Raw genomic sequence first — 43,676 nt, 5'->3', positions numbered from 1 at the left:
AACAGGCACTTCCGTGCATCACACGCCACACACCACCCCGGCAGACGTGAAACCCCGAGGCTAAAGGTCGTCGTACGCTGCGCCCTATGGAGCGCACCGACGCCGAGGCCCTCGACCGCGACGACCCGCTGGCGCCGCTGCGCGACCGGTTCGACCTGCCGGACGGGCTGATCTACCTGGACGGCAACTCGCTCGGGCCGCTGCCGCGCGGCGTGGCCGAGCGGGTCGGCCGGCTGGTCGGCGCCGAGTGGCGCGACGACCTCATCACGTCGTGGAACGCGCACGGCTGGTGGGACCTCCCGGCGACGGTCGGCGCGAAGCTGGAGCGGCTGCTCGGCGCCGAGCCGGGCACCGTCGCCGTCGGCGACTCCACCAGCGTGCAACTGTTCAAGCTGCTGGTGGCGGGCGCGCGGCTGCGGCCGGACCGCCGGGTCATCGTGACCGAGCCTGGCAACTTCCCGACCGACTCCTACGTCATCGACGGCGTCGCGCGGCTGCTCGGCCTGTCGGTGCGCTGGTGGTCCGCCGCGGAGGAACCGCTCGAAGCCGTGCTGGACGACGACGTCGCCGTGGTCTCGCTCTGCCACGTCGACTACCGGCTCGGGCGCATGCACGACGGCGCCGCCGTCACCCGGGCGGTGCACGACGCCGGCGCCGTCATGCTCTGGGACCTGTGCCACTCGGCCGGCGCCGTCGCCGTCGACCTCGCCGGGTGGGCCGCCGACCTCGCCGTGGGCTGCGGCTACAAGTACCTCAACGGCGGGCCCGGCGCACCCGCGTTCGGCTACGTCGCGCCGCGCTGGCTGGGCGTCGTCGAGCAGCCGATCACCGGCTGGTTCGGGCACGCGACGCCGTTCGCGCTGGAGCGCGACTTCCGGCCGGCCGACGGCGTGCGGCGGCTGCTCAGCGGCACGACGCCGGTCATCGGCGCGGCGGTCCTCGACACCGCGCTGGACGCGTTCGACGGCGTCGCGATGGCGGACGTGCGGCGCAAGTCGCTGGCGCTCACCGACCTGTTCCTGGCGCTGGCGTCCGAGCGGCTGGCCGCGTACGGCGTCGAGGTGGAAGTGCCCCGCGACCACGCCGCCCGCGGCTCGCAGCTGTGCCTGCGGCTGCCCGAGGCGTACGGGTTGGTGCAGGCCCTCATCGCCCGCCGCGTCGTCGGCGACTTCCGCGAGCCCGACCTCGCCCGCTTCGGCGTCGCGCCGCTCTACACCCGGTTCACCGACGTGTACGACGCGGTCGAGCAGCTGGTCGCCGTCCTGGCCGCCGGCGAGCACCGCCGCCCGGAGAACGTCGCCCGCGCCGCCGTCACCTGACCCGCTCGTAGGTCGCGATGATCACGCCGGTCGTCGTCGGCACGGACTTCACCAGCTCGAACGCCGCCAGCTGGGCGCCGTCGCGGAACAGCCGGGCGCCCTCGCCGAGCACGAGCGGGTGGATCGACAGCACGAACCGGTCGACGAGGTCGAGGCGGAGCAGCGTCTGCACCAGTTCGCCGCTGCCCAGCACGCCGATGTCGCGCGGCTCCCGCTCCTTGACGGCGGCGACCTCGTCACCGCGGACGAGCACGGAGTTCTCCCAGCTCAACGGCTCGGTCAGGGTGCTGGACACGACGTACTTGGTGGCGGCGTTCAGCACCGGCGTGAACGGGTTGCCGTCGGTCTGCTTCGGCCAGAACCCCTCGAACTGCTGGTACGTGACCCGGCCGAACAGCAGCGGCCCGCCCTGCTCGCCCTGCGCCATGCCCTCGCTCATCTCCCGCATGGCGACCTCGTCGGTGTAGGGCATCGCCCAGCCGCCGTGGGTGAAGCCGCCGCGGGTGTCCTCGTCCGGCCCGGCCGGCGACTGCACCACTCCGTCCAGGCTGAGGTTCTCGATGACGGTGATCCGGCCCATGGAGTGCCTCCCTAAACTAAACCGTGTAGTAAAGTTCACTGCCATGAGCGTACCGCAGGACGAGACCCGGTCGGCCCGCAAGCACCGGGCGATCCTCGACGCCGCCACCGAGGTGTTCCTCGCCGACGGGTACGCCGGCACGACCATCGATCGCATCGCGGCCACGGCCGCCGTCTCCAAGCCGACCGTCTACAAGCACTTCGCCGACAAGCAGACGCTGTTCGCGGCGATCGTCGCCCGCACCGTCGACGAGGCGGCCGAGCCGGTGCACGCCGAGGTCGCCGCCCTGCGCGACACCGGCGACGTCGCGGCCGACCTGCGCGACCTCGCCCGCCGTCAGCTGTCCATGGTCATGCGGCCGCGGCTGCTGCGGCTGCGCCGGCTGGTCATCGGCGAGGCCGGCCGCTTCCCCGAGCTGGGCCGGCTGTTCGCCGAACGCGGCCCGGCCCGGACCATGGCCGACCTCGCGGCGGCGTTCGGCGGGCTGACCGAGCGCGGCCTGCTCGCCACCCCCGACGCCGGCCTCGCGGCGGCGCACTTCAACTGGCTGGTGATGTCGGTGCCGCTGAACAACGCCATGCTCACCGGCGACGACACTCCCCCGCCGGCCGCGCAGATCGAGCGCTACGCCGACGAGGGCGTGCGGGTCTTCCTCGCGGCCTACGGCCCCACTTCAAGTTGATCTTGGAGCAACGGCGCCATTGCTTGGCGAAATGCCCGATGAATCCCGCGATTACTCCAAGATCAACTTGGCGTGGGGCCGACGGAATCGGCCGGGCCACCCGAAGGCGGCCCGGCCGAGTCTCTCCCGATCCCTGATTGGCTCAGAGCTTCTGGTAGATCTCCCGCATGAGCCGGGCGGTCTCGCTCGGGGTCTTACCGACGGCGACGCCGGCGGCCTCGAGCGCCTCCTTCTTGGCCTGCGCCGTGCCGGACGAGCCGGACACGATGGCGCCGGCGTGGCCCATGGTCTTGCCCTCGGGCGCGGTGAAGCCGGCCACGTAGCCGACGACCGGCTTGGTGACGTGCTCCTTGATGTAAGCGGCCGCCCGCTCCTCGGCGTCGCCGCCGATCTCGCCGATCATCACGATGGCCTTGGTCTCGGGGTCGGCCTCGAACGCCTCGAGCGCGTCGATGTGCGTGGTGCCGATGACCGGGTCGCCGCCGATGCCGACGGCGGTGGAGAAGCCGATGTCGCGCAGCTCGTACATCATCTGGTAGGTCAGCGTGCCGGACTTGCTGACCAGGCCGATGGGGCCGGCGCCGGTGATGTCGGCCGGGATGATGCCGGCGTTGGACCTGCCGGGGCTGATGACGCCGGGGCAGTTGGGCCCGACGATGCGGGTCTTGTTGCCCTTCGACTGCGCGTAGGCCCAGAACTCCGCGGTGTCGTGCACCGGGATGCCCTCGGTGATGACGACCAGCAGCTCGATGCCGGCGTCGACGGCCTCGATGACGGCGTCCTTGGTGAACTTCGGCGGGACGAACGCGACCGACACGTTGGCGCCGGTCTTGTCCATCGCCTCGGTGACGGTGCCGTACACGGTGAGGACGGCTTCGGGGCTGAACTCGGTGAAGTCCAGTTCCTGGCCGGCCTTGCGGGCGTTGACGCCGCCGACGATCTTCGCGCCGGCCTTGAGCATCCGCTGCGTGTGCTTGGTGCCCTCGGCGCCGGTGATGCCCTGGACGATGATCCTGCTGTTCTCGTCGAGGAAGATTGCCATGACTCCGTCGCCCCTACTTCGCTGCCGCGAGCTCGGCCGCGCGTCGCGCGGCGCCGTCCATGGTGTCGACCTGCTCGATCAGGCCCGCGGGCGCCGTGGCGGCGAACTCCGACAGGATGCGCCGGCCCTCGACGGCGTTGTTGCCGTCGAGACGGACGACCAGCGGCTTGGTGACCTGGTCGCCGCGGCCCTCCAGCAGGCCGAACGCGTGCACGATGCCGTTGGCGACGGCGTCGCAGGCGGTGATGCCGCCGAACACGTTGACGAACACGGCCTTGACCTCGTCGTCGGACAGGATGATCTCGAGCCCGTTCGCCATCACCTCGGCCGACGCGCCGCCGCCGATGTCGAGGAAGTTGGCCGGCTTGACGCCGCCGAACTCCTCGCCCGCGTATGCGACGACGTCGAGCGTCGACATGACCAGGCCGGCGCCGTTGCCGATGATGCCGACCTCGCCGGACAGCTTGACGTAGTTGAGGTCCTTCTCCTTGGCGCGCGCCTCGAGCGGGTCGGCAGCGGCCTTGTCCTCGAACTCGGCGTGCTCCGGGTGCCGGAACGCGGCGTTCTCGTCGAGGCTGACCTTGCCGTCGAGCGCGACGACCTTGCCGTCGGGCGTCTTCACCAGCGGGTTGACCTCGACCAGCGTGGCGTCCTCGGAGGTGAACACCCTCCACAACTTCTGCAGCACGACGATGACCTGGTCGCGGACGTCACCGGTGAACCCGGCGGCGTCGGCGATCTCGGCCGCCTTCGCGGCGTCGACGCCGGCGATGGCGTCGACCGGGATGCGGGCCAGCGCATCGGGCCGCTCGACCGCCAGCTGCTCGATCTCCATGCCGCCCTCGACGCTGGCCATGGCCAGGTAGGTGCGGTTGGCGCGGTCGAGCAGGAAGGAGACGTAGTACTCCTGGTCGATGTCGCTGGCCTGGGTGACGAGCACCCGGTGGACCGTGTGGCCCTTGATGTCCATGCCGAGGATGGCCCCGGCCTTCTCGGTGGCCTCGTCGGGGGTCTCGGCCAGCTTGACGCCACCGGCCTTGCCGCGGCCGCCCGTCTTCACCTGCGCCTTGACGACCACCTGGCCGCCGATCTCGGCCGCCACCGCGCGGGCGTCCTCGGCCGTCTCGACCACGGACCCCGGCAGTACCGGGACCTCGTGCTTGGCGAAGAGCTCCTTCGCCTGGTACTCCATCAGGTCCACGCGAATCCATCCCTTGTGTCGGCCGCGATTCGAAGGGCAGCCTATCCGCCGACGTTGATCTGCCGGGTCGCGGTCTCCCCGTTCACCGTGACGGTGACGGTGGCGGCCCCGGCCCGCAGCCCCTGGATCGTGCCGGCCGCCGGGTCGATCGCGACGACGGCCCAGCGCGGCGCCGTGCCGGCCGGGCCGACGTGGACCGCGGTGCCGCCCCACTGCGCCGACACCGGCCACTGCACCGGGACGACGCGCGCGCCGTCCTGCGACACCGTCGCCGACACCGCACCAACCCCACCCGGGGCCAGCGCCGCCGGAGCCGTCAGCGTGATCGCGTCGACCCGGGCCCGCACCTCGGCCGTCAGCCAGTCGTCGTCGTTGCCATCGCCCTCGGACGGGTCCAGGCCGAGCAGCGTCCAGCCGGTGAAGCCGCCGTTGTCCGGGGTGGACGCCGGGCCCTTGCCGGAGTTGCCGTTGACGAGGAACGGCACGCCGTCGACGGAGCCGGCATCGAAGACCCCGGCGTGGGCGCCGACGAACGCTGCGGACTTGCCGCTGTCCGCCTCGAAGCCGGCCAGCCAGGTCTCCAGCATCGCGGCCTCGCGCCGGTCGGCGAGTTGGCTGTTCGCCGTCGGCAACGGGTCGTTCGGCGGGTGGTGCGCGAACACCAGCACCCCGGTGATCGCCGGGTCGCTCGCCGCCTCGTCCAGCGCCCTGCGCAGCTCGGCGATCTGGGCGAACCCGCCGCCGCGCAGCGTGCCGAACGCGGAGTTCAGCGTGATGATCCGGGTCGTGCCGTCGTCCGTGGGCAGGTCGACGGTGTGCTGGGTGGCGCCGAACTCTTCGATGAAGTTGCCGATCGGGCCGCCCTGCACCTCGTGGTTGCCGGGCACGTAATACCAGGGGAAGTCGACGCCGGTCAGTTCCTCGTCCAGCACCCGGCGGGCGAGGTCGAAGTCGATCGGCGCCGCCTCGTCGACGAGGTCGCCGTTGATGACCAGCGCGTCCGGGTCCTCGGCGACGATCTCGCGCAGCGTCCGGCGGGCGGCCTGGACGATGTCGCCGTCCGGGTCGCGCCCGACGAACTGGGAGTCGCTCATGACGGCGATGCGCTGGCCGGCGTCGTCGGCGCTGCCGTTGGTGACGATGACGGGGTCGGCGAACCGCTCGGTGGCCGGCAGCTCGACCTCGGGCGCGATCTCGACGGTGATGTCGCTGAACGCGGTCGTGCCGGTGTAGCTGCGGGCGCCGGACGCCTCGACGGCGTAGACGTCGCGGAACCGCAGCGGGTACTGGGTGCCGGCCGGGACCGGGAAGGTGAGCTGCTGCCAGCCGGTGAACGTGGTGTAGCCGCCGTTGAGCGTGAGCAGCGTGCCGCTGGGGTCGTAGACGCGCATCCGGATCCAGGTGCCCTGGCCGTCGCCGTTCACCCACGCCTTGATGGTCTGCGGCTGGCCGGGCAGGGCGAACTGCGCCGGCGGCGCGGCGTACGCGGCCCGGGTGTTCGGCCCGGTGAAGTCGTAGGTGAGCCTGATGCCGTCGCGGCCGTCCGGGCCGTCCGCCGGTGCGATGGCGCCGGTGGCGCGGGCGAAGCTGACGGTCCAGCTCGCGGCGTCGCCGAAGGTCGCGACCGGCACCTCGGTCAGGCCGACGGTGACGGCGACGCTGGTCTCGACGCCGGCCGCGGCCAGCGTGATCAGCACCGAGCCGGTCTCGACCAGCGGCCGCACGCTGAACCCGTCGCCGTCCGGCACCAGCTCGACGACGCCCTCGCCGCCGGTGACGGTGACGTCGGCCGGTTCGATCGGGGCGCGGTAGCCGTCGAGGTCGTAGCCGGTGACCGCGAGGGTGCCGGTGGCGTCGGCGCCGGCCAGCGGGAGCAGCGTCGCGGTCGGCTCCAGCCGCCGCAGCTCACCGAGCACGGTGACGTCCAGCTCCCCCTCGGCGCCCAGCACCGCGGCCTGGATGTCGGCGTCGCCCGGCGCGATACCGGTGACGACGGCGGTGTCCGGTGTGGCGCCGCGCAGCACCGACGCGACCCGCCGGTCCGACGTCGTCCACCGCGGCCGCGCCTCGACCGGCGCGAACGTCTCGTCGTGGCCGCGCGCCTCGACGGTGCGGGTGAGGCCGGGGAAGACGCGGTCGGTGTTCTCCTCGTCGCCGGCGAGGACGCGGAAGCCGTCCAGCTCGCCGGAGCCCTCGGCGGCGAACAGCGCCAGGCCGTTGGCGACCGACCTCTCGACGCCGTCGGACGGGCTGTTGACGACGGTGCGGTCGTCGGTGCCGGGATCGCGGACCACGAGCGTGGACGAGCCGCCGCCGTCGATGTTCAGGGCGTCATAGGCGCCGAGGTCGGCCATCAGCTCGGCGAACTCGGTCAGCGTCATGCCGCGCGAGTGCGCCTGCTTGCCGTCGAGGGACACCAGATACATGGTGCGGCCGTCCTCGGACAGCCCGATCGCCGTGCGGGCGGCCGGCTCGGTGTCGGTGAAGGTCCGCTGCACGCCGTCCTCGACCAGCAGGTGGTTGCCGCCGACCGCGACGACGACGTCGTCGAGGTCCGAACGCGGCGCGTACGAGACGTCGACGGTGTCGCCGGGCGCCAACGCGAGCAGCGACGTGGCACCGGCGTCGCGGCCGACCAGCACGACGGTGCCCGGCGCGATCGGCCCGGCGCCGAGCGTCGTGCCCACCGCCGTCACCACGCCGTCGACGACCGTGACCTCGGCCCGGTCGGTGGCGGCGCCGACGGTGTTCGCGCGGGTGTAGCCGCCCCACTGCGACGTGAAGACGCCGATGCCGTTCGCCGGCAGGGCGAACGTGTTCACGCCCGCGAGCCGCAGGCTGACGCCGTCGCCGGTGACCGCGGTGCCCTCCAGCACGACCTGGGCGAGCGCGGCGGCGCCGCTGCTGGACACCGCGAGCGCGTTCTCGTGGCCGTCGGTCGGGCCGGTGACCACGCCCTCGTCGCGGCTCACGCCGGCGCCGAGCGGCGCGTTGGAGTTGTTGATGTCGTAGAAGTCGCCGTTGATCGCGGCGGTCGCGCCGCTCGCCTCGGCCAGCGACCGGACCGTCGCGGTCGTCGTCACCTCGCCGGAGTACTGGTAGTCCAGCGTGGCGCCGGAGTCGAGGTCGACCTCGAGGATGCTGCCGGCGTTCCATCCGCCGTCCTCGAGCCGGGAGAACGTCGTCAGCTCCATCCCCGGCGCGATGTCCTGCCGGCCGGTGTCGACCAGGACCGACTCGCCGGGACGGGTGAGGTCGTCCGGTTCGACGGCAACGGCCGCCGGGACGACGAGCAGGCCGCTACCGAACAGGGCGGTGGCGGTGAGGGCGGCGGTGCACGCGCGATCACGTCGATTCAGCACGGAGTTCACCCCATCGAGGACGGACGACCCGTCATCGAGCGGCGGGCCGCAACTCGGTGAATTTCCGGCAAACCTTACCGAGTCAGGGCATACCAGTGCTATCGGCGGAAAGGATTTTCACGCGACGTCGGGGGTCAGGAGGCCTGCGCGCGGTCACGCAGAGTGTCGACCCACTCGACGATCTCCCGGGTCGACGCGCCCGGGGTGAACACGCGGGCGACGCCCAGCTCCGTCAGCAGCGGGATGTCGGCGCCGGGGATGATGCCGCCGCCGAACACCACGATGTCGCTGGCGTCGCGCTCGGCCAGCAGTTCGAGCACGCGCTTGAACAGCGTCATGTGCGCGCCGGACAGGATGGACAGCCCGACGGCGTCGGCGTCCTCCTGGATGGCGGCCTCGACGATCTGCTCCGGCGTCTGGTGCAACCCGGTGTAGACGACCTCGACACCGGCGTCACGCAGCGCACGCGCCACCACCTTGGCGCCGCGGTCGTGCCCGTCGAGACCGGGCTTCGCGACCACGACGCGCAGGGGACGTACGTCCGCCATGACTACCTCCAGGAACAACGCTGATCCGACGGATGTTGTCGACAGTACCTGCAGACGAGGTGCCCACCGTCCGTTCGGTGGAGGCCGACTCGTCAGGGTGGATGAACGCGGCCCAATGTGATGCAGATCACATGTCACAGAGCGTCACGAACCTTGCGTCCACAACGTTGATCAAGGTTTCACCGTCCACCGAGGTCACGACCCGATTACGGGCTACGCAGGGTCGCTTCCGGCGTCACAGTCCGTGATCACGTGGCAAAACGCTGGGAGGAGGCGTTTGGCAGGACCCCTAGGGGGCGGTTAGTGTCCACCGAGTCCTTGTCCCCGGCGAAAGGTCCTGGCGTGTCGCAACGCTCCGGCAGCGGGCGTCACCGTAGCCGCCGCAGGCACGTCAGTGTCCCGTCGGTGGTCGGCTCCGTAGCGGTAGCAGCAGCGGCGTCCGGCGCCCTGGCCATGCCTCACGCGGTCGGTTCGTCCGACGGCTCGGACGGACTCAACGCCGTCGCGCAGCGCCCCCAGGAGGCGGGTCACCCGACCGAGGGCGGCGCACTCGACACCCTGGTCGCCGCGGAGCAGTCGCTCGCGGCCGAGACCGGCGAGGTCGCGCAGGAGGCGCACACCCGCATCGTCGAGCAGCAGCGCATCGAGGCCGCCGAAGAGGCCGCCCGCGCTGAGCGCGAGTCCAAGCGCTGGCTGCTCCCGGTCGACAACTACCGCATCACCGCCGGCTTCGGCGCCGGCGGCTCCATGTGGTCCAACCGCCACACCGGCCTCGACTTCGCCGCCCCGACCGGCACCGAGGTCAGGACCATCTCCTCCGGCGAGATCATCTTCGCCGGCTACGACGGCCCGTACGGCAACAAGATCGTCGTCGAGCACTGGGACGGTACGCAGACCTGGTACTGCCACCTCTCCCGCTTCGTCCTCCGCTCCGGCGAGGTCGCACCCGGCGAGGTCATCGGCCGCGTCGGCTCCACCGGCAACTCCACCGGGCCGCACCTGCACCTCGAGGTCCACCCCGGCGGCGGCGACCCGGTCAACCCCCGCTCCTGGCTCCAGGAGCAGGGCGTCGACGTCTGACGCTTCGGTGGGATCGCCATGATCATCGGCGATCACCGGAGCCAGGACGCCAGTGATCGTCGATGATCATGGGGACGCGGCGTCGCCACAGCAGGGGACGGCCAACGTCACTCCCCCGGCGAACCGGCGGGTGGTCGAGGGGATCGTCTATCGCTACCGGACCGGGATCCCGTGGCGTGACCCGCCGCGCGAGGAGTTCGGGCCATGGAAAACGGTGTGGATGCGGCACCGCCGGTATGCCGGTGACGGGACCTGGGACCGCGTGCCCTGCACGCCTGCTGTCGCATGCCGACGCCATCGGACAGATCGATTGGAACGTGTCGGTGGACGCGACGATCAGCCGTGCCCACCAGCACGGCACCAACACCTCGCGACCGGAGCAGGACACAGGGGGCGACGTCGAACTACCCGCCGACAGCGACCGGGTTCGTCCACAGCCCGCTCGGGGGTGAGCGTGAGCCTACTGGTCACGGGATCGGTCGCTCGCGCGGCGGACTGACCACGAAGATCCACGCGGCGGTCGACGGGCGCGGTCGCCCGCTCGCGATCGTGGTCACCGGTGGGCAGCGCAACGACGGCGCGGTGCTCGTAGACGTGCTGGCAGATATCCGCGTCCCACGCCTGGGACCAGGACGGCCACGTACTCGTCCCGACACCGTGATCGCCGCGGATGCTCGCCGGCCGGGGCATCAAGGCGGTGATCCCGCAGAAGAAGGACGAGACCGCCGCCCGCCAGCGCAAGGGTTCCGCCGGCGGGCGCCCACCGACGCTGGACGCCGTGACCTACAAGGGGCGCAACGTCGTCGAACGCTGCGTCGCCCTGGCCAAACAGTGGCGCGCCTTGGCCACCCGCTACGACAAGCTCGCCATCACTTACCGAGCCACCGTCCAGCTCTCAGCGTGCATCACCTGGACACGCATCTAGGAGACGTGCCCTAGCGAAGCGCGTTCAGTTCGTCGAGGGCGCGATGGCCGCGCTTGACCACCCCTGAAACGACATCGTGGCGCCCGTGACGGATGGGGATCTCGAGCATGTGGAGGATGTGTGTCGCTGCGAGCACCGCCGCCCCCTCCCAGCCGACCAGGTCGAGGATTCTCGTCCACAGCCGCCTTCGGACGTCGTCCAGCGGCGGATCCTGGAAGGTGTACCACACGAGGGTGGTGAGATCGGTCGCCCGCGTGCCGCTACCTGCGTTCCCGATATCCACGACCGCCACCACCGCTCCGTCACGGACCAGGACATTGCTGGGGGTCGAGAGATCGGCATGGACCATGTCAGGTGCCTCCCGTGGTGGTGGGACGTCGGCACACACGAGCCGCAGGCGCTCGACCAAGGCCGACACCACGGAGGAATACGCCGAGAGCCTGGCCACGGACTGGCGGAGAAGCGACTGCTCCGGCGTCTCGTTGACATCCAGCCCGGCGACAGCCGATTCCTGACCGGTGGCGACCCGCCACGCGTACGACCAGTGGTCGTAGGGCTCGGAGGCTTGGCCGGCCTGGAGTTCGATGATCTCCATCAGCTGCTCAACGAGGGACGGGGTCAGCTCTGGCGCGGGAGCCGCGTCAACGAAGTCCATCAGATGCCATACATGAGTGGCTGTGGCCCCCACTCCGAGCCAGGCCGGGGTGGGATAGTCGCGCCTACGCATGTGCTCGACCACTCTCTGGGCTCGCAACGTCTCGTCCAGGTGGTTGGGGTGTGCCCGGGGCACTGCTTTGAGAACTGCATGTGCCCGTCCGGCCAACTGGACGCGCATGGCACCCCCATTGACGCCTCCGGGTAGGCGACCGAGAAGAGTGACCTCTGCCCCGACCACGCTGGCCACAGCGTCCAGGACCTCGGCCGGCAGCTCTTCGGGATGGGTGCCCTGGCTCATCGGCACGTGGCCGCAACGGCGGGAGCACAGCACATGCACAGCACATTACGGCCGAACTGGCCGGTCCATCCATCGCCGGGGACCGGAGGACGGATCGTCGCGAGGCCGCCCCGAACGCGCTTGCGAACACACCCACGCCCGCACCGTCGACCGGTCCGATCGGCGCCCGCCTCAGCGCGTTTCGACTTGACCCCACCATGATGGTCAGGTGCGGTTCGTCCTCAGCGCCGGTGTCCTCGCGGTCGGCGTGGTCTCCGCCAGGGCGTCACGCACTGAGGAGACGTGCCCTAGCCGAGTTCGTCGGCCAGCTCCAGCCAGCGCTCCTCCAGCGCGGCCCGCTCGTCGTGCACCGACCGTAGTTCGGTGTCGAGCGCCAGCACCTTCTCGTGGTCCGTCGCGTTGTCGGCGATGCGCTCGTGCAGCGTCTTCTCGCGCCGCTCCAGCTTCTCGAGGTCGCGCTCGACGCGGGTGATCTCTTTGCGCGTCGCCCGGCTGTCGCCCGAGCGGGCCCGCGCGACCGGCGCCGCGGCCTGCTCCACCTGCTCGCGACGCAGCTCCAGGTACTGGTCCACCCCGCGCGGGAGCTGGACGACCTGCCCGTCGCCCAGCAGCGCCCAGACGGCGTCGGTGACGCGCTCGAGGAACCAGCGGTCGTGGCTGACGACGACCAGCGAGCCGGCCCAGCCGTCCAGCACGTCCTCCAGGACGTTCAAGGTCTCGACATCGAGGTCGTTGGTCGGCTCGTCGAGCAGCAGCACGTTCGGCTCGCTCATCAGCAACCGCAGCAGCTGCAGCCGGCGCCGCTCGCCACCGGACAGGTCGCCGACGACGGTCCACTGGCGCTGTCCGGCGAACCCGAACCGCTCCAGCATCTGCCCGGCCGTGACGGTGTCGCCGCCGCCCAGCTGCACCTCGCGGCGGACCTCCTCGACCGTCTCCAGCACTCGCTTGGCCGGGTCGAGGTCGACCACCTCCTGATCGAGGTGCGCGACGGCGACGGTGCGGCCGATCTTCACCCGGCCGGCGTCGGGCGCGAGCGAGCCGTCGAGCAGCCGCAGCAGCGTCGTCTTGCCGGAGCCGTTGACGCCGACGATGCCGGCGCGGTCGCCGGGGCCGAGCCGCCACGTGACGTGGTCGAGCAGGGTCCGGCCGCCGAGCGACACGGTGACGTCCTCGGCGTCGAACACGCTCTTGCCCAGCCGCGTGGTCGCCATCTTGGCCAGCTCGTACCGGTCGCGAGCCGGCGGCTCGTTCTCGATCAGGGCGTTGGCGGCGGCGATGCGGAAGCGCGGCTTGGACGTCCGCGCGGGCGGGCCGCGGCGCAGCCAGGCCAGCTCCTTGCGCAGCAGGTTCTGCCGCCGCGATTCGTCGGCGGCGGCCAGCCGGACCCGTTCGGCCCGGGCCAGGACGTACTCGGCGTAGCCGCCCTCGTAGGAGTGGACGGCGCCGTCGGCGACCTCCCACGTGGTGGTGGCGACGGTGTCGAGCAGCCACCGGTCGTGCGTCACCATGACGAGAGTTCGATTTCCCGCCGCGAGATACTTCGACAACCAGTCGATCGCCTCGACGTCCAGGTGGTTGGTCGGCTCGTCCAGCAGCACGAGGTCGTCGTCGCCCATCAGCAGGCTTGCCAGCGCGACCCGGCGGCGCTCGCCACCGGACAGCGGGCCGACGAGCGCGTCCATCGACAGGCCGGGCACCAGGTGCGCCAGCACGTCACGGATGCGGGCGTCGCCGGCCCACTCGTGCGTCGCGCGGTCGCCGATGACGGTCTGGCCGATCGTCGCGGCCGGGTCGAGCTCGTCGCCCTGGCCGAGTCGGCCGATGCGCAGGCCGCCGGTGCGGCTGGCCCGGCCGGAGTCGACCTGCTCGAGCCCGGCCAGCACGCGCAGCAGTGTGGACTTGCCGCTGCCGTTGCGCCCGACGACGCCCACGCGGTCGCCGTCGGCGACACCGAGCGAGACGCCGTCGAGGATGAACCGGGTGCCGTAGGCCAGCGAGGCAGACTCGAGGTTGATGAGGTTACGGGGCGCCATATCCGCACCAGTTTCTCACGCCGGGCAGTAGTGCCTGTTCTTGCCGCCCACCTGCTCGAGCCGGTGCTCGGACATCGGGTGGTGACACAGCGGGCACTCGACCACGCGCGCCGGCCGCGGCGGCGGCGCGTCGTCCTGGCGGCCGAGGTCGGCCGGGCCCAGCAACGGCATCAGCACCTCGGTGAGCCGGCCGTACCACGGCAGCTTTCGCTTCTTCACCCTTAATAGTTAGCACACTAATCAATCGCGTGCGATAGAGTGTGACCATGACGACAGACCTCGGCGACGATCCGCTGGCCCTGGACCGTCAGGTCTGTTTCGCCCTGGCCGTCGCCGCCCGCAGCGTCATCGGCCTGTATCGCCCGCTGCTCGAGCCGATGGGCCTGACCCACCCGCAGTACCTCGTCATGCTGGCGCTGTGGGAGCGCGAGCCGCGCTCCGTCAAGGACCTCAGCAGCACCCTGCAACTGGAGTCCGCCACGCTGTCACCGCTGCTCAAGCGGCTGGAGGCGGCCCGCTACCTCTCGCGGCGGCGCAGCGCCGACGACGAACGGCTGCTGGTGGTCGAGCTGACCGACGCCGGCCGGGCGCTGCGCGACGACGCCGAGAAGATCCCCTACGCCGTCGTCGAGCGGCTCGGCCTGCCGGTCGCGGAGCTCGAGCGCCTGCACGGCTCGCTCACCCGGGTGATCAGCGCGGCGACGTCTCCGGAGTGAGGTCGACGGCGTCGAGGTGCGCCCGTTGCCCATCGTGGTCGAGGATCGTGAGCACCTCCGCCGGCCCCTCGTGCGCGACGATCGCGTGCGGCGCCATGGTCGAGAACTGCGCCGCCTGACCGGTCGCCACCAGCACTACCCGCTCCCCCAGGTACAGCCGGATCGTCCCCGACAGCACGGTGAACCAGTCGTGCCCCGGGTGCACGCGCAGCTGCTTCGGCCGGGTCAGCCGGGTGATCCGCATCTTGGCGACGGTCAGCCCGTGCGGCCCGTCGTCGCGGGTCAGCTGCCAGATCGTCGCGCCGTGCCCGCGGTCGTGCCGCGGCCGGATGACGACGTCGGCGTCGTCGACCGGCTCGACCAGGTGGTCCAGCGTGGTGTCGAGGGCACGCGCGATCGGCACCAGCTGGTCGATCGAGATGCGCCGGGCGCCGGTCTCGATGCGGCTCAGCGTCGACGGGCTCAGGTGGCAGCGGGCCGCCAGCGCGTCCAGCGACCACCCCTTGGCCTGGCGCAGTCCGCGGATCCGGGCCCGGATCACCGCGTCGACATCGACCTCACCTTGCGTCATCAGCAAGACTCTATGCGATCAGCGCATCAGTCGCCTAGCGTCGGCGGTATGAGCCACGACCACGAGGACACCTCGCTCGCCGACCTGATAGACCTCGACGGCGACGTGCTGCACGCGTACTGGGACGACGCCATGGGGTACGTGCGCCGCGCGGCCGACGGCGACCGGCCACGGCGGATCGTCGACCTCGGCGCCGGGACCGGCGTCGGCACGGTGCAGCTGGCGCACCGCTTCGCCGGCGCCGAGGTGATCGCCGTCGACGCCTCCGCCGAGATGCTGCACCGCGTCCGCGCGAAGGCGCTGGACCACGGGCTGGCCGACCGCGTCACCACGGTCCACGCCGACCTCGACGAGGACTGGCCGGTCCCCGGCCCGGTCGACGTCACATGGGCGTCGCTGTCGCTGCACCACCTGACCGACCCCGACCGCGTCCTGCGCGACGTCCACGCCGCCACCCGCCCGGGCGGGCTGATCGCCGTCGCCGAGTTCCCGGTGCAGCTCCGGTTCCTGGGCGACGAGGCCGGGGCGGCACTGGAGACGCGGCTGCTGGAGCTGCTCGGGCGGCATCAGGCGGAACGGCTGCCGGAGCTGGGGTCGGACTGGGCGGCCCGGCTGACAGCGGCCGGGTTCACGCTGCTGGACGAGCGGACGTTCGACATCGACCTCGCGCCCGCCCCACCGGCCGCAGCGGACTACGCGGCGCTCTGGTTCGGCCGGGTGGCCCGGCACGCCGACGACCTCACCCCCGCCGACGCGGCCGCCCTCGCCGCCCTTCTCGACGGTGACGGGCCGGGCTCGCTGCGCCGCCGCGAGCTGCGGATCCGCGGCGCCCGCACCGTCACCCTCGCCCGCCGCTGAGCGCGTCCACCCGCCCCTTCCCCGAGTTGATCTTGGAGAAAGTGCGCCGCCTTTCCGGCATTTTCGGACCCGCGATCCCCGTTTACTCCAAGATCAACTTGGCGAGGCGGGGAGGCGGCCGCTGGTCGGCTCCGTCCACGAGCCCCGAACCTCACCGAGCCCGCGCAGCGCCGTCCGCCAGGGGTGATCCGGCAGCGTCAGCGCGAGCGCGTCGTCCAGCCAGGCCCGGGCCGCGGGATCGAGCTCGGGCAGCACGACGGCGGCGTCGGTCTCGTCCTTGGGCCGCCGCCCCTTCGCCTTGTAGAACAGCTGGATCTCCGGGCGCAGGTAGGGCAGCCCATCGGCGCTGCGGCGCCCGATCGACGCCACCGGCGCGCGGACCCGGGCGTCGCGGCGCGACGTCCAGAGCGGGCCGGACGCGTCGTCGACCATGAACTGCAGCTCCCACGCCGGCGAGGACGGGCGCCGGCACCAGATGTCGTGGACGTGCGCCGGCAGCGGCTCACCGGCCGGCCACGGGCGCAGCGAGCCGGGCGGGTCAGCGGCCCACAGCTCCCAGCCGGCCAGCGCCCCGTGCAGCTCGTCCGACTGCGGGCGCAGCACCAGCACGTCGACGTCGTCGTGCGGGCGCCAGGACCGGCCCAGGGCCAGCTCGAGGGCGTACCCGCCGGCAATCCACCACGGCCCGGCCCAGCCGGCCAGCTCGGCGGCGACGGCGGACGGGGTCAGCGGCGCCCAGCTGCCCAGCGGCGGATGCTCCGGCACGACGCCTCAGCCGACGTCGGCCGGGCCGGTGACGGCGACGGCGCGGGCACAGGTGCCCGATGCGGCGAGCGAGACGGCCAGGGCGCCCGCGGACTCGGCGTCGCGGGCCAGGAAGACGCACGTGGGGCCGGAACCGGACACGATGCCGGCCAGCGCGCCCGCCTCGTGCCCGGCCCGCAGCGTGTCGCGCAGCGCCGGACGCAGCGCCAGCGCCGCCTCCTGCAGGTCGTTGTGCAGCAGCCCGGCCAGCGCGTCGACGTCGCCGGCCGCGAGCGCCGCCAGCAGCTCGCCGGGCACCGCCGGCGCCGGCACCTTGCGATCTGAGCGCAGGTCGTCCAGCCGCCGGTAGACCTCGGGGGTGGACAGCCCGCCGTCGGCCGTCGCCAGCACCCAGTGCGGCGCGGCGCCGACCGGCACCGGGCGCAGCCGCTCGCCGCGCCCCGTCCCGACAGCGGTCCCGCCGATGAGCGAGAACGGCACGTCACTGCCGAGCCCGGCGGCGACGGCGGACAGCCGCGACTCAGGCATCCGCAACCCCCAGAGCCGGTCGCAAGCCAGCAGCGCGCCCGCGGCGTCGGCGCTGCCACCGGCCAGCCCGGCGGCGACCGGGATGTCCTTGTGCACCCGCAGCAGTGCCCCGCTGCGCAGCCGGGCCCGGCGGGCCAGGGCCCGGGCGGCGCGGACGGCGAGGTTGGACTCGTCGGCGGGGGTGTGCTCGGCGTAAGGCCCGGTGACGTGGACGGAGACGGCGTCGGCGTGGACGGCCGAGATCTCGTCGTAGAGCGAGACGGCGTGGAAGACGGTCGCGAGTTCGTGGAAGCCGTCGGAGCGAACCGGCCCGACTGACAGCGTCAGATTGATCTTCGCCGGGACGCGGGCGATCACCTTCAGCACCAGCGAGACCCTACCGGATATACCGGGTCATGAGGTGCCAGAAGGGTTGATTGTAGAGCGCGCCGCGGCGATCTTGGCGAAGTCGTCGACGGTGAGCTGTTCGCCGCGTACGCGGGGGTCGACACCGGCCGCCGCGAGCACCGTCTCGGCGGCCACGGCGGAGCCGGCCCAGCCGCTCAGCGCGGCCCGCAGCGTCTTGCGCCGCTGGGCGAACGCGGCGTCGACGACGGCGAAGACGGCGGCCCGCTCGGCCGGGTCGCGCTCCGCGCCGGACGGGCGCCGCTCCAGGAGTACCAGCCCGGAGTCGACGTTCGGCGCCGGCCAGAACACGGTGCGGCCCACCGAGCCGGCCGACGACACCGTCCCGTACCACGCCGCCTTCACCGACGGGACGCCGTACGTGCGCGACCCCGGCGGGGCGGCCAGCCGGTCGGCGACCTCCTTCTGCACCATCACCAGGACCCGCGAGAGGCTCGGGAACGTCTCCAGCAGGTGCAGCAGCACCGGCACCGACACGTTGTACGGCAGGTTGGCCACCAGCGCCGTCGGCGCCGGCCCGGGCAGCTCGGTGACGCGCAGCGCGTCGGCCGGCACCACCTCGAGGCGCCGTGCCACGCCGGGTGCGTACTCGGCCACCGTCGACGGCAGCCGCGCCGCCAGCGCGGGGTCGACCTCGACCGCCACCACGCGGCCGACGACCGGCAGCAGCGCCAGCGTCAGCGAGCCCAGCCCGGGCCCGACCTCGACGACGACGTCGTCGGCGCCGACCCCGGCGACCCGGACGATGCGCCGCACGGTGTTGGGGTCGATGACGAAGTTCTGGCCCAGCGCCTTGGTCGGCCGCAGCCCGAGCTCGGCCGCCAGACGGCGAACGTCCGCCGGCCCCAGGAATCTGGAGCCGGCGGACGTCTCGTCGTTCTGCACTGCCCGAGCCTATAGCCCGGCGGTGAGTCCGGCGTCAGCCGAGCGGAAGGCCGAGCGACCGGGCGCAGGCCGGCCAGTCGCCGTACCCGCCGCGGTTGTCGCGGACCTTCGTGGCGATGCGGATCTGCTCGGCCTTGCTGTTCTCGTGCGGGTAGCCGGAGCCGCCGAACGCGCGCCAGGTGCCGACCGAGAACTGCAGGCCGCCGTAGTAGCCGTTGCCGGTGTTGATGGACCAGTTGCCGCCGGACTCGCACTCCGCCAGCCGGTCCCAGACACCGCCGTCGACGTCGCCGCCACCGCCGTCACCGTCGTCCTCGGCCGGCGGGGCCGGGGGCTCCATGGTGCCGACCAGTACGACCTGGTCGACCGGGGCCGCGACGACCTCCTCGGACAGGACGTCCGTGGTGGACAGCTCGCCGTCGATGTAGGTGTTCTGCACCACGCGCTCGAGCGTGCCCGCCTTGCCCTCGGTCTCGACCGACTCGCTGCCCTTCTCGAGGGAGTCGTCCTCCTGCTCGGTCACCTCGAACGGGACCGCCTCGGTGACCGTCGCGGTCTCGACGGTGACCCGCCGGACGGTGACGGCGAGAGCCTCGGACAGCGCCGTTTCGGCGACGGGCTCGACGAGGTCGAGGTCGCCGAGCGTGATGCCGGCCTCCGTCAGGGCCTCGGCGACCGTGAGGCCGGTCGTCGTGACCGGGTTGGTCGCACCGTCGGCGGTGACGGTGATCTCCTTCGGGGTGCGGACCTCGAAGTCGAGCCCGCCGCGCCCGATGGCCTGCGACCGGGCCACCGACACGTCGGCGCCTTCGGCCCGGATGTCGAGGTCGCCCAGCGCCTCGTCCACGGACAGCGCGGTGGTCCAGATCTGCTGTTCCTCGCCGTCGACGGTCACGGTGATCTGCCGGGCGTACCGGACGCTGATCTCGGTGCCGTCGTCGATGTCGCTGTCCAGCGAGGGAATGACCTCGTCCCGAGCGCTCAGTTCGATGTCCCGCTCGTCGAGGACGTCCTCGACGCTGCTGCCGAACGTGTGCACGGTCTCGGTCTGGCCGTCGATGGTGAGAGCGACGGCGTTGTCGAGCGTGATGTAGGCGACACCGCCACCTACCAGAGCAGTGACGACGGTGGCGTTGATCGCCAACGTCTTCGCGGACAGGCGCACTGTGCTCCTCGGTCGTACTGTCCGGGCACGGGACCTCGCGGCACGCCCGGTCATCCGATCCGCCAAGCTTCCGTGCGCAGATTCGGCGCACCGCTCGTCGGACTGTTTGTCCGGCCGTTCATCTGCCACCCGAAGTTTCCCCGACCCCGGCTAACAATCACGGGACGGTAACGCATGGCGAGCGGCCGGACAACTGATCCGGCCGGTTGAATCGGACAAATCGCCCCGGAGGGCGAAGTTGTGACGCTGTGACACGTCCACACGGGACGCCGTCGCGCGCCCGCGTGGGGCGGCCGGCGGCCACCCCGGCGTGACCTGCGGAAACGACTTCTTGTCACCATGGGCCGAAAGCGCGGTCGGTGTTCGCCTGGAGGGTGTGACACACGCTCTCGAGGTCCCGCCCGAGGGTCTCGGCGATGAACCGGACGGTCAGCGGGACCAGGTACGACGCGTTCGGCCGGCCGCGGTACGGGTGCGGCGTCAGGAACGGCGCGTCGGTCTCGACGAGCAGGTTCTCCGGCGGCGTGACGGCGAGAGCGGCGCGCAGTTCGGCCGCGTTCTTGAACGTGACCGGGCCGGCGAAGGACAGGTACCAGCCTCGCTCTGCGACGCGGCGCGCGAAGGCCTCGTTCCCCGAGAAACAGTGAAATACGACACAATCGGGCGTTTCGACGTCATCGAGGACCCGCAGGACGTCGTCGTGGGCGTCGCGGTCGTGGATGGTCAGCGCCAGCCCGCGGCGCCGGGCGATCTCGGCGTGCGCCCGCAGCGAGTACTCCTGCACGGCCCGGCCCTCCGGCCCGGTGCGGAAGTGATCGAGGCCGGTTTCGCCGATGCCACGCACCCGCGGACTGGACCCGGCCAGCCGGTCGATCTCGGCCAGCGCGTCGTCCAGCGTGCCCGCGGCGGCCAGCTTCGGCGCCTCGTTCGGGTGCAGCGCGACGGTGGCGACGACCGACGGGTGCCGCTCAGCGAGGTCGACGGCCCAGGCGGCGCCGGGCAGGTCGCAGCCGACCTGCACGACCCGCGTCACGTTCACCTTCGCGGCGGCGTCCAGCGCCTGCGCGACCCCGAACGCGTCGCCGTCGTCACCGTCGGCGATGTCCAGGTGGCAGTGCGTGTCGGTGACCGGCGCCGGCAGCGGCTCGGGCAGCGGCGGCCGGGACCGGTCGCGCTTGCGCCCGGCCTCGTCCGTCGCCGACCGCCGCTCGCGCGGCCCGTCGTCAGCGGGAGCGCTCACTGGTCCTGGTCGGCGAGGTCCAGCCGCGGGAACAGCGCGTCGCCCTTGGTGACCTCGGCGCCGGGGACCAGCTGGCCCCAGCGGCCGGCGTCGGCGACCGGCTGGGCGGCCAGCGCGCCGAGCGCCTTCTCGGCCCCCAGCGACTCCCACAGCTTCGCCGTCGCCTTCGGCATGACCGGGTTGAGCAGCACGGCCAGCGCCCGCAGCGCCTCGGCGGACGAGTACAGGATGGTGGCCAGCCGCTCACGCTGCGCGTCGTCCTTGGCGACGGCCCACGGCTGCTGCTCGGTGATGTAGCCGTTGGCGGCGTCGACCAGCGTCCAGACGGCGGCCAGCGCCTCGTGCGGAGCGACGCGGTCGACAGCGGCGTCGGCGTCCTGGGCGGCCTTGGCGGCGACCGCGGCCAGTGCGTCCTCGGCGTCCGTCGCCGGGCCGGGGGCGGGCAGCTCGCCGTCGAAGTAGCGGCCGACCATCGCGGCGACCCGGGAGGCGAGGTTGCCCAGCCCGTTGGCCAGCTCCGCCTGGTAGCGCGCGGCGATGTCCTCCCACGAGAACGAGCCGTCGTTGCCGAACGCGATGGCACGCAGGAAGTAGTAGCGGAACGCGTCGGAGCCGAAGGTGTCGGTGATCTGCGCGGGCGCGATGCCGGTGAGCTTGGACTTGCTCATCTTCTCGCCGCCGACCAGCAGCCAGCCGTGCGCGAACACCTTCTTCGGCAGCGGCTCGCCGGCCGCCATCAGCATGGCCGGCCAGATGACGGCGTGGAAGCGCAGGATGTCCTTGCCGACGAAGTGGATGTCGGCCGGCCAGGTGCGCTCGTACTTCTCCGGGTCGGCGCCGTAGCCCACGGCCGTGGCGTAGTTGAGCAGCGCGTCGAACCACACGTAGATGACGTGCGACGGGTCCCACGGCACCGTGACGCCCCAGTCGAACGTCGACCGGGAGATGGAGAGGTCCTGCAGGCCCTGCCGGACGAAGCCGAGCACCTCGTTGCGGGCGCTCTCGGGCTGCACGAAGCCGGGGTTCTGCTCGTAGAACTCCAGCAACCGCTCGGTGTAGGCGGACATCCGGAAGAAGTAGTTCGTCTCGGACAGCTTCTCGACAGGGCGGCCGTGAATCGAGCAGACCAGCTGGCCGGCGTACTCGCCGGTGCCCTCGACGAGGTCGCCGGGCTGCTTGTACTCCTCGCAGGCGACGCAGTAGTAGCCCTCGTAGGTGCCCTCGAAGATCTCGCCGTTGTCGTGCAGCTTCTGGATGAACTCCTGCACGCGGGCCACGTGCCGCGGCTCCGTGGTGCGGATGAAGTCGTCGTTGGACGCGTCGATGGTCTGCAGGACCGGTTTCCAGGCATCCTCGACCAGCCGGTCGGCCCACGTCTGCGGGTCGGTGCCGTTGGCCTCGGCCGTCCGCATCACCTTCTCGCCGTGCTCGTCGGTGCCGGTGAGGAACCAGACGTCCTCCTGGCGCTGACGGTGCCAGCGGGCGATGAAGTCGGTGGCGACGGTGGTGTAAGCGTGGCCGATGTGCGGTGCGTCGTTGACGTAGTAAATCGGCGTGGTGACGTAGAACGCCTTGGGCATGCGCCCGATGGTAGTCCCCGCGCGTCCATGATCATCAACCGCTGGCGACACCCCCACGTCGCCACCGGTTGATGATCATGGGGATACGGGCGGGGTTGTCCACAGATCGCGTTCTGGCCCTGGCGTCCGGCGTCGCCGTGGATGAGGCTCGGCGGCGTGGGACTGCCTTCCGACGTGACCGCCATCGCGGCGCTGCAACACGGTGTGATCAGCCTTCAGCAGGCGGTCGCGGCCGGGTTGACGCAGCGGCGCGTCGGCTGGCGGGTGCGCTCGGGCCGCTGGCAGCGCGTGCATGCCCGGGTCTACGCCACCTCCACCGGCCCGCTGCCGTTCGAAGCGCTGGTCTGGGCGGCGATCCTGCGTGCGGGCCGGGGTGCGGTGGCCAGTCATCGGACGGCCGCGTACCTGGACGGTCTCTGCGACGACCCAGGGCCGGTGGTGCACGTCACCGTGCCGGCCGACCGGCACGTGCGCAGCCGGATCGACGGTGTGTGCGTCCACTACGCGCACCGCCTGGCCCGGACCCGTCACCCGACGCGGGTGCCACCGCGCACCCGCACCGAGGAGACGGTCCTCGACCTGGTCGACGCCACCCACCGCCCGCAGGACGTCGAGACCTGGGTGACGTCGGCCTGCCAGCGCCGCCGGACCACCCCGGAGCGCCTCGCCGACGCGCTCGCGCTGCGCAAGAAGATCCGCTGGCGGCCGATGCTCGAGAGCATGCTCAGCGACGTCGCCGAGGGAGCGCAGTCGCCACTGGAACTCAGACATCTCCACGCCGTCGAACGTGGCCATGGTCTGCCGCGCGGCCACCGGCAACGGCGGGTGAATGGTGGCCGCGTCATCTGGGTGGACGTCGACTACGACCGGTACGCGCTTCGCGTCGAGCTCGACGGCCGGGTGGGGCACACCGACGAGGGCCGCTTCCGCGACCGTCATCGGGACAACCGCGCCACCACCGACGGCCACGCCACCCTGCGCTACGGTCACGCCGACGTCTTCGGTGATCCGTGCGGCGTGGCCGCCGAGCAGGGGCGAGTGCTCCAGGACCGTGGCTGGACCGGACGGCCGCGCGCCTGTGGTTCAGGCTGCCACGCCCCATGAGTCAGAGCTTGGGCACGACTGGCGACGCAGCAGCGGGATCGCCTCGTCCAGCGCGCCGATCGCCTCCCCGAGCGTGGACCACTGCGCGCCCCACCCAACAACGTCAAGCAGGGTTGAGGTCAACGGCACGGCGCAGGAACGCGCCCGTCCGCGACTCCGGCGCCGCCGCGATCTCGTCAGGCGTCCCGGCCGCCACGACCCGGCCACCCGCCGCGCCGCCGGCCGGACCGAGGTCGATCACCCAGTCCGCGGTGCGCACGACATCGAGGTCGTGCTCGATCGCGACGACGGTGTTCCCGGCCGCGACCAGCCGCCGGAGCACGCCGAGCAGCCGCGCGACGTCGTCGACGTGCAGCCCGGTGGTCGGTTCGTCCAGCAGGTAGAGCGTGCGGCCGGTGGACCGGCGGGCCAGCTCCTTCGCCAGCTTGATCCGCTGCGCCTCGCCGCCGGACAGCGTCGTCGTCGGCTGGCCCAGCTGCAGGTAGCCAAGGCCGACGTCGTCGAGCAGCCGCAGCCGCGCCACCGCACCGGGCACGTCGGCGAACAGCTCGACCGCCTCGGCGACCGTCATCGACAGCGCCTCGGCGACGTCGTGGCCGCGGTACTTCGCCCGCAGGACGTCGCGGGTGAACCGGCGGCCGCGGCAGACCGGGCAGCGCACCTGCACGTCGGGCAGGAAGTGCATCGACACGTTCAGCACCCCGGCGCCGGTGCACCGCTCGCACCGTCCGCCGGGCACGTTGAAGGAGAAGTGCCCGGCGGTGAGGCCGAGCGAACGGGCGCCGTCCGTCGCGGCGAACGCCTCGCGGATCGGGGTGAACGCGTCGGAGTAGGTCGCGGCGTTGGACCGCGGCATCCGACCGGCCGCCTGCTGGTCGATCGTCACGACCTTGTCGAGGTGCTCCCAGCCGTCGATGCCGTCGTGGTCGCCGGGCGGGTCGCCGGCGCCGGTGAAGCGCCGCCGGCCGGCCCGGTCGACGATGTCGAGCAGCAGCGACGACTTCCCCGACCCGGACGGCCCGGTGACGGCGACCAGCCGGCCCAGCGGCAGCGCGACGGTGACGTCCTTCAGGTTGTGCGCGCGGGCGCCGCGGACGACGAGCGAGCCGCCGTCCACCGGCGACGACGGCGCCCCCGGCACGCTCAGACGGCCGGACAGGTACGCCCCGGTGACCGACCCCTCAGCGGCCGCGATCTCGTCCGGCGTGCCCGCCGCGACCACCCGGCCGCCGTCGCGACCCGCGCCGGGCCCGATGTCGATGACGTGGTCGGCGGCCCGCAGCAGCTCGAGATCGTGCTCGATGACCAGCACCGTGTTGCCGAGGTCGCGCAGCCGGCGCAGCACGCCGACCAGCCGGGCGACGTCGGCCGGGTGCAGCCCGATGGTCGGCTCGTCCAGCACGTACAGCACGCCGGTGAGGCCGGACCCGAGCAGCGCCGCCAGCCGCAGCCGCTGCGCCTCACCGGCGGACAGGCTCGGCGTCGACCGCTCCAGCGTCAGGTACTCCACCCCGACGTCGACCAGCCGGCGCGCACGTTCGTGCAGGTCGGCGACGACCGGCTCGGCGAAGCGCCACTCACCGTCGTCGACCCGCCCGCGCAGCGCGTCGAGCCAGGCGGCCAGCTCGCCGAGCGGCAACCGGGCGGCGTCGACGACGGTCAGCCCGGCGACGGTGACGCGGCGGCTCTCCGGCCGCAGCCGGCTGCCCTCGCAGTCCGGGCAGGTCTCCTGGCGCAGCAGCCGCTCGGTCTTCTCGCGGTAGCCGGTGTCCTCGATGCGGTCGGCGTAGCGGCGCAGCACGCTGGTCGCGACGCCCTCGAACCGCCCGCCGGCGACGGTGCGCGGCAACGCGGCGGTCACATGACGGCTGAACTCGGGGCTCTCGACGCCGAACAGCAGCAGGTCGCGCTGGACGTCGCCGAGCTCGCGGACCGGCACGTACGCGTCGAACTCGAACCCGTAGTGCCGTCCGGCGGCCCGCAGCACCGCGATGTTGCGGTCGGTCGTCACCGGATGCCAGCCCAGCACCGCGCCCTCGGCGACGCTGAGGTCGTCGTCGACCAGCTTGGAGGTGTCCGGCCGTACGACCACGCCGAGACCGGTGCACGCCGGGCAGGCGCCGGACGGCTTGTTGAAGGAGAAGTCACCCATCACGAGCTCGGCCGCCTCGGCGCCGCAGTGCTGGCAGCGCACCGTCTCGGGGTCCTGGTCCTCGTCCCAGTCGTCGTCCTGGTGGCTGGGCGGCAGCGGCGCCGCGCAGGACGGGCAGGGCCGGTGGCCGATGCGCGCCCACAGCAGCCGCAGGTAGGTGAACACCTCGGTGGCGGTGCCGACGGTGGATCGCGGGCTGCGGTTCGTCAGGTACTGGTCGATGCTGATGGACGGCGACAGCCCGGTGATGGAGTCGACCGGCGCCTTGCTCACCCAGGCGGTGACCAGGCCGAGCGACTCCAGGTACTGGCGCTGTCCTTCACGGTGCAGCAGGTCGAAGGCGAGGGTGGACTTGCCGGAGCCGGACCGGCCGGTCAGCACGACCAGCCGGTTGCGCGGGATGCCGACGGTGACGTTCTTCAGGTTGTGCAGCCGGGCGTTCGTGACCCTGATCTCGCCGAAATCCATCCTTCAATTCTCCCATTGAGTCGCTTGTTGAAGGTTGGTCGTGGCCAGAGCGCTAGCGGCCCCGATAAGCTTCAACTCCGCCGTGCAACGGGAGGGAACTGATGGCGCTGCGCCCGGTGGACCTCGGGCGGGCCGTGGGCATCTCGGCCCAGCAGGTCCGCAATTACGAGGAGGACGGCCTGCTGCCGCCGGCGCCCCGGTCGGCGTCGGGCTATCGGCAGTTCTCCCAGCGGCACCGCCAGGCGCTGCTCACCTACCGGGCGCTGCTGGCCGGCTACGGCGTCATCGCGGCGCGGGCGATCATGCGGTCGGTCCACGACGGCGACGTGCCCGGCGCGCTTGCGCTGGTCGATGCCGCCCACGCCGAGCTGCACGACCAGCGGCGGCAGCTGCGGGAGACCGCCGGCGCCGTCGAGACGCTGGCCGCCGCCGCGCCGGCCGGCGGACCACGGGGCGGGCCGGGGCTGCGGGTCGGCGAGGTCGCCCGGCGGCTCGGCGTGCGGCCGTCGGCGCTGCGCACGTGGGAGGCGTACGGCCTGCTCACCCCCGCACGCGAGCCGGGCACGTCGTACCGCAGCTACGCCGCCGACGACATCCGCGACGCCCAGCTGGTCAACTTGCTGCGGCAGAGCCACTACGGGCTGCCGCAGGTGCGCCAGGTGCTGGACGAGCTGCGCCGCACCGGCAGCACCGCGGCGCTGCGGGCCGTCCTCGCCCAGCGCGGCGACCAGCTGACGGCGCGGGCGCTGGCCATGCTGGACGGCGCCGGCCGGCTGCACGCCTACGTGACGGCTACTGCCGAGCCATCGCGACCCTGAACCGCTCCTCGGGCGTGATCAGGTGGTCGACGTCCTCGGCGGCGGCGTCGATGTCGAGCTGGACCCGGCGGACCTTGCCGGTGAAGGCGATCTGCCCGTCGTGCAGGTCGTCGGTCACCGGGGTGCCGCTGTCGCCGCCGACGTCGGCGGTCTCGTCGGCCGAGAACACCATGGGAACGGTCGCGTCGACGCGGCCCGACCCGGCCTCCGTGCCGTCGACGTACAGCGTCGCCGTCCCGCCCTTGCCCAGCCCGCCGCCGTCGTAGGCGAACTCCACCCGCACCTGGTGCTCCCCCGGCGGCACCGGATCGTCGCCGCGCACCTTGAACCGCCGCATGCCGAACAGGTTGTAGCAGTACGCCGGCCGCCCGTCGACGAGGTAGAGGCTCCAGCCGCCGAAGGCACCGCCCTGCGCGACGATCGTGCCGCTGGCGCCGTCGTCTGGCACCACGATGTCGGCGGTGACGGCGTGCGACTTGTTCTTCAGGATCAGCAGCGAGTTCTCCGACAGCCGGCCCATGCCGCCGAACAGCACCTGCGACGAGCCCTGGATCAGCTGCGGCCGGCCGGCGAGGTCGGCGTTGAACCGCTCCACCCGCCGGTCGTCCAGGGGCAGCACGCCGTACTTGGCCGCCTCGATGAGGAACAGCCGCTGCAGCCGGGCCAGCGTCTCCGGCTGCTCGGCCGCCAGATCGTGGGCCTGGGTCCAGTCGTCGGGCGCATAGAGCTCCCAGACGTCGTCGTCGTAGGCCGGCAGCTTGCTGGTCGGGTCCCACGGCGTGCTGTGCCGGGTCACCGCCGTCCAGCCCTGGTGGTAGATGCCGCGGTTGACGAACATCTCGAAGTACTGGGTCGTGTGCCGGTCCGGCGCGGCCGCGTCGGCGAACGAGTAGACCATCGACACGCCCTCGATCGGCGCCTGCTGGATGCCGTTCACGAACGACGGGTGTGGCAGCCCGGCCGCCTCGAGCACCGTCGGCACCACGTCGATGACGTGGTGGAACTGGTCGCGCGTCTCGCCGGGGGCCACGATGCCGCGCGGCCAGCGGACGATGGCGCCGTTGCGGGTGCCGCCCCAGTGCGAGGCGACCTGCTTGGTCCACTGGTACGGCGTGTCCATGGCGTGCGCCCAGCCGACGGCGTAGTGGTTGTAGGCCTCCGGGGTGCCGAACAGGTCGATCCGCTCGGCCATGAACTCCGTGGTCTGCATCGCGCCGGCGCCGTTGAGGTCCATCAGCTCGTTGAAGGAGCCGTGCAGGTCGCCCTCGGCCGATGCGCCGTTATCGCCGATGATGCAGTAGACCAGCGTGTCGTCGAGCACCTGCAGGTCGGCCAGTGCCTCGATCAGCCGGCCGGTGTGGTGGTCGGTGTGCTCCATGAAACCCGCGTAGACCTCCATCTGCCGGGCCAGCACCGGCTTGAGGTCGTCCGGGATGTCGTCCCATGCGGGGATCTCGGCGGGACGCGCGGTCAGCTCGGCGTCGGGCGGAATGACCCCGAGCCGGCGCTGCCGCTCGACCGTCTCCTCGCGCAGCGCGTCCCAGCCCTGGTCGAACCGGCCCCGGTAGCGGTCGGACCATTCGGCCGGCACGTGGTGCGGCGCGTGCGTGGCGCCGGGCGCGTAGTAGACGAAGAACGGCTTGTCCGGCATCAGCGCCTTCTGCTCCCGGACCCACTCGATGGCGCGGTCGGTCATGTCCTCGGTGAAGTGGTAGCCCTCCTCGGGCGTCCGGTCCGGCTCGACCGGGACGGTGTCGCGATACAGCGCCGGGGCGTACTGGTTCGTCTCACCGCCGATGAAGCCGTAGAAGTGCTCGAACCCGTTGCCCGGACTCGGCCACCGGTCGAACGGCCCCATCGGGCTGGTCTCCCACACCGGCACCTCGTGGCACTTGCCGAAATGCGCCGTCGAGTAGCCGTTCAGCCGCAGCGTCTCGGCCACCGTCGCCTTGTCCTTGGGCCGCAGCGAGCTGTAGCCCGGCGCCGACGTGGCGATCTCGGTGATGCCGCCCATGCCGACGGAGTGGTGGTTGCGGCCGGTGAGCAGCGCGGCCCGGGTCGGCGAGCACAACGCCGTCGTGTGGAAGCGGGTGTAGCGCAGTCCGCCGCCCGCCAGGCTCTCGAACGACGGGGTGCGGCACGGCCCGCCGAAGGCGCTGCTCGACCCGAATCCGGCGTCGTCGATGAGGATGATCAGCACGTTCGGCGCGCCCGCGGGCGGCCGCAGCGGCGTGATCGGCGGGTACGACGTGTCCGGGTCCTTCGCGTCGTACGTGGTGACGCCGACGTGCTGCTGGTCCGGGATCGGCAGCACCGCACGCGGCTGGGTCTGGTCGCTGACCATGGTGTCCCCCTGGGCTCGCCCTTGCGACCACTCTCACCGGCGGGGACGGCGGTGGTCGTCACCCGGCGCGGGTGAGGACGTCAGTCGCGGGCCGCGTCGCGGGCCTCCCGGACCGCCTCGCCCGCGTTGGCCCACGGCGTGCCGGCCCACGGGTCGTAGTCGACCTCGAGCGGCTCCTGCTCCGGGCGGCGCTGCGCCGGCACGTGCTGCAGGTTGACCCGGATGCGGTACCAGAGCGAACTGCGCCCGCGCATGCCGTCGACCAGGATGTCGGCCGGCTCGAGGTGCGGCACGACGTCGGCGTGGCGGTCCTTCCAGCGCTCCAGCCCGGCCAGCGCCTCGTCCTTGGTCTTCGCCCGCGCGATCTCGATCAGCGGCATCGTCTGCGTGCGCCGTCCGGTGCCCTTCGGCGGTTTCTCGGCCGGCCCGAGCCGTTCGGCCAGCTCGAGCAGCGGCTCCAGCGACCCGGCCGACGTCTCGATGCCGGCCCACGGGTCGCCGATCTCGGCGTACCGGCGCGGCGCGGTGGCCAGCGTGTAGTCCTCGGCCCGGCAGCCGGGGACCTCGTCCCACCTCAGCGGCATGGACACCCGGGCGTCGGCCTTGGCGCGGACGGAGTATGCGGAGGCGACCGTGCGGTCCTTCGCGTTCTGGTTGAAGTCGACGAAGACGCCCTCGCGCTCTTCCTTCCACCACTTCGCGGTGGCGATGCCGGGCGCGCGGTTCTCGACCTCGCGGGCGACGGTCTCGGCGGCCAGCCGCACCTGCCGGTACGACCACAGCGGGTCGATGCGGGTGTAGATGTGGAAGCCGCGCGAGCCGGACGTCTTCGGCCACGCGGTCAGCCCGTGGTCCTGCAGCACCTCGCGGGCCACCTGCGCGACGTCGAGGATCTGCGCCCACTCGATGCCGGGGTTGGGGTCGAGGTCGATGCGCAGCTCGTCCGGACGGTCGAGGTCCTCGGCGCGGACGGGGTGCGGGTTGAGGTCGACGCAGCCGAGGTTGACCACCCACGCCAACGCGGCCGCGTCGCGCACCACCACCTCGTCGGCGGACGTGCCGGAGCGGTAGCGCAGCGTGGCGACCTCGATCCAGTCGGGCCGCTTGTCGGGGGCGCGCTTCTGGAAGAACGCCTCCTGGTCGATGCCCTTGACGAACCGCTTCAGGATCATCGGCCGGCCCTCGACGCCGCGCAGGGCGCCGTCGGCGACCGTCAGGTAGTAGGTGACGAGGTCCAGCTTGGTGTGGCCGCCGTCGGGGAAGACCACCTTGTCCGGGTGGGTGATGGTCACCTCACGCCCGGCGACCTCGAGCACCTGCGAGGACGACATGACACCACCATAGAGGGACCCGCCGACGTCAATCCGGCTGCGGCTGCGCGGCCTCCTGCGCCAGCGCCGCCTCGGCGACCGGGTGCTCCACCAGCGCGAGCACCCGGCTGGACATGAACCGGGCGGTGCGCACCGGGGTGCCGGACCGGGTGACCTCGGCGACCACCACCACGCCGCGCCCGATGCTGACATCGACCCGGCGGCCCGCCTTCGTGGCCACGATCTCGTAACTGCGCGTGGTGTCGCCGGCATCGATGACGATCTCGACCCTGTCGCCCCGCATGGACACCTCCGCCGGTCGCCGCTACCTCCACGATCCCACGATGCGGTGACAATCCGGCTCGGAAGAGGGTACGGACCCAGGCAGATCCACGCGACTGAATGGAGTTCCGATGACCACCGATATCCCGCGCACGCTCGTGCATCTCGCCGACTCCGACCTGACCGTCAAGACCGAGGACGACGTACGCGGCAAGGAGGTCGTGGACCGCGACGGCGACGAGGTCGGCACCGTCGACGACCTCGTCATCGACCCCGAAGGCCTGAAGGTGCGGTTCCTGCAGGTCGGTTCCGGCGGGTTCCTCGGCCTCGGCGAGAAGAAGCAGCTGATCCCCGTCGACGCGATCGTGCGGATCGACGAGAAGGTGCACATCGCCCAGCATCGCGGCATCGTCGCGAACGCGCCGGTGTACGACCCGAGCCTGGTGCCGCAAGGCGAGTACTACGAGGAGCTGTACGGCCACTACGGCTACCCGCCGTTCTGGGCGGCCGGCTACGCCTACCCGCCGTACCCGTTCTACCTCTGACGCGTCAGTCGGCCGCGGCCGCCGCCTCCTCGTAGTCCAGCCGCTCCAGCTCGCGCCGCATGACCTCGTCGTCCAGCTCACCGGCGTCGCGGGCGGCGGTGAGCGCCAGCCGCTGGGCGGCGAGGATCTCGCGGCGGACGGCGACCATGGTCTCGCGCACCGCGGGGGCGTGCTCGGCCTCCTCGACCTCGGCGTCCAGCTCGTCGGCGGAGTGCCGGGCCCGCATCGCCGCGGAGAACCGGTCCCGCATGGTGCCGAGGACGACGGGGTCGGTGCCCGGGGGCGGATGGTCGAGCAGCTCACGCAGGGTCTGCTCGGCCGCCGCCCGGGCGATCTGGCGGGCCCGCCGGACCTCCTCGGACTCCGCCTCCTGCTCGGCGTCGTCGTCGATGTTCATGCGGCGGACCAGGATCGGCAGCGTCGGCGCCTGGATGAGCAGGCTCCCGATGGCGACGACGAACGCGAGCGCCTGGATGGTGCTGCGGCCCGGGAACGGCTCGCCGGACGCCGTCAGGGCGGGCACACCTGCCGCCGCTGCTAGCGTCACCACCCCGCGCATGCCGGACCACGAGAGCACCGTGAGCTGGGCTCGTGGCAGCGGCTGGTGGGTGCGCGGCCGCCGCCGGCGCCGTCGCCACGGGAGCCGCAGGTAGCGCCGTCGCAGCACCCGCTGGCCGTAGGTGAGGAACACCCAGAACGGCCGGATCAGCAGCACCGTCAGCAGGACGACGACGGCGGACAGCGCGAACCGGACCCACTCGTCGCCGTGGATCGGGAGATCGTCGAAGACGAACTTGCACTGCAGGCCCATGTAGGCGAAGACGAACGCCTCGAGCAGGGTGTCCAGGCTGCGCCAGACCTGCCGGCCCTGCAGCCGCGTCTCGAAGCCGGCGTCGGCGTCGTGGTGGCCGAGCCAGAACCCCGCGGCGACGACGGCGAGGACGCCGGACGCGTGCAGTTCCTCGGCGAACAGGTACGCCGCGAACGGCACGACCAGCCCGAGCGCCGTCTCGAGGCCGCTCTCGCCCAGCCGCTGCCGGGTCCAATGCACGCCCGCGGCCAGCGCCAGGCCGACGCCGCAGCCGACCACCGACGCGTACAGGAACAGCAGCAGCGCGTTGCTGATGAACGGGTGGCTACCGGTCGCGGCGGCCACGGCCAGCGTGAAGATGGTCAGCGCGGTGGCGTCGTTGACCAGGCTCTCCCCGGTCAGGATCGTCATCAGCCGCTTCGGCAGCCCCAGCTTCCGCCCGATCGCGACCGCGCTGACGGCGTCCGGCGGCGCCACGACCGCGCCCAGCACCAGCGCCGACACCAGGCCGAACTCCGGCACCACCCAGTTCGCCACCACGGCCGTGACCAGCGTCGACACGACCACCATGCCGACGCCGAGGGACAGGATCGGGCGCAGGTTGCGGGCCAGGCTGTAGACGGAGAAGTCGAGCGCCGCGGAGTACAGCAGCGGCGGCAGCACGACGCTGAGGATGAGGTCGGGCTCCAACTCGAACCGCGGCAGCCCGGGCACGAACGACACCGCCGACGCCAGCACCACGACCACGATCGACGGCTGCAGCCCGCGCCGGTTGGCGACCGCGGTCACCGCGATCGCGCCCACCACCACGAGCAGCAACTGCATCGCCGAGCAGGCTAACCGCTCACGGAATGTGCTGGACCCCGATCCGTTTGCGGAACATCCAGTAGACCCAGCTCTGGTAAGCGAGGACGAGCGGCACGAACGGCACCGCCACCCACGTCATCACGGTCAGCGTGTAGTCCGACGACGACGCGTTCGTCGTGGTCAGGCCGTTCGCGGTGTCCAGCGTCGACGGCAGCACGTCCGGGTAGAGCGCGGCGAACAGCGTCGCGCCGACCGCCGCCACCGTCGCGAAGGTCGCGGTGAACGCCCAGCCCTCGCGACCCCGCGCATTCGCCGTCGCACCGGCCGCGACCGCCAGCACCGCGACGATCGCCGCGGCGCCGGCCGCCCACGACGGCGAGTCGCCGCGCAGCACCGTCCACCCGAGGAACCCGGCCAGGACGACGACGACCGGGACCGCGAGCCGTCCGGCCAGCCGCCGCGCCCGCTCGCGGATCTCTCCGACTGTCTTCAGGCCGAGGTAGTGGGCGCCGTGCAGCAGCGACAGCGACAGCGTCACGACGCCGCCGAGCAGCGTGTACGGCGTGACGACGTCGCCGAGATCGCCGACGAAGTCGTGCCCGGCGTCCAGCGGCAGGCCCTGCACGAAGGCCGCCAGCAGCACACCCCACACGAACGCCGGGATCGCCGAGCCGGCGAAGATCACCAGGTCCCAGCGGTTCCGCCAGGTCGCGGTGTCGCCCTTGGCGCGGTACTCGAAGGCCAGGCCGCGGCCGATCAGCGTCAGCAGGATCAGCACCAGCGGCAGGTAGTACGCCGACCACGCCGTCGCGTACCACTCCGGGAACGCGGCGAACGTGGCGCCGACCGCGGTGATGACCCAGACCTCGTTGCCGTCCCAGACCGGGCCGATCGTGTTGATGAGGACGCGGCGCTCGGTGTCGTCGCGGGCGAACCGGCGGGTCAGCATGCCGACGCCGAAGTCGAAGCCCTCGAGCGCGAGGTAGCCGATCCAGAGGACGGCGATGAGCAGGAACCAGAGCGTGCTCAATTCCATGGGTCCGTCCTCTCAGTACGCGAAGCTCAGCGGCTTGTCGGCGTCGTCCGCGTCCGGCTCGTCGGGGACGGCGGGGACGGCGGCGACGTCGGGCAGGCCCGGCCGCGCGTGCTTGACCAGCAGGTGCACCCACAGCCAGGTCAGGCCCGCGTACAGGACGGTGAACGCGGCCAGCGAGATGAACACCGTCCGGGCCGTGGTGCTGGGGCTGACGCCGGACGCCGTCGGCATCAGGCCGAACACCAGCCACGGCTGCCGGCCCATCTCGGTGAAGATCCAGCCGAGGGCGTTACCGGCCAGCGGCAGCACCGGCAGGACGGCGGCCGCGCGCAGCGCCCAGGGCGACGTCGGGACCCGTCCGCGTCTGGTCGCCCACAACTGCCAGAGCGCGATCAGCCCGGCCAGCCCACCCATCGTGATCATCATCCGGAACGTCCAGTACGTGACCGGGATGTTCGGGCTGTAGTCGCCCGGGCCGAACTCCTCCTCGTACTGCGCCTGCAGGTCGTTGATGCCCTCGACCTTGCCGTCGAACGAGCCGGTCGCGAGGAAGGAGAGCAGCCGCGGCACCTCGATCGAGTAGATCGCCTTGCTGCCGTCGAGCGTGCCGATGGTGAACAGCGAGAACGGCGCCGGCTGCTGCGTCTCGTACAGCGCCTCGGCGGCGGCCATCTTCATCGGCTGCACCTCGGTCATGACCTTGCCCTGAAAGTCGCCGGAGACCGCGACCCCGATGCCGCCGACGAGGACGGTGACGGCGCCGATGCGCAGCGCGGTGCGGAACGCGCCTTGGTCGCTCGGCTTGCCGGGGGCCGCCTCCTCCGGGTTGCGGGCGCCGCGAACCAGGTGCCACATCGCGACCGCCGCGACCACGCCGCCGCCGACCATGAACGCGGCGAAGATCGTGTGCGGGAACGTGACCAGCAGCACCTTGTTCGTCAGCACCGCCCAGATGTCGGTCAGCTCGGCGCGGCCGGCCTCCTCGTTGATCTCGTAGCCGACCGGGTGCTGCATGAACGAGTTCGCCGCCAGGATGAAGTAGGCCGACAGCAGCGTCCCGAACGCTGTGATCCAGATCGTCGCCAGGTGGATCTTCGGCGGGATGCGGCCCCAGCCGAAGATCCAGACGCCGACGAAGACGGACTCCAGGTAGAACGCGAGCAGCGCCTCCATCGCCAGCGGCGCGCCGAACACGTCGCCGACGAAGCGGCTGAAGTCGCTCCAGTTCATGCCGAACTGGAACTCCTGCACCAGGCCGGTCACCACGCCGACGGCGAGGTTGATGAGCAGCAGCTTCCCGAAGAACTTGGTGAGCCGCAGCCAGCGCTCGCTCTTCGTGCGCATCCACACCGACTGCATGATCGCGACGAGGAACGCCATCGAGATGGTGAACGGGACGAAGAAGAAGTGCACCACCGTCGTGATGCCGAACTGCCAGCGGGCGAGGTCCAGCACGTCCATGCGCGTTGCCCTTCGGTGCGTACTACGTTACGTCGTAGATGCTACGACATACTGTAGTACTACGAGCGGTCGGTAGACTGTGAATCGTGCCAGGACGTGCCCGACTCGGTGAACTCGAACGCGCCGTCATGGAGCAGTTGTGGGCGCTCGGCGCGCCGGCCACCGTCCGTCAGGTGCATCAGGCCCTGACGGGGTCGCGCGACGTCGCGTACACGACGGTCATGACGGTGCTCGACCGGCTGGCCCGCAAGGGGTCGGCCGAGCAGATTCGCGACGGCCGCGCCTACCGCTACCGGCCCGCGTTCTCCCGCGACGAGTTGACGGCCGAGCTCATGCACGAGGCCCTCGACACCGTCGACGGCTCCGACCGCACGGCGGCGCTGCTGCGGTTCGTCGGGTCCGCCTCCGCGGACGACGCACGGGCGCTGCGCGAGGCGCTCGAGGCGGTGGAGCGGTCGGCTCGTGATTCCGCGTGACCGAGACCACGCCCGTCGTGCTGCTGGTCCTGGCGTTGCTGCTGACCGGCCCGGCGCCGGCGCTACTGGCCCGGGCGTCGTGGCCGCTGCGGGTACCGCGGGCCGCGCTGGTGCTGTGGCAGGCGGTCGCGCTGGCGGCGGTGCTGTCGGCGCTCGGCGCGGGCGCGTCGGCGGGGACGCTCGTCATGACGCATCCGTCGCCGTCATGGTGGCTGGTGGTGCTGCACGGGGCGGCGCTGCTGCTGACGCTGGTGGTGACGGCGCGGTTGCTGTGGTCGGCGCACACGCTGGGCATGGCGTTGCGGGCCCGCCGTCGCCGTCAACGCCACGTCGTCGACCTCGTCGGGCGCTCTGACCGGCGGGCACCCGGGGCTCTGGTGGTCGACGTCGAACGGCCGGTGGCGTACTGCATTCCGGGGGTGCGCTCGCGCGTGGTGGTGTCGGCGCCGGCGCTGGACGCACTGGGCTCCGACGAGACCGCGGCCGTGCTGGCGCACGAGCGGGCGCACGTCCGGGCCCGGCACGACCTCGTCCTCGAAGGCTTCGGCGTCCTGCACGACGCGTTCCCGCGGTTCGTGCGCAGTTCGGTCGCCCTAGATTCTGCCGCCGGCCTCGTCGAGATGCTCGCCGACGACGCCGCCCGGCGACGCAGCGGCGCGGTGCCGCTGGCGCGGGCGCTGGCCCGCATGGCCGACGCCCCCGTTCCCGCCGGCGCCCTCGGGTCCGGCTCCGTGACGCCCGCGGTCCGCATCCGCCGCCTCGCCGCCGCCCCGGGGACGAGCGGTGCCGGCGGCCCGGCTCGGGGTGGGCGCGGCCGACTGGGTGCGCCGGCATGGCTGGTCGCGGCGCAGGCCTACACGGTCGCCGCGGCGCTCGTGGCGGTGCCGACGGTCGCGGTCGCGGTGCCCTGGCTGACGGCGTTGTCACGGGCGCTTCTCCCCTGAGGACGGCCGGGTGGACCGGTCGCGATTCGGTGTGTTGACCTGAGCGTCAACTGTTGGCGCTCAGGTCAACACGCCGCATCGGATACCTGCTCCGTGCGCTCCCCTCCGCGCGTAGGTTGGCTCGTGAGGCCCACGTCCGACCCGAAGGAGCCGGGATGATCCCTGCCGCGGAGCTCACCGATCCCACCGTCCGTTCCCTGGTCGCCGCCATCAACGACGGCGACCGCGCCGCCTTCCTCGGCCTGCTCACCCCCGACGCCGTCCTCACCGACGACGGCTCGCAGCGTGACCTCGAGGACTGGATCGACCGCGAGATCTTCACCGTCAACGGCCACCTGGACGTCGAGTCCCAGTCGGCGGACGGACGGTCGCTGGTCGCGGCGTACCGCAACGACACGTGGGGCCAGATGCGCACGTCCTGGTCCTTCACCGTCGCCGACGGCAAGTTCAGCCTGCTCGCGACCGGCCAGGCCTGACGCCGGAACCGCTCAATCGACGGCGTCCTTCGCGGCCACGACCGCCGCATAGACCTCGCGTTTGGGCAGCCCCAACTCGCGGGCGACCTCGGCGATCGCCTCCTTGCGACGCACGCCGGCCGCCTCGCGCTCGACCACCTGCGCCACCGCGTCGGCGGGGGTGACGGTCACCGAGCGGGGCGGGGCGCCCTGCACCACGATCGTGATCTCGCCAAGCGGCCCGTCCTCCGACGCCCACGTGGCCAGGTCGCCCAGCGGCCCGCGCCGGACCTCCTCGTGCGTCTTGGTCAGCTCGCGGCACACCGCCGCCGGACGGTCCGCGCCGAACGCCGCCGCCATCGCCGTCAGCGTGTCGGCCAGCCGGTGCCGCGACTCGAAGAACACCATCGTCCGCGGCTCGTCGGCCAGCGCGGCGAACGTCCGCGACCGCTCTCCCGGCCGGCGCGGCGGGAAGCCCTCGAAGCAGAACCGGTCGACCGGCAGCCCACTGACCGCGAGCGCCGTCAGCACCGCCGACGGCCCGGGGACCGACGTCACCCGGACGCCCGCCGTCACCGCCGCCGCCACCAGCCGGTACCCGGGGTCGGACACCGACGGCATGCCGGCGTCGGTCACCAGCACCACGCGCGCGCCGTCGGTCAGCGCCGTCAGCAACTCCGGGGTGCGCGCGGACTCGTTGCCCTCGAAGTACGACACCAGCCGCCCGGCGATCGTCACACCCAGCGACGATGCCAGCCGCAGCAGCCGCCGGGTGTCCTCCGCCGCCACCACGTCCGCCGCCGCCAGCTCGGCCGCGAGCCGCGGCGGAGCGCCGCCGACGTCGCCGATCGGGGTGCCGGCCAGCACCAGGACACCGTCCGCCGTCGAGTTCGCCACCCGCCCATCCTCGCGCAACGGCGGCCGCCGCTCACAGCGAGCACTCGTAGGATGACCCGGTGACCCAGACGGTTGACGCCCCAGAGGCTTCCGAGACGGAGCGGTCCGCGGCCGGCATCCGGGCCCGCCTCGTCCGGCCGATGCCGTCCGACCGCATCTGGGGCTGGATCGGCCCGCTGCTGGTCGGCGTCGTGGCGGCGGTGCTGCGGCTGGTCGACCTCGGCCGCCCGAACAAGATCATCTTCGATGAGACGTACTACGCCAAGGACGCCTACTCGCAACTGCTGTTCGGCTACTCGCGCAAGTTCACCGAGGACGCCAACGAGCGGATCCTGAGCGGCGACCTCGACGTCTTCCTGAACGAGCCGTCGTTCGTCGTGCACCCGCCGGTCGGCAAGTTCCTCATCGGCCAGGGCATCCGGGTGTTCGGCATGGACCCGTTCGGCTGGCGCGTCGCCGTCGCGCTGTGCGGGGTGGCGACGGTGATCATGCTCGCCCGCATCGGGCGGCGGCTGTTCCGGTCGACGCTGCTCGGCTGCGTTGCCGGCCTGCTGCTCGCCGTCGACGGCCTGTCGATCGTGATGAGCCGGACGGCGGTGCTCGACGGCATCCTCGCGATGTTCATCGTCGCGGCGTTCGGCTGTCTGCTGATCGACCGCGATCAGATGCGGGCCAGATACGCCGACTGGGCCGAGGCGCGGCTGGCCCGCGGGCTGACGGAACCGGGCGACGGCCCGTTGTTCTGGTGGCGGCCGTGGCGGCTGGCGGCCGGGATCATGCTCGGCCTGGCCTGCGGCACGAAGTGGAGCGGGCTGTACGCCCTGGCCGTGTTCGGCCTGATGACGGTGTTGTGGGAGGTCGGCGCCCGGCGCGCGGCGGGCCTGCGCAGCCCCGTCCTCAACTCGGTGCTGCGCGACGGGCCGGTCGCGTTCCTCTCGATGGTCGTCACCGCCGCCTTCGTGTACGTCGTGTCGTGGTGGGGCTGGATCACCTCGTCCGGCGGATACCACCGGCAGTGGGCCACCGAGAACGCGCCGTCCGCGCTGGGCTCGCTGTTCCCGAGCTGGGCCCGCAGCCTGTGGCACTACCACGCGGAGATGTGGCGGTTCCACCGCGACCTGGACACCCCGCACGACTACATGTCCAAGCCGTGGGAGTGGCTCTACGTCGGCCGGCCGGTGTCGTTCGACTACGAGGGGTACGACCTCGGCCAGGCCGGCTGCGAGACCGAACGGTGCAGTCAGGCGGTCCTCGCGCTGGGCACGCCGCCGCTGTGGTGGGGTGCGTGCGCGGCGCTGCTGGTGTGCCTGTGGTGGTGGTTCTTCCGCCGCGACTGGCGGGCCGGGGCGATCCTCGCCGGCATCGTCGCGACCTGGGTGCCGTGGCTGTTCTTCACCGACCGGACGATCTTCTACTTCTACGCGGTCGCGATCGTGCCGTTCCTGGTGCTCGCCGTGACGTTCGCGCTGGGGCTGATCATCGGGCCACCGGACGCGTCACCGCGGCGGCGCGCCGTCGGGGTGGCGATCGCCGGCGGCTACGTCCTGATCGTCGTCGCCGTCGCCGCCTGGTTCTACCCCATCCACGTCGACCAGCTGATCTCGTACGACGCCTGGCGGGCGCGGATGTGGTTCAGCAGCTGGATCTAGGTGAGCTCGGCGATGCCCTCGATCAGCAGCCAGACACCGAACAGGACGAACAGCGCGGAGGCGCCGACCTGGATCAGCCGCTCGGGCAGCCGCTGACCCAGGTAGCGGCCGACGAGGATCGCCAGCGCGTCCGCGGCGACCATGCCGACGGTCGAGCCGATCCACACGCCGACCCAGTCGTTGTCGGCGGCCAGCGTGATGGTGGCGAGCATCGTCTTGTCGCCCAGTTCGGCCAGGAAGAACGCCGTGCCGACGGCGATGATGGCGGCCTTGGTGGTCCGCTCGGCCTTGTTCTTCTCCTCGTCGGTCAAGGAGTCGCCGCGCCACGTCCAGGCCGCGAAGCCGAAGAACGCGACCGCCGCGACGACGTTGATCCAGCCGGTCGGGAGCGCCTCGCCCAGTCCGAACCCGATCGCGACCGACGCCAGGTGCACGACAGTCGTGGCGATCGTGATGCCGAGGATGACGTGCCACGCCTTGAATCGCGTGGCGAACGTCAACGCCATCAGCTGGGACTTGTCGCCGAGCTCGGCCACGAAGATCACGCCGAAGCTCACGAGGAACGCGGCCCACAGGTCGGCCATCGGATCCCTTCCGGTCACGGCCGGGACCGGAAGTTGCGAGACTCCGACCCCGGCATTACTGCCAGTGGTCGAAGGTCTCGCCCGCCTCATGAACGAGGCCGCGCGGCCGGACGCCGGAGCGTCAGTATGTCGACCGCGACATTGGGGGCTACTCCCCTTCGCTGTGGCCAGCCTACCGGGATCGGTGAGCCGGAATCCAGCCGACGTGGGCAGCCTCACACCACGCGGTTCACCGGCCGGTCATCGAGCCGTTCCGCGCGAGCCGCGCGCTGGACGACGACCGCGGCCAGCGCCATGATGCCGGCGCCGGCCAGTGCCGGCACGTTGACCTCGGTGAGCTCGGCCAGCGCGCCGAACAGCAACGCGCCCAGCGGCGCGCCGGCGATGCCCACCGTGCGCTCGGCGGACGAGACGCGGCCGAGCAGGTCGTCGGGCGTGCGCTGCTGCGTCAACGACACGAAGTGCACGTTCACCACCATGCCGGCCACCCCGAAGACCGCGAGGGCGGCCGCCGTCGCCGCGGGGTGGGGCACGCCGCCGATGACGAGCAGGCAGCCGGTCTGCACGGCCAGCGCCAGCACCATGGCCGTCGCCCCGCCACCCACCCACCGCCCCACCCGCGTCGCCACGAGCCCACCCACCACCCCACCTGCGCCATACGCCGCCAGCACCAGCCCGAACACGACGTCGGAGGCACCGGCCCAGCGCGTGATGATCAGCACCAGCAGCGCCTGGAGCCCACCGATCACCAGATTGCCCAGCAGGTTCGCCAGACAGCCACCACGCAGCAGGCGGTCGTGCCAGAGCCGCCGCACGCCCGCCGCGATCTCCGTCCGCAACGTGGACCCGGCCGGCCGTCGCGCCGCGGGGGCGACCGGCCGTGGCAGCGACGCGATCAGCGCCGCCGCCACCAGATACGTCGCCGCGTCGACCGCGAACGGCAGCGCCACGCCCGCCGTGACCAGCAGACCGGCCGCCGGTGCGCCGAGGAACGTGCCGGCCAGCGCCTGTCCGGTCATCAGGCGCGCGTTGGCCGACGGCAGCACCGGCCGCGGCACCAGAGTCGGCAGGATGGCCGTGGCCGCGTTGTCGAACAGCGTCTGCAAGGTGGTCAGCGCGAACGCGAGCACCGCCAGCACGGCGAGGTGCGCCTGCCCGAGCGCCAGCGCCACCGCGAACGCCGCCACCAGCAGCCCGCGCACGACGTCGACCGTCCACATGGCTCGGCGCCGGTCGACGCGGTCGGCGAGGGCGCCGCCGAGCAACCCGAACAGCAGCCACGGCAGATAGCCGGCCGCCGACACCACCGACAGCAGGAACGGAGACGTCGTCAGACCGGCCGCGACCAGCGGAAACGCCACGTTGCGCACGGCGTCGCCGAAGCGCGACAGGACCGCGGCAGACCACAGCCGCCCGTACCCGCCGCGCCAGCGCACCGTGTCGCCGGACTCCGCCACCGTCGTCATGACGCCGAACGGTAGAAGACGGGTCCGACAAGGTCCGCCGCTCCAGGGGCGGAGCGGGCTCAGCCCTGCGGCGCCTCCGCACCGGTGTAGAAGGCGGTCGTCCGGTCGGCGGCGCCCTGCGCGGCCTCCGGCGTGGCGAAGCCGCCCTCGACGTTGGCGTCGCGCCAGCGCTCGCTGGCCAGGCCGACGAACCGCTTGCCGTCGTCGCTCATGGTCCAGGCCTCGACCGCCTTGGGGTCGACCTGCTCGCCACCGGAGGCGAAGTGGAGGCTCAGGCCGATGAACGCGAGGTCCCAGCCGAGCCCGACCGCGCCCGGGCCGTAGAGGTCCCAGAACTCCAGCGACGCGCTGTTGACCAGCGCGATGTGCTCGAGCTCGAACCGGGTCCGCTGGTCGCCGTCGGCGGTGAGCCGGACCTCGACCCAGCTGACCTCGCCGTTGTACTCCCAGGTGACGGCGAAGCTCTTGGGCGGGTCGCAGTGCTCGACGGTGCCACCGGCGTTGCCCTCGACCTGGTATCGCCCGCCGAGCTTCAGCTCGCCGGTCACCGGCGAGAACCAGCGCGGGATGCGCTCGGCGTTCGTGCAGGCGTCCCAGACGTCCTCGACGGTGGCCGGGTAGGTCTGGCTGACGGTGACGGTGCGAGCCTCACCCGCCTCGATGGTCCGCGAGCCGACCTGGCGGCGCACGGCGTTGACCTGTTCGACGACATCGATCATGGGGAGTTCTCCTGGTCCGGATCGTGGCCGGCCTGCTCCTGCAGCCGGCGTTGCCGCTTGCCTCTGGCCAGTTCGGTGGCCAGCGCGTCCAGAGGAGGGGTCCAGAACCGGCGGAAGCGGTCGAGCCATACGTCGACATCGCGGAGCGGTTCGGTGCTGACGGCGTACAGCCGGCGGGCGCCGTCGGGTCGCACGGTGGCGAACCCGGATTCGCGCAGCACCTTGAGATGCTGCGACACCGCCGGCTGCGAGATGCCGAACTCCTGCTGGATGACCGACGTGACGGCGCCGGAGGTCAGCTCGCCGTCGGCAAGCAGCTCCAGGATCCGGCGGCGCACCGGGTCGCCGAGCACGTCGAAGGCATGCATGGGACTAGGTTATCGGCACATGCTTATATAAGTCAACGCTGTAGCTTCTCGTCGGGAGGCGGCTCCGTCACGACCGGCGAGCCGGACACGGTGACGGCAACGTCGGCCGGCGAGCCCTGCCGGCGGCTGCCGATCAGGAAGGGGACCGCCACCAACTGGATCACGCCGCCGATCGCCAGCGAGGTGCCGTAGCTGTAGACGTCGGCGGCCCGGCCGAGCGCCGGCTGGACGACCACGCCACCGGCGTTGCCCATCAGCGAGTCGAACGACAACACCGTCGCCCGCTGCTTCGACGGGATGAGGTCGTTGAGGTACGCCTGGCGGATCGGCATCTCCGCGGCGAACACCAGGGCCCACAGCACCAGCAGGACGATCGCCACCCAGAATCCGTCGGTGACGCCGAGCAGCCCCAGGATCGCCGCACCGGCCGCCGTGCCGCCGATCAGCGCGGTCGTCCGCTTGCGGAACAGCCGCCGGGCGTGCGGCGCGAGGTATCCGCCGACCACCTGGGCCCCGGCGACGGCGGCCGCGGCCAGG

General features: G+C 72.1%; 40 protein-coding genes and 1 pseudogene (1 of these 41 only partly in view). 13 read left to right on the top strand and 28 right to left on the bottom strand.

What is annotated here, in order from left to right:
• Nucleotides 1-86 precede the first annotated feature (86 nt).
• Complete coding sequence (kynU, locus tag ACW62_RS26545; protein WP_053207125.1) at nt 87-1,319, top strand: kynureninase; 1,233 nt, start codon at nt 87-89, stop codon at nt 1,317-1,319.
• On the opposite strand, the gene ACW62_RS26540 is transcribed toward kynU, so the two are convergent.
• Entirely contained in the window at nt 1,312-1,899 is a 588-nt protein-coding gene (locus tag ACW62_RS26540; protein ID WP_053207124.1) for a dihydrofolate reductase family protein, read from the bottom strand. The two genes, kynU and ACW62_RS26540, sit on opposite strands and share 8 nt — an antisense overlap.
• A gap of 43 nt (nt 1,900-1,942) precedes the next feature.
• On the opposite strand from ACW62_RS26540, the gene ACW62_RS26535 reads away from it, so the two are divergent.
• Nucleotides 1,943-2,581, top strand: a complete 639-nt coding sequence (locus tag ACW62_RS26535) for a TetR/AcrR family transcriptional regulator (protein WP_053207123.1) — start codon at nt 1,943-1,945, stop codon at nt 2,579-2,581.
• Between the two features lie 142 nt (nt 2,582-2,723).
• On the opposite strand, the gene sucD is transcribed toward ACW62_RS26535, so the two are convergent.
• The 4 genes from sucD to ACW62_RS26515 all read right to left on the bottom strand — a co-directional run bounded on the left by sucD (nt 2,724) and on the right by ACW62_RS26515 (nt 8,734).
• Nucleotides 2,724-3,623 (bottom strand): succinate--CoA ligase subunit alpha, encoded by a 900-nt coding sequence (sucD, locus tag ACW62_RS26530; RefSeq protein ID WP_053207122.1) that lies wholly within the window; start codon nt 3,621-3,623, stop codon nt 2,724-2,726.
• Nucleotides 3,624-3,636: 13 nt separating this feature from the next.
• Nucleotides 3,637-4,824 (bottom strand): ADP-forming succinate--CoA ligase subunit beta, encoded by a 1,188-nt coding sequence (gene sucC, locus ACW62_RS26525; protein ID WP_053207121.1) that lies wholly within the window; start codon nt 4,822-4,824, stop codon nt 3,637-3,639.
• Nucleotides 4,825-4,865: 41 nt separating this feature from the next.
• On the bottom strand, nt 4,866-8,186 hold the full coding sequence (locus ACW62_RS26520; RefSeq protein WP_157574995.1) for a phosphodiester glycosidase family protein: 3,321 nt from the start codon (nt 8,184-8,186) through the stop codon (nt 4,866-4,868).
• A gap of 134 nt (nt 8,187-8,320) precedes the next feature.
• On the bottom strand, nt 8,321-8,734 hold the full coding sequence (locus tag ACW62_RS26515) for a cobalamin B12-binding domain-containing protein (RefSeq protein WP_053207119.1): 414 nt from the start codon (nt 8,732-8,734) through the stop codon (nt 8,321-8,323).
• Between the two features lie 405 nt (nt 8,735-9,139).
• Between ACW62_RS26515 and ACW62_RS26510 the strand changes: the two genes are divergently transcribed.
• Both ACW62_RS26510 and ACW62_RS36640 read left to right on the top strand, forming a co-directional pair.
• The gene (locus tag ACW62_RS26510) at nt 9,140-9,814 is read left to right on the top strand and encodes a M23 family metallopeptidase (RefSeq protein WP_157574994.1); all 675 of its coding nucleotides are present in this window, start codon (nt 9,140-9,142) and stop codon (nt 9,812-9,814) included.
• Nucleotides 9,815-9,935: 121 nt separating this feature from the next.
• Nucleotides 9,936-10,739, top strand: a pseudogene (locus tag ACW62_RS36640) (IS5 family transposase); the annotation flags it as partial.
• Nucleotides 10,740-10,749: 10 nt separating this feature from the next.
• Here the strand turns inward: ACW62_RS36640 and ACW62_RS26500 are convergent.
• From ACW62_RS26500 to ACW62_RS26490, 3 genes are all read right to left on the bottom strand, one after another.
• A complete protein-coding gene (locus tag ACW62_RS26500) occupies nt 10,750-11,694 on the bottom strand; it encodes a phosphotransferase family protein (protein ID WP_053207117.1) in 945 nt (314 codons plus the stop codon).
• 287 nt (nt 11,695-11,981) lie between these two features.
• The gene (locus ACW62_RS26495) at nt 11,982-13,730 is read right to left on the bottom strand and encodes an ABC-F family ATP-binding cassette domain-containing protein (RefSeq protein WP_053207116.1); all 1,749 of its coding nucleotides are present in this window, start codon (nt 13,728-13,730) and stop codon (nt 11,982-11,984) included.
• Between the two features lie 15 nt (nt 13,731-13,745).
• Entirely contained in the window at nt 13,746-13,949 is a 204-nt protein-coding gene (locus ACW62_RS26490; protein ID WP_053207115.1) for a hypothetical protein, read from the bottom strand.
• A 47-nt stretch (nt 13,950-13,996) separates the two neighbouring features.
• On the opposite strand from ACW62_RS26490, the gene ACW62_RS26485 reads away from it, so the two are divergent.
• Nucleotides 13,997-14,446, top strand: coding sequence for a MarR family winged helix-turn-helix transcriptional regulator (locus tag ACW62_RS26485; RefSeq protein WP_053207138.1), 450 nt, complete (start codon nt 13,997-13,999; stop codon nt 14,444-14,446).
• On the opposite strand, the gene ACW62_RS26480 is transcribed toward ACW62_RS26485, so the two are convergent.
• Complete coding sequence (locus ACW62_RS26480) at nt 14,421-15,017, bottom strand: helix-turn-helix domain-containing protein (RefSeq protein WP_053207114.1); 597 nt, start codon at nt 15,015-15,017, stop codon at nt 14,421-14,423. The genes ACW62_RS26485 and ACW62_RS26480 overlap by 26 nt on opposite strands.
• A gap of 48 nt (nt 15,018-15,065) precedes the next feature.
• Here ACW62_RS26480 and ACW62_RS26475 point away from each other — a divergent pair, with 48 nt between their 5' ends.
• Complete coding sequence (locus ACW62_RS26475; RefSeq protein ID WP_053207113.1) at nt 15,066-15,875, top strand: class I SAM-dependent methyltransferase; 810 nt, start codon at nt 15,066-15,068, stop codon at nt 15,873-15,875.
• A gap of 93 nt (nt 15,876-15,968) precedes the next feature.
• Here the strand turns inward: ACW62_RS26475 and ACW62_RS26470 are convergent, their stop codons facing one another.
• From ACW62_RS26470 to metG, 6 genes are all read right to left on the bottom strand, one after another.
• On the bottom strand, nt 15,969-16,640 hold the full coding sequence (locus ACW62_RS26470; protein ID WP_205629624.1) for a nucleotidyltransferase domain-containing protein: 672 nt from the start codon (nt 16,638-16,640) through the stop codon (nt 15,969-15,971).
• Between the two features lie 6 nt (nt 16,641-16,646).
• Complete coding sequence (locus tag ACW62_RS26465) at nt 16,647-17,531, bottom strand: 4-(cytidine 5'-diphospho)-2-C-methyl-D-erythritol kinase (RefSeq protein WP_053207137.1); 885 nt, start codon at nt 17,529-17,531, stop codon at nt 16,647-16,649.
• Nucleotides 17,532-17,561: 30 nt separating this feature from the next.
• Nucleotides 17,562-18,458, bottom strand: a complete 897-nt coding sequence (gene rsmA, locus ACW62_RS26460) for a 16S rRNA (adenine(1518)-N(6)/adenine(1519)-N(6))-dimethyltransferase RsmA (protein WP_053207112.1) — start codon at nt 18,456-18,458, stop codon at nt 17,562-17,564.
• Between the two features lie 34 nt (nt 18,459-18,492).
• A complete protein-coding gene (locus tag ACW62_RS26455) occupies nt 18,493-19,623 on the bottom strand; it encodes a resuscitation-promoting factor (protein WP_053207111.1) in 1,131 nt (376 codons plus the stop codon).
• A gap of 334 nt (nt 19,624-19,957) precedes the next feature.
• Complete coding sequence (locus tag ACW62_RS26450; RefSeq protein ID WP_053207110.1) at nt 19,958-20,863, bottom strand: TatD family hydrolase; 906 nt, start codon at nt 20,861-20,863, stop codon at nt 19,958-19,960.
• Nucleotides 20,860-22,443 (bottom strand): methionine--tRNA ligase, encoded by a 1,584-nt coding sequence (gene metG / locus ACW62_RS26445; protein ID WP_053207109.1) that lies wholly within the window; start codon nt 22,441-22,443, stop codon nt 20,860-20,862. Before metG ends, ACW62_RS26450 begins: the two co-directional genes overlap by 4 nt.
• Nucleotides 22,444-22,599: 156 nt before the next feature.
• On the opposite strand from metG, the gene ACW62_RS26440 reads away from it, so the two are divergent.
• On the top strand, nt 22,600-23,547 hold the full coding sequence (locus ACW62_RS26440) for a type IV toxin-antitoxin system AbiEi family antitoxin domain-containing protein (RefSeq protein WP_205629623.1): 948 nt from the start codon (nt 22,600-22,602) through the stop codon (nt 23,545-23,547).
• Between the two features lie 103 nt (nt 23,548-23,650).
• Here ACW62_RS26440 and uvrA read toward each other — a convergent pair whose 3' ends face one another.
• Nucleotides 23,651-26,167: an excinuclease ABC subunit UvrA gene (uvrA, locus tag ACW62_RS26435; RefSeq protein ID WP_053207107.1), complete on the bottom strand. Its 2,517-nt coding sequence runs from the start codon at nt 26,165-26,167 to the stop codon at nt 23,651-23,653.
• A gap of 101 nt (nt 26,168-26,268) precedes the next feature.
• On the opposite strand from uvrA, the gene ACW62_RS26430 reads away from it, so the two are divergent.
• A complete protein-coding gene (locus tag ACW62_RS26430; RefSeq protein ID WP_053207106.1) occupies nt 26,269-26,985 on the top strand; it encodes a MerR family transcriptional regulator in 717 nt (238 codons plus the stop codon).
• Here ACW62_RS26430 and ACW62_RS26425 read toward each other — a convergent pair.
• The 3 genes from ACW62_RS26425 to ACW62_RS26415 form a co-directional block, all read right to left on the bottom strand.
• The gene (locus ACW62_RS26425) at nt 26,960-29,329 is read right to left on the bottom strand and encodes an arylsulfatase (protein WP_053207105.1); all 2,370 of its coding nucleotides are present in this window, start codon (nt 29,327-29,329) and stop codon (nt 26,960-26,962) included. The genes ACW62_RS26430 and ACW62_RS26425 overlap by 26 nt on opposite strands.
• Before the next feature lie 80 nt (nt 29,330-29,409).
• Nucleotides 29,410-30,660 (bottom strand): non-homologous end-joining DNA ligase, encoded by a 1,251-nt coding sequence (gene ligD / locus ACW62_RS26420; protein ID WP_053207104.1) that lies wholly within the window; start codon nt 30,658-30,660, stop codon nt 29,410-29,412.
• Nucleotides 30,661-30,688: 28 nt separating this feature from the next.
• On the bottom strand, nt 30,689-30,943 hold the full coding sequence (locus ACW62_RS26415) for a hypothetical protein (protein ID WP_053207136.1): 255 nt from the start codon (nt 30,941-30,943) through the stop codon (nt 30,689-30,691).
• A gap of 109 nt (nt 30,944-31,052) precedes the next feature.
• Between ACW62_RS26415 and ACW62_RS26410 the strand changes: the two genes are divergently transcribed.
• Nucleotides 31,053-31,466 (top strand): PRC-barrel domain-containing protein, encoded by a 414-nt coding sequence (locus tag ACW62_RS26410; RefSeq protein WP_053207103.1) that lies wholly within the window; start codon nt 31,053-31,055, stop codon nt 31,464-31,466.
• 4 nt (nt 31,467-31,470) lie between these two features.
• Here ACW62_RS26410 and ACW62_RS26405 read toward each other — a convergent pair whose 3' ends face one another.
• From ACW62_RS26405 to ACW62_RS26395, 3 genes are read right to left on the bottom strand one after another with little or no spacing between them, the layout of a single operon-like run.
• A complete protein-coding gene (locus tag ACW62_RS26405) occupies nt 31,471-33,102 on the bottom strand; it encodes a Na+/H+ antiporter (protein WP_053207102.1) in 1,632 nt (543 codons plus the stop codon).
• 19 nt (nt 33,103-33,121) lie between these two features.
• The gene (gene cydB / locus ACW62_RS26400) at nt 33,122-34,120 is read right to left on the bottom strand and encodes a cytochrome d ubiquinol oxidase subunit II (protein ID WP_053207101.1); all 999 of its coding nucleotides are present in this window, start codon (nt 34,118-34,120) and stop codon (nt 33,122-33,124) included.
• A 12-nt stretch (nt 34,121-34,132) separates the two neighbouring features.
• Nucleotides 34,133-35,581 (bottom strand): cytochrome ubiquinol oxidase subunit I, encoded by a 1,449-nt coding sequence (locus ACW62_RS26395; protein ID WP_053207100.1) that lies wholly within the window; start codon nt 35,579-35,581, stop codon nt 34,133-34,135.
• A gap of 86 nt (nt 35,582-35,667) precedes the next feature.
• Between ACW62_RS26395 and ACW62_RS26390 the strand changes: the two genes are divergently transcribed.
• The 3 genes from ACW62_RS26390 to ACW62_RS26380 all read left to right on the top strand — a co-directional run bounded on the left by ACW62_RS26390 (nt 35,668) and on the right by ACW62_RS26380 (nt 37,477).
• Nucleotides 35,668-36,057 carry a BlaI/MecI/CopY family transcriptional regulator gene (locus tag ACW62_RS26390; RefSeq protein WP_276202974.1) on the top strand — a complete coding sequence of 130 codons (390 nt, stop codon included), beginning with the start codon at nt 35,668-35,670 and terminating at the stop codon, nt 36,055-36,057.
• Nucleotides 36,054-37,001 (top strand): M56 family metallopeptidase, encoded by a 948-nt coding sequence (locus tag ACW62_RS26385; RefSeq protein WP_053207098.1) that lies wholly within the window; start codon nt 36,054-36,056, stop codon nt 36,999-37,001. The genes ACW62_RS26390 and ACW62_RS26385 overlap by 4 nt, the downstream gene beginning before the upstream one ends.
• A gap of 155 nt (nt 37,002-37,156) precedes the next feature.
• Nucleotides 37,157-37,477: a nuclear transport factor 2-like protein gene (locus ACW62_RS26380; protein ID WP_053207097.1), complete on the top strand. Its 321-nt coding sequence runs from the start codon at nt 37,157-37,159 to the stop codon at nt 37,475-37,477.
• Between the two features lie 12 nt (nt 37,478-37,489).
• On the opposite strand, the gene rsmI is transcribed toward ACW62_RS26380, so the two are convergent.
• Nucleotides 37,490-38,353, bottom strand: a complete 864-nt coding sequence (rsmI, locus tag ACW62_RS26375; RefSeq protein ID WP_053207096.1) for a 16S rRNA (cytidine(1402)-2'-O)-methyltransferase — start codon at nt 38,351-38,353, stop codon at nt 37,490-37,492.
• Between the two features lie 59 nt (nt 38,354-38,412).
• Between rsmI and ACW62_RS26370 the strand changes: the two genes are divergently transcribed.
• Entirely contained in the window at nt 38,413-40,002 is a 1,590-nt protein-coding gene (locus ACW62_RS26370) for a dolichyl-phosphate-mannose--protein mannosyltransferase (RefSeq protein ID WP_053207095.1), read from the top strand.
• Here the strand turns inward: ACW62_RS26370 and ACW62_RS26365 are convergent.
• The 5 genes from ACW62_RS26365 to ACW62_RS26345 form a co-directional block, all read right to left on the bottom strand.
• Nucleotides 39,999-40,586 (bottom strand): TMEM165/GDT1 family protein, encoded by a 588-nt coding sequence (locus ACW62_RS26365; protein ID WP_053207094.1) that lies wholly within the window; start codon nt 40,584-40,586, stop codon nt 39,999-40,001. The two genes, ACW62_RS26370 and ACW62_RS26365, sit on opposite strands and share 4 nt — an antisense overlap.
• Nucleotides 40,587-40,801: 215 nt before the next feature.
• Nucleotides 40,802-42,052, bottom strand: coding sequence for an MFS transporter (locus tag ACW62_RS26360; protein ID WP_083460195.1), 1,251 nt, complete (start codon nt 42,050-42,052; stop codon nt 40,802-40,804).
• A 59-nt stretch (nt 42,053-42,111) separates the two neighbouring features.
• Complete coding sequence (locus tag ACW62_RS26355) at nt 42,112-42,771, bottom strand: SRPBCC family protein (RefSeq protein ID WP_053207093.1); 660 nt, start codon at nt 42,769-42,771, stop codon at nt 42,112-42,114.
• Nucleotides 42,768-43,139, bottom strand: a complete 372-nt coding sequence (locus tag ACW62_RS26350; protein ID WP_053207092.1) for an ArsR/SmtB family transcription factor — start codon at nt 43,137-43,139, stop codon at nt 42,768-42,770. The genes ACW62_RS26355 and ACW62_RS26350 overlap by 4 nt, the downstream gene beginning before the upstream one ends.
• 32 nt (nt 43,140-43,171) lie before the next feature.
• A protein-coding gene (locus ACW62_RS26345) for an MFS transporter (RefSeq protein ID WP_053207091.1) crosses the window boundary here: on the bottom strand, nt 43,172-43,676 show its final stretch. It continues 788 nt past the right edge of the window; 505 of the gene's 1,293 nt are visible here — the last part of the coding sequence; its start codon lies beyond the right edge, outside the window; its stop codon occupies nt 43,172-43,174.

It is taken from the genome of Jiangella muralis (assembly GCF_001270745.1).
GTDB lineage: Bacteria > Actinomycetota > Actinomycetes > Jiangellales > Jiangellaceae > Jiangella > Jiangella muralis.
Note: the sequence above shows the minus strand (reverse complement) of the source record. Positions and strands in the feature narration are given on the sequence as shown.

What these genes read in the sequence shown, in the direction of transcription:
- kynU (WP_053207125.1), top strand. Translation starts at nt 87, where the DNA reads ATGGAGCGCACCGACGCCGAGGCCCTCGACCGCGACGACCCGCTGGCG.
- ACW62_RS26540 (WP_053207124.1), bottom strand. Translation starts at nt 1,899, where the DNA reads ATGGGCCGGATCACCGTCATCGAGAACCTCAGCCTGGACGGAGTGGTG.
- ACW62_RS26535 (WP_053207123.1), top strand. Translation starts at nt 1,943, where the DNA reads ATGAGCGTACCGCAGGACGAGACCCGGTCGGCCCGCAAGCACCGGGCG.
- sucD (WP_053207122.1), bottom strand. Translation starts at nt 3,623, where the DNA reads ATGGCAATCTTCCTCGACGAGAACAGCAGGATCATCGTCCAGGGCATC.
- ACW62_RS26515 (WP_053207119.1), bottom strand. Translation starts at nt 8,734, where the DNA reads ATGGCGGACGTACGTCCCCTGCGCGTCGTGGTCGCGAAGCCCGGTCTC.
- ACW62_RS26500 (WP_053207117.1), bottom strand. Translation starts at nt 11,694, where the DNA reads ATGAGCCAGGGCACCCATCCCGAAGAGCTGCCGGCCGAGGTCCTGGAC.
- ACW62_RS26495 (WP_053207116.1), bottom strand. Translation starts at nt 13,730, where the DNA reads ATGGCGCCCCGTAACCTCATCAACCTCGAGTCTGCCTCGCTGGCCTAC.
- ACW62_RS26485 (WP_053207138.1), top strand. Translation starts at nt 13,997, where the DNA reads ATGACGACAGACCTCGGCGACGATCCGCTGGCCCTGGACCGTCAGGTC.
- ACW62_RS26480 (WP_053207114.1), bottom strand. Translation starts at nt 15,017, where the DNA reads ATGACGCAAGGTGAGGTCGATGTCGACGCGGTGATCCGGGCCCGGATC.
- ACW62_RS26475 (WP_053207113.1), top strand. Translation starts at nt 15,066, where the DNA reads ATGAGCCACGACCACGAGGACACCTCGCTCGCCGACCTGATAGACCTC.
- metG (WP_053207109.1), bottom strand. Translation starts at nt 22,443, where the DNA reads ATGCCCAAGGCGTTCTACGTCACCACGCCGATTTACTACGTCAACGAC.
- uvrA (WP_053207107.1), bottom strand. Translation starts at nt 26,167, where the DNA reads ATGGATTTCGGCGAGATCAGGGTCACGAACGCCCGGCTGCACAACCTG.
- ACW62_RS26430 (WP_053207106.1), top strand. Translation starts at nt 26,269, where the DNA reads ATGGCGCTGCGCCCGGTGGACCTCGGGCGGGCCGTGGGCATCTCGGCC.
- ACW62_RS26425 (WP_053207105.1), bottom strand. Translation starts at nt 29,329, where the DNA reads ATGGTCAGCGACCAGACCCAGCCGCGTGCGGTGCTGCCGATCCCGGAC.
- ligD (WP_053207104.1), bottom strand. Translation starts at nt 30,660, where the DNA reads ATGTCGTCCTCGCAGGTGCTCGAGGTCGCCGGGCGTGAGGTGACCATC.
- ACW62_RS26415 (WP_053207136.1), bottom strand. Translation starts at nt 30,943, where the DNA reads ATGCGGGGCGACAGGGTCGAGATCGTCATCGATGCCGGCGACACCACG.
- ACW62_RS26410 (WP_053207103.1), top strand. Translation starts at nt 31,053, where the DNA reads ATGACCACCGATATCCCGCGCACGCTCGTGCATCTCGCCGACTCCGAC.
- ACW62_RS26405 (WP_053207102.1), bottom strand. Translation starts at nt 33,102, where the DNA reads ATGCAGTTGCTGCTCGTGGTGGTGGGCGCGATCGCGGTGACCGCGGTC.
- cydB (WP_053207101.1), bottom strand. Translation starts at nt 34,120, where the DNA reads ATGGAATTGAGCACGCTCTGGTTCCTGCTCATCGCCGTCCTCTGGATC.
- ACW62_RS26395 (WP_053207100.1), bottom strand. Translation starts at nt 35,581, where the DNA reads ATGGACGTGCTGGACCTCGCCCGCTGGCAGTTCGGCATCACGACGGTG.
- ACW62_RS26380 (WP_053207097.1), top strand. Translation starts at nt 37,157, where the DNA reads ATGATCCCTGCCGCGGAGCTCACCGATCCCACCGTCCGTTCCCTGGTC.
- ACW62_RS26365 (WP_053207094.1), bottom strand. Translation starts at nt 40,586, where the DNA reads ATGGCCGACCTGTGGGCCGCGTTCCTCGTGAGCTTCGGCGTGATCTTC.
- ACW62_RS26360 (WP_083460195.1), bottom strand. Translation starts at nt 42,052, where the DNA reads ATGACGACGGTGGCGGAGTCCGGCGACACGGTGCGCTGGCGCGGCGGG.
- ACW62_RS26355 (WP_053207093.1), bottom strand. Translation starts at nt 42,771, where the DNA reads ATGATCGATGTCGTCGAACAGGTCAACGCCGTGCGCCGCCAGGTCGGC.
- ACW62_RS26350 (WP_053207092.1), bottom strand. Translation starts at nt 43,139, where the DNA reads ATGCATGCCTTCGACGTGCTCGGCGACCCGGTGCGCCGCCGGATCCTG.